This is a genomic window from Nocardia sp. NPDC052001 (assembly GCF_040680615.1).
GTDB lineage: Bacteria > Actinomycetota > Actinomycetes > Mycobacteriales > Mycobacteriaceae > Nocardia.
This window is the reverse complement of record NZ_JBFAXC010000007.1, coordinates 398191-454010: the sequence shown is the minus strand read 5'-3', so window position 1 is coordinate 454010 and position 55820 is coordinate 398191. Positions and strand designations below refer to the sequence as shown.

The window sequence follows — 55820 nt, the reverse complement described above, 5'->3', positions numbered from 1 at the left end:
TGCCGTCGAGCGCGGCGACCGGACCCGACTCGCGTGCGCTGCGAAACATGCTGCTGCGCAATGGAGTGCTGCGCGGCATCATCTCCGGATTGCCCGATGCGCCGGATCTGTGGCTGCTTCGGCAGAGTGAGACACCTCCGAGCCATGTGCTGCTGATGGATGCGCTCGGTGAGCCCGGGCTCGCCTCGAATGCCTGGCGCGGTTTCGAATCGGACCCGGCGCACCCTGACGCCGCGCCCTACGCGGTGCGAGTGGTCGACCTGCTCGATGATCGAATCGATCTGGCTCCGCGCAATCTGATGGGTGATCCGTCGGCGGAGTACTCCGCGCTGCGCACCGCACTGGTGGGACAGCGGATTTGGGAGCCGCCGTCGCTGGAGTCGAATAGTGCTGAGCACAGCGCGATTTCGCTGGAGGAACTGGTCGACGCGGAGGCCGTGACCTGTTTTGAAGCACCACCGACCGTCGCCTCGGAATACGGCGAGACGCCTTTGCTCTCGGCGAAGGATGTTCGCCTGGGTCGCCCTGCCTCACGCTGGGGGAACACGGATGCCAGCGGCGCGATCACCGTCCGCAAAGGTGATGTGGCCGTGGTGATCAGCACCGAACCCGCCGTCCGCGTCTGCGTTGACGACGGTGCGCTACTCGGCTCCGGCATCCAGCTGGTGCGCACCAATGCCAAGGCCGTCGATCCGAATTTCCTCGCCGGAGTCCTGCGCGCCGCCGTGGACGCCGCGGACGGCAATCACGTCGACCTCTACCAGGTCGCGGTGCCCAGAATCCCGCTCGCCGAGCAGCGCCGCTACGGTGCCGCCTTCGAACAGCTGACTGAGCTGGAAACCGCCTGGCAGCAGCAACGTTCGACCATGGAGCGCCTGGTCCGCACCGGATTTCGCGGCCTCGCGCAGGGCATGTTGCGGCCCCCGGATCACGCCGTCTCGTCGCAGGCCCACGTTCCAGATGGCAGCGGTGACGAGTAGCGTGTCGGTTTTCCTGAATTCACGGAGGTAGGTGCGGTGCAACCGCAGGTCGTCGGCGGCCGGTACGAGCTGATCAATGAGATCGGCGCGGGCGGCATGGGGCAGGTCTACGACGGCTTCGACCGCCACCTGCGGCGGCAGATCGCCGTGAAGTTCACGCATCCGAGCCTGGACAAGGATCCGGATTGGACCAAACGCTTCTTCCGGGAAGCGGAGTTCATGGCGCAGATGCGGCATCCGGGACTGCCGATGATCCACGACGCGGGGATCGAGCCGGGGACGCCCGAACGGCCTTATCTCGTAATGGAATTCGTCAAGGGCGTAACCTTCGATGACCTGCTCGATCGGCGCGGTCCGCTGCCGGTCGGGGTGGTCGCATCGCTGGGGTCGCAGGCGGCGGCGGTGCTTGCCGCCACGCATCGGAATCGCATCTACCACCGGGATTTGAAGCCGTCGAATCTCATGCTGTGTGATGACGGGACCGTGAAGGTGCTCGATTTCGGGCTCGCGGTATCGCTCGACGCGGACAAGACTCGGTACACCAGCACCGGACATACCTTGGGCACACCGGCTTTCATGGCTCCGGAGCAGGTTGAAGGCGGAACCGTTGTGCCGCAGACGGATCTGTATGCGTTGGGGCTGGTGCTGCACGAATTGCTCACGGGCGACCGGGTTATGACGGGTAGCTCCCCATATGTGGTGTGGCAGAACCAGGTTCATCGGACACCGCCCGATATCCGTTATGAGCGGCCGGAAGTCCCCGTCGAACTGGCGCGGTTGATCATGGCGATGCTGGCTAAATCGCCGGACCAACGACCGGATGACGCGGCGACGGTGCACTCGGTGCTGCTGCGCTATGCGACGGGAGTCGGGTCTCTGTCCGAGGTCAGTGACCCGCTCAGCCCAGCGCACATGTACGCGCGTGCCGTCGCAGCCGGCGGCTCATCGCGGACCGCTCAGAGGGTTGTGTCTCCTACGCGCGTATTGCGCAACTTGCCGGAGAAGCCGCCAACCGTCCCTCCCACACCGGTTCCCACCGATTTCAGCCGCGGCGATCTGCAACGCGCCATGCGCCGCGCCCGCGATTTCGCCGACGACTCACGCTACGACCCCGCGGTGCACGAATTGCAAACCGTGGTGGACAAAGCCCTGCCTCGATTCGGCTCCCGCGACGCCGATGTCGTCGAAGCCCGCCTGCGACTGGCGGACCTGCGCTTCGAAAGCGTCGACTATGCCGGTGCCGCAGACCTTTACCGCGAACTCATCGACGACCTGACCGCCGAACGCGGCCCCTACGACGACCACGTCATGTACTGCCAGCGCCGCCTCGCGGCCTGCCACGTCCACACCGGCGACGTCAAAGCCGCTCTCACCCGCCTCAAGCGACTGCACAGCCAGATGGCCGTCCGCTATGGCGAACAAGACAGGCGCGTCATCGAATTGGCCGCGCAGATCGGTCATATCAGGGCCAACTGACCACAGAGAACCGACTAGTCGTTCTCCTGTGACTGTGTGAGCGTTTCACATTCCCGCCGGAATTTGTGTCATCGCAGCCGCTCTGCGACGCATACTTGACTGACAGCACGATCGCAGGGGGTGCGATGGGCGGCGTTGGCGAATCGATCTTCTGAGCGTTGCTGGTTGAGGGCAACGCGGCCCAGTTCATTCGACGATCAGGCAGTCGGCGGCCACGAGTTCGAGCGCCGACGAGCTCAGGTTGGAGCGGGGATGACCGAGAAGCAGGAGGTCGTGTCGGCCTTCGAGCAAGATGGCGTATCTGCCGGGATTCGATGGGCCTATCGGTCCGCTATCGCAGCGACGATGGAAATGTACGCGGCGCGCGCGGGTCTCGACGAAACCTGGGTGGGCACAACCAGATACACGTTGCTGCGTGATCGGCTGGACCGAGTTTTCAGCTGTGAGCGCTTCGGCGCCGGAGCGGGCAGCGCTGGGGTCGAGGAAACTCCCGACTCGGCTATTCCTGACCTCGGTGATATGCCCGAACTGGATATCGACCTGGTTGCTCGCGACGGTCTGAATGGAAGCCCCGGATGGGTCCATGGGAAGCGTCGATTCCTGTTGGCCTCCATCAAGTTCGGGCAGATCAACCATATTCCATGGCCGCAGAAGAGCCGGACGAAACAGGGGGTGGCGCGACAATCCGATCCCGATTCCGGTCAACAGTCGCTCTTCGATCCCTTCGCTCCCGACGAGATCGACGGGTTGGCGGCGGTCTCCGCCGCATTGGCGGAGCGGGAGCTGGATCTGCCGACTTTCGTTGTCGCACACAGTCTCAATCGATTCACCGGCGAGCATGAACTGGTCATCGGCCGTCCGCAATTCAACCTCGGCGGCGGTGATGCCTGGGTGTGGCAACACAATCTGCTCGATCCGCCGGACAAAGCCGTGGCCGGGCCGAGTGGTCCGCCGCCGATCGGCCCGGATCCCGTCCCCGATGCTCCGGTGCGTTTGCGCGGGCCGGTAGCTGACCAGAGAACCGAGCGTGGTACTGCTGGATAGTGACCGTACGTACGCCGAACGTCGAAAGGGCAATGGAGGTTTCGGCCTTTTTCGACGGTGCCAGGCTGACATTGGCGCGGCATTTGTCGGGAATGCGTAAGAGTGAACTCGCGGAATCACTTGCTCGGAGTGTGAGCGAGGTGTCCGCCTGGGAATCCGGGATGGCGCGTCCGCCGGCGTCCGCGGTGGCCGAGCTGGCGCTCGGCCTGGCGATTCCGGCGGAATTCCTGATGATGCGCCCGGACCCGATACTCAGTACGACACCGCATTTCAGATCGCTCCGGTCCACCACGCAGTTGGACCGTGATCAAGCGTTCGCGTACGGACGACTCGCGGCCGAGGTGACTTCGACCCTGGAGAGTCGGGTGGAGTTCCCTCGGGTCGAGGTTCCGCGGATAACGGTCGCCATCGACGATTTGGACAGTGCCGCGCCTGAACGTGCTGCTCGCTCTGTACGCGAGGCGTGGGGTCTCGGTACTGCGCCGATACGTCATGTTGTTCGCTTGGTCGAGAACCATGGTGTGCTTGTCGTTTTCGGCTCGGCTCGAACGGCGGCGGTTGCGGCCTACTCGTTCGAGGGTGCGCACCGGCCGATTGTGGTGCTCGATCCGAATGTGGATGATCCCCACCGTCAGCGATTCGATGTCGCACACGAGTTGGGGCATCTGGTCATGCATTGTGATGCTGAACCAGGTCATCGGGTGGCTGAACTCCAGGCGGACCGCTTCGCGGCGGAGTTTCTATTGCCAAGTGCGCAGACGGGGGACTCATTCGCGACGGGCGGTGCTGGCGGCGCGCGACTGGTTGATGGGGAGGTCGGTACGGTGGTCGCGCCTGTGATTGAGCAGCCGTCATTGTTGCCGCGTGCCCTAGAGCTACTCGACGAGATCGGGGTCGACAGCCACCAGTTGATCGAGGAGTGCCGGGTATCGGACGCGGATTTTCGGACCATCACCGGGCGCTATCCGGTTGCGCGGCATGTAGAAACGCCATCGTTGCGTGATGACTCCAGCTATGCCGATCGGGTGGTCTCGATGGCGGAATGGTCGCACATGAAAGGTGAGTCGCCCTGAACCCACCGGTCGGAATCTGTTGATCTCGAACACTTTTGAAATAGCCCTCGATGACCTGTCGGACCCATGTCCTATGGTGTCGGATGCAGAGCATCCGCAGCGACCTCGGAGCGTCATGACCAGTGCGACTCAGACCGTTTTGTCCCTTGTGGTGGTGCTCGACAAGGTGGGAGACCGGTTGGTTGTTTGGCATGTGAATGTTGGTCGGGCCATGGGGCTTTCGCGGCTATCGGGCGCTTGGGTTGTCGGGGAAGATGAGGGCGCGGCGATCGCTACGCTCACCGGCGGGTATGACGCCGTGTGGTGCGATGAGGTTGCCGAGGGTGTGGTGACCGGGGGTGTGGTGGACCTCGATGTGACGGTGGCGGCCGCGCGTGCCGAGGTCGATGCGGTGGACGAGCTCTTCACCGAATATCAAGAGACACAAGGGAATAAGTTGATCCGGCCGGAATGGCCGGAGTTGGTGCACCCGGTGCACGCGCGGCAGTTCTTGTACGGGATGGATGAAACCGTGAGGGAGGCACTGATTTTGGCGCGCGGAATCGCTGATTTGGCCGATGCTTGGGCGGATTTCGAATCATTGCGGGTGGCAAGAGCTTTCCTCGCCGAGCACGGCGGTCCTGCCGCGCGTCCGTTGCCGCTCGTGGTGCGGTGACGATGGCGGGACTGTCGTTCGCGGCAATCGACGTCGAGACGGCGAACTCGTCGCGCGGCAGCATTTGCGCTGTCGGCGTGGCGATCGTTCGCGAAGGTGTGCGGCTGGCCACGCATTCCTGGCTGTGCCGACCACCTCGGTCGGTGGATTTCTTCTCCCACCACAACATTCGCGTACACGGAATCTCAGCCGGAATGGTTGCGGACCAACCGGTCTTCGCCGCGCGATTCCCGGAGGTGCTCGACGTGGTTGCCGACCTCCCGCTGGTCGCCCACAATGCGGGCTTCGACAGCGGAGCCATTCGCGAAGCCTGCCGCCACAGCGGAATCGACTCCCCGAGTTGGGATTTCAGTTGCAGCTTGGCAATGTCCCGACGCCACCTCGACCTGGACAGCTACCGCCTCCCCGATGTCGCCGACGCACTGGACATCTCGCTACTGACCCACCACGACGCAGCGGCCGATGCGACCGCCGCCGCAGACATCGTCCTGGCCCTGGCCGCCCGCACCGGAATCGATTCCCTCGGCGATCTCGAACGTCTCGGAAATGATCGCCCCTACCGCCCCCGCGCCACCGCGCGCCGGGCGGAAGCCCGCCGCTCCGAGACTCTCCGCACCGAAACCCCTCGCCCCCGCCGATCCTTCTTCGCCCGCGAAGAACTGGTGATGCCGGAGATAACCGGCACCGACCCCACCCACCCCCTGTACGGCCAAACCATCGTCTTCACAGGCGATCTCACCACCCTCACCCGCCAGGAAGCGTGGAACATCATCGCCGCCTGCGGCGCCACCCCCGCCAAGAACGTCACCAAACGCACCACCTGCCTGGTGATCGGCGACGGCTTCATCGGCACCGACGCCTCCGCCTTCACCACCACCAAGGCGCACCGCGCGGCCTATCTCCGGGCCCAAGGTCAGCAGATCGCGGTCCTCGACGAACAGCTCTTCCTCGCCACCCTCAAACCGACAGTGACGATGTCCTGACCTTCAACGGTCAACTGTCAGAAGAGATGACCGACGGCGAGACCCGCGAGAAAAGCCAGCGCGATCAAGAAGAACCCGAGGAATGCGGCAAGCAGGCCGATTCCGATGCGCCGACCGCTACCGGGAAAGAAGATGAGCGCCGCACCGGCGACGCCTGGTGCGAAAAGGCACCATACGGCGTCGTTCGGAACCCAGCCGATGAACGGCAAAGCTATACAGAGGAATCCGAGGATGGCCGAGGCGAAACTCTCCGGGCCGAACGGCTCCGGTGCGAGGTAGCGGCGCAGCGGTTCAGTCACAGGGTCACCACCCAGAACAGAAGCAGGAACGCGCCAGCGGTCGCCACACCGAGTGCCGCACCCTGTGCCGTGGACGTTCGCCTGCGCCAGAGCAGGGTTACAGCGAGAACCGTAATTGCCGTCCCGATCGAGAAGAGCAGGTGCCGTGACGGATCAGCCTGGGGATCGGAGTTGGTAATCGCGGCAACGACGGCCGCGAACAATGCCGCCTCCCCGGCGATGGCCAGTGGGAGGGTGATGGTCGCCGATCGCCAGAAGGCGCTATCGGACGCGAAATTCTGGATTCGGGTAGGCCACGTCATCTACCGAAGCCAGTGGTCTCGAAGCCAAACGGTGCACAGCATCAACACAATGACTGCGAGAGCGCTGAGTAATGTGACCGCAAGGCCAATTCCGACCTGTCGTGCCCGTCCACCGATGCGGTGAAGCACCGCGATGATCACAAGCTCTACCAGGAAGAAGAGCACGAGGAAGAAGTAGGCGAAGTTCAGCGTGAACAGGGACGTGACATTCAGGAATCCGCCGATCGACGCGCTGACGAATGACGTCTGACTGAATCGAGGTTCGCGAGCGGGCGGGAATTGCCGATGATCGTTGAATTCGGTCACCACACGATCCCCGCTCCGCTGTACAGCAGTATTTCGAAAAGTGTTGCGATAAGCCAGATTCCGGCGGTAACGACTGCGGCTAGGGCGAGAGGTTTCTGTTCGCCGAGCCCTCTTCGGAGCAGCGGGATCGTGGCGAGCGCGCTGACGCCGGTCGTAATCAGGAAGGCGCGCAGCGGGAGATCGGGCCCGTCCAGATCGATGATCGCGGCGGTCACCGCGAATACCACCGACTGCACGACGAGAAGCGCCGCGACGCTCAGGGTCGCGACTTTCCAATATCGCTCCTGCACTGTCGATCCCATCGACATCAGATCATTCCTTTGGGTACTGGTACCGGGACGTACGGTGGTGCGGTGGTCGGGCCGAGCTGCACAGACGGTCTGACCGCGGTCTTCGTGTCGGACACGGGATTCCAGTCGTAGAAATCCGAGAAAGCCTTTGCGCCGGAACCGATGTCGTGATGGAACGGCAGGTTCACCGCCGGACCCCAGGATCTGCCGGTTACGGCCGAATCGATGGCCAGCGTGCTGGTCTGTCCATTCGGCCGGTCCTGATAGACCTCCAGCGACGGGTAGTCGGTTCGGGTTCCATTGACCTGAACGCCATTGGCTCCCGGAGTGAAGACCAGATCGCCGTTGACGGTGATCGTATGGTCGCCAAGTACTGAATGGTCTTTCGCCACGCCCGGTGCGAAGGGGTTCGCGGCATCGTATTGCACGCGCACCGAACCGTCGGGGTTCTGCCACACTCGGCCGTCCGGGGCCGCGACCTTCACATCGCCGGGAGTTCCGTCGCTGTTCTGTTCGACCGAAGGGTTCTGGCGCATCACCACGATGCCGTTTTCGTAGTCGATATATGCGGTCACACGGGTGTGTTCGGGATCGAAATTGGGGTCGGCGGAGCGATTGTCGCCGCGGTCGCGCGGGAACGGGTTGACGCCCTTCGGGGTCGAGGTGACATCGCGCTGTTCGATGAATTGCCCGGTCCGCACGACACCCTGGCCTCTCACCGGATCGATGCGAGCCACCCGGATCTCGGGGCCCACGCCCTGATACTTCGGGTCGTAGCTCTTGGGGTTGAGCGCCTCAGCGGTGGACCAGTCCGCAGGGCTGGTTGGCAGTCGCGCGAAGACCTGCTGGAATGCCGCCGCCGATGTTTGGATTCGTTCCGGATCGGCTCGGGGGTCGCTCGTTTTGTCGGCTTGGATGACGGCGTTCGCTGCGGCCAAGGCGGCTGCCGGGGCCATGGCTTCGAGTTCGCCGTTAGCGGCGGCGATCTTTGCGCCCCATTCGGCATCGGCGGCGAAGAGGGTGGAGGCCAGGCCCGCCAGGCGGGAAAGTTGCACGCCCGCTTCGGAATTCCAGTCCTCCACGCCCTCGATGGACCAGTCGTCACCAATCGACACCGGTGGGTGGACGTAGTTGAGGATGATCGATTTGATGGTTGCGATCGGGTCGGACATGGCGTTTGCCGCTCCGGCGCAAGCCGTTGCCAGGTCGTCGTAGGCGGTGGCGATGGCGCGCATTTGGGTTTGTTCGGCGTCGGCTTTGGCGTCGGCGGAGTGGCGGGCTGCGCCCTGCCAGAGGAGGTCGTGGATGGTGGCGTGCATGGTGCCGGAGGCTTTGACTATCGCGTCGGCGATTTGGGTCGCGTTCGTTGCCGTGGTGGCGTAGCCGGACACGTCCCAGGTCAGGACTTGGAGTGGGGTGGGCATCAGCGGCCTGCGTGGGGGTCGCCCGAGTTGATGTCGGTGAGGGCGGCGATGCGGGTGGCGGCGTCGGTGTCCGTGCCTCGGTAGGTGTCGGCGGCTACGACGAGGGTGGCGGAGAATTCGTTGAAGCGGGCCTTCAGGAGGTCTTTGGCTTTGCGGCTCAGGTTGTCGGATTGCGATAGGGCGGCTCCTACCGCTGAGCCTGGCATCTTTGTGGCAACCGGCTCGGCACCCAGGTGGGGAGCGCGGTCTATATCGCCGGGGAGCAGGGCAAGTGCGCCCGCGGCGGCGCGGAGGCCGTCGGGGTTGACTTCGAATGGCATGGTGCTCCCTCAACTGCAAACTTCCGGCAGACTCTATCGCAGGTTGCTATGACCGGTCTGTCGGGAATTGCCCGGATCACAACCAACGGGTCAGCGGCGGATAAACTCCAGTGCGTGACCGACGAGAAGCTGTTGCAGGGGCCCATCCACAACGTCCACGTTGAGCTCGGGGCGACGTTCGCGCCGTTCGGGGGGTGGGAGATGCCGGTGTCGTACGCGGGGACCGTGGGGGAGCACACCTCGGTTCGGACCGCGGTCGGGCTGTTCGATGTCAGCCACCTCGGCAAGGCCACCGTTGCGGGGGCGGGGGCGGCGGCGTTCGTGAATTCGGCGTTGAGCAATGACCTGAATCGGATTCGGCCGGGGAAAGCGCAGTACACGCTGTGCTGCACGCCCGAGGGCGGCGTGATCGACGATCTGATTGCCTACTACGTCAGCGATGATGAGATCTTCCTGGTGCCCAATGCGGCCAATACCGCTGCGGTAGTCGCCGAATTGAAGAAGCAGGCGCCCGAAGGGGTCAGCGTCACCGATGAGCATCGCGGGTACGCGGTGTTCGCGGTGCAGGGGCCGAAGTCGGCGGAAGTGCTTGCGGCGCTTGGGTTGCCGACCGATATGGAATACATGGCGTACGCCGACGCCGAGTGGGAAGGCCGCCCGGTGCGGGTGTGCCGGACCGGGTACACCGGCGAGCACGGGTACGAGTTGCTGCCGAAATGGGACGACGCCGAAGCGGTTTTCCGCGCGCTGGTAACTCAGGTCCAGGCCGCTGGCGGTCAGGCTGCCGGGCTCGGCGCGCGTGACACGCTGCGTACCGAGATGGGCTACCCGCTGCACGGACATGAACTCTCCGTTGACATTTCGCCGCTCCAGGCGCGCACCGGCTGGGCCGTGGGCTGGAAGAAGCCGGAATTCTGGGGCAAGGCAGCTCTGGAGCAGGAGAAGGCCGACGGACCCAAGCGAATCCTGCTGGGCCTCAAGGCACTCGACCGCGGCGTATTGCGCCAGGGCCAGGCCGTGATGCGCGGTGACGAGCAGGTCGGCGAAACCACCTCCGGCACTTTCTCGCCCACCCTCAAGGTCGGCATCGCCCTCGCCCTGCTCGACACCGCCGCCAAGCTCGAGCCCGGCGATGAGGTCGAGGTCGACGTGCGCGGCCGCCGCCTCAAGTGCGAGGTCATCCGCCCGCCCTTCGTGGAGCCGCACACCGCCTGATCACATCGATCCCTGTGCGGCTCACCGCGCCGCACAGGGATCGATGACGCACGTGCGGTTGGTTGGCTGACATCGGTATCCCGCCTCGTCGGCCCATCTCGCACCGGTCGGTTGGTTCAGTGCGACGCGCCCGGGTTAGCGGGTGGGTGGGCGGCGGCGCGTCCTTCTCGGCGGCGAATTAAACTCCCGAGCATGACAGTTGCCGCGCAGTTCACCCGCACCTCGCATCCCGCGCCCACCTCGGCGGAGCGTCGGCAGGAGATTCTCGCGGCGCCCGGGTTCGGGCGGTTCTTCACCGATCACATGGTGTCCATCGATTACATCGATGGGGAATGGGTGAATCCGCAGGTCGAGCCGTATGGGCCGCTGTCGATGGATCCGGCGACCATGGTGTTCCACTACGGGCAGGCGATCTTCGAGGGGCTCAAGGCGTATCGGCAGGCCGATGGCAGTATCGCTACCTTCCGCGTCGATGCCAATGCCGCGCGGTTCCGGCGGTCGGCGGCGCGGATGGCCATGGCGGAGTTGCCGGATGAGCTGTTCATCGAATCGGTGCGGCAGCTGCTCGAGATCGATTCCGAGTGGGTGCCGCCGGCCGGGGGCGAGGAGTCGCTGTATCTGCGGCCGTTCATGTTCGCCACCGAGGCGGGGCTGGGCGTGAAGCCCGCGAGTGCCTACAAGTACCTGCTGCTCGGGTCGCCCGCCGGTGCGTATTTCCCGCGCGGTGTGAAGCCGGTGCGGGTGTGGCTGTCGACCGAATACGTGCGCGCGGCTCCCGGTGGCACCGGTGAGGCCAAAGTCGCGGGTAATTACGCGTCGTCGCTGCTGGCGCAGCAGCAGGCTTCCGAGCAGGGGTGCGATCAGGTCGTGTGGCTCGATGCCATCGAGCGGGCGTACGTCGAGGAGATGGGCACGAACAATCTGTTCTTCGTGTTCGGCACCGGGTCGGAGGCGCGGCTGGTGACGCCGGAGCTGTCGGGTTCGCTGCTGCCGGGTATCACCCGCGATTCGCTGCTCACGCTTGCCGCTGATGCGGGGTATCCCGTTGAGGAGCGCAAGATTTCGGTGGAGGAGTGGCGCAAGGGTGCTGAATCCGGTGAGATCTCGGAGGTTTTCGCGTGCGGTACCGCCGCGGTGATCACGCCGGTCGGCACGGTGAAGTCGGCCGAGGGCGAATTCACCATCGGCGGAGGCGAACCCGGTGAGGTCACCATGGCGCTGCGGGACACCCTGACCGGTATCCAGCGCGGTACCTTCGCTGACAGCCACGGTTGGATGCGCACCCTGGCCTGAGCCTCAGATGCTGAAAAGCGCCCGCCCCGAATGAGATTCGGGGCGGGCGCTGTGCGTTAGGGGCTGGACTTCGCCGACCGGAAGTCAGCTGGGCATGAAGATCTGCCACTCTTCGAGCGTCTTCGGGCGCATGACGTAGTTCTTCTCGACGATCTTGGTCAGCTCGGCGCTGGGCTCCTCGGAGTACCAGTGGCCCGGGTACACCGTCGGATTGCCTTGCAGCTCAGCCAGATACCGCAGGCTGCGGAACATGTCGTCGGAATTGCCGCCGGGGAAGTCGGTGCGGCCGCAGCCGTCGACGAACAGCGTGTCACCCGCGATCAGCCGTCCGTCGAACAGGAAGCACTGGCTGCCCGGGGTATGGCCAGGCGTATGCAGCAGTTCGATCTCGAAGCCGCCGACCGCGACCTTGTCGCCGTGCGCGTGCCCGGTGAGCTCGCTCGGCGCGATGCCGGTGACGTTCGCGACCCACGGCAGCTCTTCGGCATTGACGTGCACCGCCACGTCGACCTTCTCGAGCAGCTCCTTGACCCCGCTCAGTGTGAAGCCGAGCATGGTGCCGCCGACATGATCGGGATGGTGATGGGTGGCCAGCACACCGGATAGCCGCATACCGTCCGCCTCGGCGATCTCCACCAGATCCGCGGCGGCGTACGCCGGGTCGACGACCACGCAGTCACCGGTGTCGCGATCACCGATCAGGTACGCGAAGTTCCGCATCTGGGTGGCGATCGGATCACCGACGGCCCAGTCGCGTCCCGCGAGCAGCTGACGAAAATACAAACGGTCGGAGCCCATGCCGAACACCCTATTGCCTCGGGCACGATCGAATGTGCGGTACCCCCATGGAAGTTGGACTGTCGCCCAGTCGAAATATGACGGACATGTCCGCGCGCGATTACGCGGACAATGCTTCCGGATCGGAGGATGTCATGCCGATGGTCGTCTCCGTCGCGATCCCGCGGCGATCCCGTACGGCCGCCAGCCAATTGGCGAAGAACACGCGCGAGTATGTGGACCAGTCGTGCGCCACCCGGGTGTGATCCTCGGGCAGTACGAGATCGTCGAGCACCGCTGGATCCCGGCTGATCCGGACGAGTTCGGCGAGCGCCACGAGCCTTTCATGCACTTCGGCCGGAAAGTAGTCGACCGGAATCTGCGGGAACGGCAGTGAAGGATCCGCGATCCACCGGCGCAGATCCCGCCGGTACTCGCGCGCCATGGTGTCCGGCAGATACTCCGGATGCCCCTGGATGAACACCTGCCGCAACCCCGCGGGCCCGATGGCCAGCTGCCACTCCGCCTCTTCGGAATCGAGCAGTACGGTGAGCCCCGCGGCGCGCAGATCAGCCGAAGCCATGACATTCCACCGCGAATGCGGCACCCGCACCGGCGTGGCGAGCCCGTCGGTCAGCACCGCCTCGGGCCCGGAATGCGCTGCGCCCGTACCCATCTCCAGATCGAGCAGCCCCGAGGTATGCACGCGGTGATCGAACACCCCATGCTGCCGCCGCGCGAGCCGATGCCGCCGCACCCCATGCAGCAGATACAGCGCGGCATGCGCGGACTGGCAAGAGAACAGCAGCGAACTGCCCGCGCACTCACGCAGCAGCCGATCGATGATCGCCAGGCACGGCTCATCGGCGATATCCGATTCGGTCGGCTCACTCCCACTGATGATCAGCCCGTCCATCGCCGCGAGCGCCGCCCAATCGACCGCATCCGGCGACCCGAGCGGATCGATCCCGAAACAGCTCAACTCGATCCCGCCGAGCGAATCATCTTGATTGACAGCGTTTTCCGCCCATTCCACGGGCGTAGGGTCGGCAAACGGCAAATTCGGTATCGCCCAACCGAGTCGTCCGGTCGCCCCGCGTACCGCCTCGGCGAACACCCGCCGCGTCATGCTGTCCGGCCGTGACGAGATCAGATCCACAATTCCGATCTTCACCACAGTGCCGACCCGTACCACCATCATCAGGTCCTTCGAGAAATGTCTTACAACGAACAAGGGCCGACGACCGGGTCAGGCGTCAGCACAGAAGAAACCGCACGCCGATCGTGAGATCAGCGTGCGGTACAAAAGAGTCCAGCAGGTGTCAGCGAAGAATCGACTCGATTTCGGATGCGGCGTCCGGGCCGTAGGCCTCGCGCAGGCGCTTCAACGCCACGTCCTTGTCGAGGGTCCATTCCTGGGTGCCGACGGTCTCGAGGATGAGAACGGCGATGAGGGAACCCAATTGGGCCGAGCGCTCCAGGGACAGGCCGGAGGAGTGGCCGGTGAGGAAGCCGGCGCGGAAGCCGTCGCCGACGCCGGTGGGGTCGACCTTGGCGTTGTCGGGGACCACGTCGACGTGCAGTTCGGTGCCGTCGCGGTCGACGATCTTGGCGCCCTTGGAACCGAGGGTGGTGACCCGGATGCCAACGCGCTCACCGATTTCGGCTTCGGTGAGGCCGGTCTTCTGTAGCAGCAGGCCCCACTCGTACTCGTTGGTGAACAGGTAGGCCGCGCCGTCGATGAGGGTCAGGGCCTGTTCGCCGTCGAGGCGGGCGAGCTGCTGCGACGGGTCGGCGGCGAAGGGAATGCCCGCGGCGCGCGCCTGGTCGGTGTGCAGCACCATCGCGTCGGGATCGTTCGCGCCGACCAGGACCAGTTCGAGGTCGCGGCCCGAAGCCAGTTCGCCGATGGAGATTTCGCGGGCTTCGCTCATCGCGCCGGGGTAGAAGGACGCGATCTGCGCCATGGTCTCATCGGTGGTGCAGACGAAACGCGCGGTGTGCGCCTCGGTGGAGATGCGCACGGCGGAGCAGTCCACGCCGTTGGTCTCGAGCCACTGGCGGTAATCGGAGAAGTCCGGTCCGACCGCGCCGACCAGCAACGGGGTGCGGCCGAGCAGGCCCATGGCGTAGGCGATATTGCCCGCCACGCCGCCGCGGCGGATGACCAGGTCGTCGACGAGGAAGCTCAGCGATACGTGCTGGAGTTGGTCGGCCAGCAGCACATCGGAGAATTTCCCCGGAAAGCGCATGAGGTGGTCGGTCGCGATTGATGCGGACACGGCGATGGTCACGGGCGTCGATCCTTCGGTGACGTGCGCTGCGCACACCTATTCGAGACGAGGCAGACGCGGGGCCGGGGGGAGCGAACCGATGGGTCCGCACTTATGAAAATACCCTGTCCGAGACAGGAAACTCCAACTTGCGGGCGGGTTAACCCTGAGCACACAACAGCGCGGAACCTCCGGGAAGGGGGTTCCGCGCTGGTCGGGCTAGATCAGTTGAAGCTGTCGCCGCAGGCGCAGGAGCCCGTGGCATTCGGGTTGTCGATGGTGAAGCCCTGCTTCTCGATGGTGTCGACGAAGTCGATCGAGGCGCCCTGGATGTAGGGGGCGCTCATGCGGTCGACGGCCAGCTTGACGCCGCCGAATTCGACGACCAGATCGCCGTCGAGGCTGCGATCGTCGAAGAAGAGCTGGTAACGCAGGCCGGCACAGCCACCGGGCTGTACGGCGATGCGCAGCGCGAGGTCGTCGCGGCCCTCCTGATCGAGCAGCGCCTTCGCCTTGGCGGCAGCGGCGTCCGTCAGAGTCGCACCATGAGTGGTGGTCTCGTTCTGCACAGTCATGAACTCTCCTAAAGGACCTGTTTTCAACCCGTGAGAAGGGGCACGGCTCAACGCCTGTCAACGCCACTTCGCGGGCGACTATTCCCAATCCTACGCGGCGGTCATTCTGCCAGCAGTTGCAGGGATTGAGCGGCCGCGCGCGCAAAACGGGCGGACCAGGTTTTTCCGGCGGGCATGCCATCGAATAGCCTGGTCGCCGTGAAGTTCCTGCGCCGTGGCGAATCCACTCCCACCTCCGACACCCCTGTCGTCGATGCCGGTGGTGCGGCGACGGTCGCGGAGCGCCCGTCCACCGCCGGTAAAGGGCGGCCCACCCCCAAGCGTCGCGAGGCCGAGGCCCGCCGTCGCGGGCCGGTCGCACCCGCCCCGCTGACCTCGAAGGAAGCGCGTGCGCGCCGCAAGGAGCTACGTGGTTCCCGTGCGGATCGCAAGGTCGCCTCGGCCGAGCGCAAGGCGTCGGTGCAGGATCGCCGGGCACGCATGCTCGCCGGTGAGGAGCAGTACCTGCTGCCGCGCGACAAGGGTCCGGTGAAGGGTTACGTGCGCGACATCGTGGATGCGCGCCGCAATCTGCTCGGCTTGTTCATGCCCCTTGCACTCGTGCTGATCCTGAGCATGATCCTCTCGCCCGCACTGCAGGCGATCGTGACGCTGGCCATGCTGGTGATGATGGTCTTCATGATCATCGAGGGCATCATCCTCGGTCGCATCGTGAATCGCCGGGTGCGCGAGCGCTTCCCGGATGCCACCGAGTCCAGCTTCTCGCTGGGCTGGTACTCGTTCGTGCGCGCCTCGCAGATTCGCCGCATGCGTGCGCCGAAGCCGCGGGTCAGCGCGGGGGACAGCATCTAGATTCTCGCGAAACGACGAGGGCCGCCGAATGATTCGGCGGCCCTCAGTCATTGTCGGGGTCGGTGTCGTGATGACACGGTGGTTCGGGTGGCTGGTACGGGCGTTCGTCGCCGAAGTGCACGGTCGTGGCGTGCGTGCCCCACTGCCGCGGGGCCGGGCCGACGAGCGCCAGGGACAGCCAGCTCATCAGCCGTGCTCGCGCATGCTCGAGATGGCGTGCAGTTCGAGGGCGGCGCGATCGTGATCGCGGTCGGTGATGCCGGTGGATCCGCTCATGCCCCAATCGGATTCACGATGGAAGGGTACGGCGCGCCCGGCGGCGGAGAACAGGGTGAACAGTCGAGTGAACATGGCCTTTGCCTTGTGCTCGGTGGCGGTCGCCTCGGTGTGGTGCAGGTGCTGGAAGGTGCTGATGGTGGTCATGCGCATGCCTCGTTCTCATCGGTGGATTCGGTGCTGTCCCAGGCCATGGCGGCGTAGGTCAGGTAGCCGAGGGCGCTCATCGCGGTTCCGGCTGCGGTGATTGCGGTAAGGGCTTGCATGGCAGTAAGTTTTCTCTAATGCAGTTACTGCCAACAGTGGCAGTTCTGACATAGTTCGCAAATATCCCGCCAGTTAGGATGGGAACATGCTCTCGAAGGTCGCCGTCGTACTCAACGAACGCCTCGCCATGTTCGAATTCGGCGTCGTCTGTGAGGTTTTCGGGCTGGACCGGACCTCGGACGGGCTGCCGCTGTTCGACTTCCGGGTCTGCGGTGTCGAACCCGGTAAGCCGCTCGGCTCCAGTTCGCCCGGTATCGCGGTGACGCCGCAGTACGGGCTGGAGGAGTTGCGGGACGCGGATCTGGTGGCGATTCCGGCGTTCCCGTACTCGTCCGAACATGACATGGACCCGCGGGTGGTGGACGCGGTCCGGGACGCGTCCGAGCGCGGGGCCACCGTGCTGACCGTGTGCTCCGGGGCCTTCCTCGCGGGCGCGGCCGGACTGCTGGACGGGCGCAAATGCACCACGCACTGGCGGTACGTCGAACAACTCGCGCGGATGTATCCGCAGGCCACCGTTGATCCGGATGTGCTGTTCGTGGACGAGGGCAATCTGATCACCAGCGCGGGCACGGCCGCCGGAATCGACGCGTGCCTGCATCTGGTGCGGCGTGAGCTCGGGAGTTCGGTCGCCAATGCCATCGCGCGGCGCATGGTGGTGCCGCCGCAGCGCGACGGCGGGCAGCGGCAGTTCATCGAGCGGCCCGTGGTGGATTGCAGTTCGGACAGTCTCAGCGAGACGCTGCACTGGATGGGCGAGAACCTGGAGCTGCCGCATACGGTGGAATCGCTGTCCGCGCGGTCGAATACGTCCACGCGCACCTTCGCGCGCAAGTTCGCGGCCGAGACCGGGACCACGCCGGTGAAATGGCTGACCGGGCAGCGGATTCTGCTCGCCAAGCAGCTGCTGGAAGACACCGATATGGATTTGGAGAATCTGGCCAATCGGTGCGGATTCGGGTCCGGGGCGCTGCTGCGGCATCACTTCCAGCGGCAGGTCGGCATCGCGCCGGCGGAGTACCGGCGGCGGTTCGGCGGTGTGCGCGCCCCCTGACGCGCTCGCCGCAATGCGGGTATCTGCTCGGCTTTCGCGGGTGTGACGGCATACGCGTTGATCTCGAGTCGTGCCTCATCGGCTGGGGAGCGCACGGTGTTGATACCGTGCTGACGTGTCGCACAGTGCTCAGTCAACCGATCGACCGCTACGGACGCTGGTGCTCGGTGGAGCCCGGTCCGGTAAGTCGGCTTTCGCGGAACAGTTGGTCGTCTCCGAGGCGGTGCGGTACATCGCCACCGCGGTACCGGATCCCGAGGATACGGATTTCGCCGAACGGATTGCGGCACACCGAGTTCGGCGGCCCGGCAACTGGACCGTCGTGGAAGGCGATCCGGTCGGCGCGCTGGCCCAGCCTGTTCCGTCGACGCTCATCGACGATCTCGGCACCTGGCTGACGGCCCGCATCGATGCGCGTGGCGCGTGGGAATCCCCGCGCGGGACCATTGCGCCCGATGTCGACGCGCTGGTCGCGGCGGTCGCCGAATATTCCGAACGACTCGTCATCGTGAGCCCCGAGGTAGGCATGGGCGTCATCCCCGCCACCCACTCCGGCCGCCTCTTCCGCGATGAGCTCGGTGCGCTGAATCAGCGCCTGGCTCAGCTCTGCGATGAGATCTACCTCGTAGTGGCGGGTCAGCCGCTGCGCATCAAGCCCGATCGCGCCTTCGCCTCCGCCGCGGCACTCACCGATGCTGCCGCCACCGCGGACGCCCAGGCGACCGCGACCGCCAACGCGCAGGTTGCCGCCGTGCTCGCGACCGCCGCCGGAACCGCGGGACAGCATGCCGCACAGCCGGATTCGGCCGCGACGGACTCCAGCGCCGGTGTCGCGAGTTCCGCCACCGGGTCGGCGGGCTCTGCCACCAGGACGGCCGCGACTTCCGCCGCCGAGACGGTTACGGTTTCCACCGCTGAGACCGTTGTGGTGTCGAGTGCCGTGGCAGCGGCCGCCGCGTCGGATCAGGCTGCCGCGCAGTCGGACCCGAGCGCCGATGGCGGGTTGAAACTCACCAAGCCGGTGCGGATTTCGTTCGGTCCGGTGCCCGGTCCGGATGGCGATTTCCTGGTCGCGGCGAAGGAGCGGCAGCTGGAGCTGACCAAACCGGCTGGGGCGCTGGGGCGGTTGGAGGAGCTGGGGAACTGGGTCGCCGCCTGCCAGGGTGTGTGCCCGCCCAAGCAGTTCGAACGTGCCCGCGTGGTCGTGTTCGCGGGGGATCACGGTGTTGCGGCGCATGGGGTTTCGGCATACCCCAGCGAAGTGACGGCGCAGATGGTCGCCAACTTCCTGGCGGGTGGGGCGGCGGTCAATGTGCTCGCGCGCTTGGCCGATGCCACCGTGCGGGTGGAAGACATTGCGGTGCAGGGTGATACCGCACCCGAGATCTCGCGGCACAAGGTGCGCAAGTCCAGCGGCTCGATCGACCGCGAGGACGCGCTGACCGAGGCCGAGGTACAGGCCGCGCTCGCCGCCGGCGCCGCCATCGCCGATGAGGAAATCGATTCCGGCGCAGACCTTCTCATCGCGGGCGATATGGGAATCGGCAACACCACTCCCGCCACCGTATTGATCGCCACCATCACCGACACCGAACCCGTGGTGGCAGTCGGTCGCGGTACCGGCGTCGACGACGCGGGCTGGATCCGCAAAACCGCCGCCATCCGCGATGCCATGTGGCGTGCCCGCCCGGTCGTCAAGGATCCGGTTGCCCTGCTGCGCACCGCAGGTGGTGCGGACCTCGCCGCCATGGCGGGCTTCCTCGCCCGCGCGGCCGCCCGCCGCACCCCGGTAATCCTCGACGGCGTGGTGGTGACCGCCGCCGCTCTCGTCGCCAACCAACTGGCACTCGGCGCGAAGGAATGGTGGGTAGCGGGCCACCGCTCCAGCGAGCCCTCGCACACCATCGCTCTGCAGCGCCTGCAGCTGGAGCCGCTGGTCGAAATGAATATGCGCCTCGGCGAAGGCTCCGGCGCGGTCACCGCCCTCCCGGTCCTGCGCGCCGCCGTGGCCACCCTCGCCGAAATGGCGACCTTCGCCCAGGCCGGGGTCAGCACCGCCGACGCCGCAACCGAACCCTCCGGTGCGTAAAGCCGCCACCACGGAACCCGCTCGGGCGCTTACGAAAGCGCCCGACTCGGGAACAACATTCGCTCCGCGATCGCAGACGAGATTCGCCCGGCGGGCACCGAATCGGCCGGTGCGTAGCGGCACCGAGGCTCGGGCGTTCGCAGCCGGCCCAATGTCCCCTGTGGCGTCGGGAGCGTGCTCGACAATCGCCGTTGCGTCGTTGGCGACCACTGTGTTCGGACTGGGAGCGAGGCGGAAACCAGTCTTGTCCGGACGGGTCCCGCGCTGGGAGCTTGCCCTGTGCGGGCGGCTGCGTGCTGTGAGCATGGAGGCCACGCGCTCATGAATGGTGTGCGGCTGGCGCTTTCATGGTTGACGGTATTGCCTGTGCGCGGCCCTGAGTTGGTGGATCGAGGCGCGGCGGGACGCGCTATCGGATGGGCACCCGTGGTGGGGACGCTGCTGGGACTCGGTGCGGCCGGGCTGATGTGGGTGCTTGGTGCGGCGGGGGCGTCGTGGCTGCTGGCTGGATTCGTGGCGGTGGCGGGGCTGGCGTTGATTACGCGGGGGATGCATATCGACGGGCTCGCCGACACGATGGATGGGCTCGGGAGTTACGGGCCGCCGGAGCGTGCGCGCGAGATCATGAAGAGTGGTGGGGCGGGGCCGTTCGGGGTGGCCGCGCTGGTGTTTGTGATTGGGATTCAGGCGGTTTCGTTCGCCGCCTTGGCTGATGCCGGGCGGTGGGCGGGGATCGTCGCGGCGGTCGCGGTGGGGCGGGTCGCGGTGGTGCTGGCTTGCCGACGGGGGATCGAGGCCGCGCCGGGAGCGGGATTCGGGGCGCTGGTCGCGGGGACTCAACGGGTGATCGTCGGTGCGATCTGGACCGGAATCGCGGTGGCGGCAGCGCTATTCGCGGGAAATCAGTGGTGGATCGGGCCGCTGGGGGTGATTGCCGCGCTAGGAGTGGCGGCCCTGTTGGTGCGGCACTGCGTACGCAGATTCGGCGGGCTCAACGGCGATGTGCTCGGGGCCGCACTGGAATTCGCCGTCGCGATTGCCGCCGGGGTCTTCACCCTCGGCTGACTGATCCCGCGCTGACCGGGGGATCGTTACCCGCGGTCTTCTATAACGGATTGCTTGCGTCACAATCCGACCGCCCTGTGGCCTCGAATATCTCGTGTTCGATATTGCCCGTACCTGGGAGGCGGAGCCGAGTATGGCATTGCAGTTGGGTGTGCTCGTCCTGTTCGCGGTGGTCGCCGTAGCCGTCTTCCTGGTCGGTGATCGATTGCGCCCGGATACCTGGCGGCACAGTGATGACGAAGCTTCCAGCACCATGGTGCTGGATCTGGTGAATATGTTCTTCGCGGCCATCGTGGCCTTCGTCGTGGTGATTCTGTGGCAGCAGTACGACAATTCGCACGCGCATACCGTGTCCGAGGCGAAGGCGCTGGTCTCGGTGTACGAGGCGGCCAATGATCTGCCGATGCAGGATCGCACTCAGATTCAGGGTCTGGTGCGCGATTACACCGAGCAGGTGGTCGGTTCGGAGTGGCAGGTCATGAGCAAGGATGCCAAGCTCAGCCAGGACACCCAGAACACCCTCGATGAATTGCGGGCGGCGGTGGCCGGGCTTTCCATGGCGGATCCGAACGTCAAGGACATTCAGGACAAAGCGGATTCGGCGCTCGACACGGTCTCGGACGCGCGCTACGACCGCGGTATGGACGCCTCCTACCGGCTGCCCACCTTCCTCTATGTGGCGCTGTGGTTCGCGACCGGGATGCTGCTGCTCGGCACGGTGTTCTCCGGTGTGGTCGTCACCCGGCGCAGCACCATCATGACCGGCCTGTTCGGAGTGGTGGTCGGTGCGGTGATTCTCGCGGTCTACCAACTGGATCGGCCCTTCGCGGGCGGAAACATGGTGTCCAAGGACGCTTTCGAACTGGCGCTGTCCAGGTATGAGCACATCGTCTCCGGCGGCTCCTCGAGCATTCTGCCGCGCTGAAGAGTAGGTAGTCATGAATAAGGGAAAGCGCGGCGGCGCAGGCAGATTCGCGGCAGCTCCGATCGCGGCGGCGTTCCTGGCGGTACATCCCGCCGCGGCCGTCGCCGATCCGGGGCTGCCGTCGATCGGTGAGATCATCTCCGGCAGTGCGGGTTCCGGCGGCGGCGCGGCGCCCATCGACGGGCCCACCGGCAGTTCGCTCGGAGTGGGTTCGGGGAGCAGCGATTCCGGCAGCAATTCCGGTATCGGGCTGGGCGCTTCGGGCAGCAGCTCCGCGAACGGCGGTGCGGCCTCGGGGAGCAGCTCCGGTAGGGACGGTGCGAAATCCGGTAGCTCACTGGGGGTGAACCCGGTCGCGGGCGGTGGCTATCTGAGCACCGGCAGTTCGGCCACCGGCAGCGCGGGCAGCGGCAGCGCCGCCGATCCGGCCGCCGCGGCCATCGCGCTACCCGGGTCCGGTTCGGCCTCGGACGCGTTTCGCGGGCAGGTGGCCGCTCCGAGCACACTCGGCGAGACGCTGGGACTGGAGTCCGGCAGCGTGCTCACCGCCTGCGCGGGCAGCGCCGTATTCGGCAGTGCCGTACTGGGTCTCGGCCTGCTCACCGGCAGCGGATTCGGCTCCGGGTTGATCGGTCCCGGCTTCGTTCCCGGTTCCAGTGGTCTGGTGGGACCGGGCTCCTCGGGTGCGGGCAGTGTCATGGTCGGCAGTGCGGCGCTCGGTAGCGCCGCACTCACCTGCCTGCTCCTGCTGCCGGTCGCGCCCGAGATTCCCGGCATCCCGCTGCTCATTCCCTCGGCGATCGCACCACCCGCCGTGGTCGAGCCCGTGGCGGCTCCGGTGGTACCGCCCGTCGAGATCGCGGCGGTGCCGCCCGCACCGCCGGTGATTCCGGTCGTCATACCTCCGCGTCCGGTGGTGCTGGCGGCCCCACCGGCCCCGGAGTCGGTGGACTGGAACACATTGCAGATGATGACCGTCATGGTCGTCACCATCCTCGCCGCCGCCCGGGCGAAGAACGCCCGCAGCCGTCGCGGCTGATCACTTCTTGAACTTGGCTTCGAGTTCGGTTGCCGCGGTCTGCAATTCGGCGGGCGGATTGTTCTTGAAAATGCCCTGATAGCCGGTTTCGGCCTTGATCGCGGCCTCCACCTCGGGATCGTGATAGAGCTTGGTCAGCTGGAGCAGCTTCGGGTTGTCCTTATCGGCGGCGCGGGCGGCGAAGATATTGATGTACTGGGTCAGATCGGGCCGATTGGGGTCATCGGTGTAGATGACCTGCTGCTGGGTCAGCCCGGCCGGCTGGGCGAAGGTGTCGTCCACGAAGGCCGCGTCGACGCTCTCCAGCGATTGCGCGGTCAGCGTCGGATCGATGGTGGTGAGCCGCACCTTGGAGGCGGCCTTGTCGACGTCCTCGATCTTGGAATCCCAGCTCGCGCCGTTCTTCAGCACGATCAATCCGGCGGCGGCCAGGCTCAAGAGCGGCCGCACCTGATTCGCGGGATTGTTGCTCAGGGTGATCTCGCCGCCCTGCGGTACCTCGGACACGTTCTTGTGCTTCTTCGAGTACAGCGTCAGCGGGTAGATCTCGGTCGCGCCCAGCGGGATCAGGGTGTCGTTATTGCGGGCGTTGTAGTTGGCCAGATACCGGATGTGCTGGAACTTGTTGAGGTCCACCCGCCCCTGTGACAGTGCGGGATTCGGCTGGTTGTAATCGGAGAAGTTCACGAATTCGACGGTGATGCCCGCGGCGGACGCCTTCTTCTTGAACACGTCCCAGTGCGGCTGTGCGAGATCGTTCACACCGATGCGCACCACACCCTCGTCGTGTTCCCGGCCACAGGCCGCACTCAGGGCCAGGCTCAGCAACAGCGGAATCACCAGGAGACGGCGCAATTTTCGCATTTTGGACAAGCTAGGCGATCGCATCACGGCTGCGGGAGTGTTTCGATCGCCCCGATCGCAATCATTGCTCGGGGGTTGCCGGAAAGGTTGGCTTACCAGGTTCGATTTTCGACGACCATGTGGGAGCACGAGTGAAATTCCAACGGGTACTGGCGATCCCGGTCCTGGTTGCGGCAGTCGCGGGGCTGACCCTCACCGCGACGGCGTGCGGTAAGAACGATGACGCGGCGGGCAATGTGGTGCGCATCGGCACCACCGAAACCGATCCGCAGTGGGATGTGTTCGAGGAGCAGGCCAAGGCGCAGGGGATCACCCTGAAGATCACCCACTACTCCGACTACTCGCAGCCGAACGCCGCGCTGTCGCAGAAGCAGGTGGATGTGAATCTGTTCCAGCATCTGCAATTCCTCGGCCAGTACAACGTCGCCAACAACGATGATCTGACCCCGATCGGCGCGACCCAGATCGTGCCGCTGGGGCTGTACTCCAAGAAGCACAAGAGCCTGGCCGAGATCCCGCAGGGCGGTGAGATCGCCATTCCGAACGATCCGACCAATCAGGCGCGGGCGCTGTTCGTGCTGCAGGCCGCCGGACTGCTGAAGCTGTCCGGTGACGTCAAGCAGCCGACCCCGGCCGATGTCGACAAGGGTGCGTCCAAGGTGAAGGTGACCGCGGTCGACGCCACCCAGACCGCGCTGTCGCTGGCCTCGGTGGACGGCTCGGTCGTGAACAACACCTTCCTGGAGAAGTCCGGCATCGACCCGAATTCGGCGCTGTACAAGGATGATCCGAAGAATCCCGGCGCGGAGCCGTACATCAACGCGTTCGTCACGCGCAGTGCGGACAAGACCAATCCCACCTATCTGAAGCTGGTGGAGATCTGGCACGGGCCCGAGGTGCAGGCGGCGGTCGCCAAGACCTCCAAGGGGACCGCGGTCGAGGTCAAGCGCAGCGGGCCGGAGCTGGAGCAGATTCTGGCGCGGGTGCAGCAGACCATCCGCGAGAAGAAGTGAGCGGCAACGCAACCGAGAGCGCCGCTGTCGAATTCCGTTCGGTCACCAAGGTATTCAAGGCTGGCAAGCAGTCGCACACCGCCTTGAGCGAAATCGATCTGCGCATCGAGCGCGGGGAGATCTTCGGGGTGATCGGCTACTCCGGGGCGGGTAAGAGCACGCTGGTGCGGCTCATCAACGCCCTCGAGCAGCCGAGTAGCGGGACCGTGCTCATCTCGGGTGATCCGATCACCGGGGTGCCCGAATCCCGGGTGCGGCAGTTGCGGCGCGATATCGGCATGGTGTTCCAGCAGTTCAATCTGTTCCGATCACGCACTGCCGCGGGCAATATCGAATACCCCCTGAAGGTGGCGGGCTGGCCACGCGCGCGGCGCAAGGCGCGGGTGGCGGAGCTGCTGGAATTCGTGGGGCTCACCGATAAGGCGCGCAGCTATCCCGATCAGCTCTCGGGCGGGCAGAAGCAGCGCGTCGGCATCGCCCGCGCACTGGCCACCTCGCCCGCACTACTGCTGGCCGATGAGGCGACCTCGGCGCTGGATCCGGAGACCACCGGTGAGGTGCTGCGGCTGCTGAAGAAGGTGAATCGCGAACTGGGCGTGACGATCGTGGTGATCACCCATGAAATGGATGTCATCCGCGCCGTCGCCGACCGGGTGGCGGTCCTGGCCGAAGGCCGAATCGTGGAGCTGGCGAACACTTTCGACGTCTTCGCCGCCCCGCGGGCCACGCCCACCCGATCCTTCGTGGAGACGGTGCTGCACAACCGGCCCAATCCCGAAGAGCTGCAACGCCTCGGCGAGAAGCATCCGGGCCGACTCGTCACCGTCGATATCGCCGATGAACGCGGTATCGGCGCGGCCCTGGCCACCGCCGCCAAGGCGGGCGTCACATTCGAGATCGTGTACGGCGGTGTGAGCACGTTGCAGGACAAGACCTTCGGCAGCCTCACGCTGGCACTGGATGGCGCACCCGAGGCCGTGGACCAGGTGGCGCGCGAGCTGGAACGCGATGCCGCCCACTCGGCCGGGCCGGGTGCGCGGGTCATCGATGAGCCGGACGCGCACGCGCCGGTCGCGGACGATCGGAGGTCGGCATGAGTTACGCGACGATGCATGCCGACGCGAATTACGCGGCGGTGCACACCGATTGGGACAAGCTGCGCCCCGTGCTGACCGAGGCCATCGGCACCACGATCTACCTGGTGCTGCTCACCTTCGTGGTGGGCGGGTTGATCGGTTTGGCGCTGGGGACGCTGCTGTACACCACGCGCAAGGGTGGTTTGCTGGCGAACGCGCCGATCAATCTGGTGCTCAATTTCCTGGTGAACGTGGTGCGGCCGATTCCGTTCATCATTCTGCTGGCGGCATTGGGCCCGGTGACGCTGGAGGTGGTGGGCACCACCATCGGCACCGATGCGGCGGCGTTCGTCATGATCGTGGCGGCCTCGTTCGGCATCGCGCGGATCGTCGAGCAGAATCTGGTGACCGTCGATCCCGGCGTGATCGAGGCGGCCCGCTCCATGGGGGCCGGTCCGCTGCGCATCATCACCACCCTGCTGATCCCGGAAGCGCTGGGCCCCTTGGTACTCGGCTACACCTTCGTGGTCATCGCGGTGGTCGACATGTCCGCCATGGCGGGCACCGTGGGTGGCGGCGGCCTGGGTGATTTCGCCCTGGTCTACGGCTACCAGCGCTTCGATTGGCAGGTCACCCTGGTGGCCACGCTGATCATCATCGCGGGGGTGCAAGGCATCCAGTTCTTCGGGAACTGGCTGGCCCGCAGGGTTCTGCGGCGTTGAGGGGGTGGACGGCCCGTCACCTCGTCGGCGGGCCGTCCGCACCGAATCGCTACCGCGACTGCCGGATTCGGCCGGTTCGGCTGCCGCCGAACCGTTCGGCGAGTTCATAGCGCCGGGCGGCTTCGCGCTGTTCGCCGCGCGCTGCCGCCAGATCGCCCAGGCGGGAGAACCAGTCGGATCGGCTGGCGGGGCCGAGGGCGTACAGCACCTGCCACAGCGGTGTGGTCCCGCCGGTGAACTCGTATCGTTCGAAGTGCTTGTCCAGCAGGCCGGTCAGGTGTTCCCGCGCCAGTCCCCGGAACTCGTCGGATACCTCCTGCGCCCCGGCGCGCACCGAATTCGCCAGCCACGCACCGAGTTCGGCATTGTCTTGCAGTAATCCGTTGACCGCGAACCAGGTCCGGGCGAATTCCGCCGCGACCGGCCGTGCGGTCCACACCTCGAGCACCTGACGTCCGGCGGCCGGATCGATACCGCAGCGATCGGCGACATCGCAGAGCAGTCGCAGCGCGGTATCCGGTGCGGTGCGCGCGGCCTCGACCAGTCGTGTCTGCACGTTCGTCCGGTCGCGGGCCAACTCGGCATCGTCATCGCGTCCGAGTAGTTCCCGCACCGCCGTCAGTATCAGTCCGGTGCGCGCCTCGTACTCGGGTTCGGTCTCGGCTGCTCGTACGGCGAGTTCGAAAGCCGAAGGCCCCCTGGGTGTCACCGGTGTGCGTGGCGGCTCCGCCGCTTTGCCGGCGGGTTCCGCCGGTGGTTCCCCGCCGCCCTGTGCCCATCGCCATTTCACGCGCAAAACTCCTCCGGGGGGCTCGCCGACAGCCGTCGGAGATCGCTGCCCGGACCCCGCTCCCCATAACAATGCCCGACAATCTCCTCCGCCGAGCTATTCCCGGAAACACGGGTGCGTAACACCTCGCGCACGCGGCTGTAGCAGCCGCGGGAATCGCCTCAGCGGTTGCGTTCCACGGCGATGGCGGCTTTGCGGGCGGCGACCAGGATGGGGTCCCAGACGGGGGAGAAGGGGGGTGCGTAGCCGAGGTCGAGGGCGATCATCTGGTCGACGGTCATGCGGGCGGTGAGGGCTACCGCGGCGATGTCGATGCGTTTGGCGGCGCCTTCGCGGCCGACGAGCTGGACGCCGAGCAGGCGGCCGGTGCGGCGTTCGGCGAGCATTTTGACGGTCATGGGGGCGGTGCCGGGGAAGTAGCCGGAGCGGCTGGTGGATTCGATGGTGACGGTCAGGAATTGCAGGCCCGCGGCGTGAGCGTCCCTCTCGCGCAGGCCCGTTCGGGCGACTTCGAGGTCGCAGACCTTGCTGACGGCGGTGCCGACGACGCCCGGGAAGGTGGCGTAGCCGCCGCCGATATTCGCGCCGATGATCTGGCCGTGCTTATTGGCGTGCGTGCCCAGGGCGATATGGCGTTCGGTGCCCGAGACCAGGTCCAGCACCTCCACGCAGTCGCCGCCCGCCCAGATGTTCTCGTGGCCGCGCACCCGCATGGACAGATCGGTGAGCAGGCCGTCGTGCAGGCCGAGCGGAAGCCCTGCGGCACGGGCCAATTCGGTGGCGGGGCGCACGCCGATGCCGAGTACCACGACATCGGCCGGGAATTCAGCGTCGGCGGTGGTGACAGCGCGGACGCGGCCGTCGGCATCGAGCAGCACCTCGGTGAGTTCGGCATCGCAGAGCACGCGAATACCCATGCCGTCCATGGCTTTGCGGATGAGTGCGCCCATATCGGGGTCGAGGGTGGCCATGGGCTGCTGACCGCGGTTGATCATGGTGACCTCGTAGCCGCGGTTGATCAGCGCCTCGGCCATTTCGACGCCGATATAGCCCGCGCCGACCACCACGGCCCGGCGGCCCCCGGTGGATTCCAGGGTCTCGATGAGCGCCTGGCCGTCGTCCAGGGTCTGCACGCCGTGCACGCCGGAGGCGTCGATGCCCGGAATGGGCGGGCGAATGGGCGTGGCTCCGGTGGCGATGACGAGTTTGTCGTAGTCGACCCAGGTTTCGGTCCCGGCTTCGAGATCGCGCGCCCGCACGCGGCGGCCGGGGACGTCGATCTCCAGGACTTCCACGCGCATGCGCAGATCGATCTCGCGCGAGCGATGCTCCTCGGGCGTGCGCGCGATGAGCTCATCGCGGTCGGTCACATCCCCGCCCACCCAGTACGGAATGCCGCAGGCCGAGAAGGAGGTGAAATGCCCGCGTTCGAAGACGATGATCTCCAACTCTTCCGCCGTCTTCATGCGCCGCGCCTGCGAGGCCGCCGACATCCCGGCCGCGTCCCCGCCGATGATCACCAGACGTTCAGTCATACCGATGACGTTACGTCGCCGGTCCGCCAGCGGGTGTGACCGCATGGTGGTAGTACTGGACGAATGAGCGCGAACGACCCCGATGCCGACAAGGTCCTCGAGTTGGCCGGTCAGATCTTCGACTTCGCACGCCAGGGTGACGCCGAGAAATTGGGCGCGTACCTGGACGCCGGAGTTCCGGTCAACCTCACCAATGAGAATGGCGACAGCATTCTGATGCTGGCCGCGTACTACGGGAACGAAGCGGCGGTTCTCACGCTGCTCGAGCACGGCGCGGATCCCAATGTGACCAATGACGCGGGCCAAACGCCTTTGGCCGGAGCGGTTTTCAAGGGTGAGAGCGGGATTCTGAAGGCGCTGATCGGAGCGGGGGCCGATCCGGATGCCGGAAGCCCCTCGGCGCGCGATACGGCGGCGATGTTCGATCGCACGGCGTTCCTGGAAAGCTTCCTGAACTAATAAAGGATGGGCATCCGCTGGATAGCGGATGCCCATCGTGCTTCGTTGTCAGCGTTCGTGCGTCTCCTCCAGGACGGTGCGGCCCAGCAGGGCGTAGCGGTCCGGATCACGGCGCTTGAGGTACAGCGCCGCGCCGATACCACCCACCGCGATCGCCCCGACCAGCCACGGTGTCGCTCGCAGCACGAGGGAGCCCGATTCGCTGCCCGCCGCGACACCCATATTCACGATCAGCAGCCCGACCACCGCGAGCATGGCCAGCCCGCCCGTCAGCGGGGCGACGAAGGTGCGGAACCAGTGCCGGGTCTCCGGGTGGTTCTTGCGGAAGTACCACAGCACCGCGAACGAACAGGTGGACTGCACCACCAGGATCGCCATGGTGCCCAGGATGGCCAGCAGCGTGTAGGTGCCCGAGTACGGATCCTTGCCCGCGAGCCCGAAGCCCAGCACCAGCAGCGCCGCGAACACCGTCTGCACCAGACCCGCGATGTGCGGTGAGCCGTGACCCGGGTGGGTGCGGCCGATGGTGCGCTGCAGCGCCGGGATGACGCCTTCGCGGCCCAGGGCGTACAGGTAGCGGGCCGCGCAATTGTGGAAGGCCATACCGCAGGCCAGCGATCCGGTCATCATGAGCCACTGCATGGCGATGACGGCCCAGTGCCCGACGTAGGCGGTGGTGGGGTTGAAGAACACATCCATCGGGCTGTCCGACCCGGCCAGCTTCGCGGATTCCTCGATACCGTTGCCGGACATGGCCATCCACGACACCAGCACATAGAACACGCCCACGCCGAGCACCGCGATCATGGTGGCCTTGGGGATGATCTTCTTCGGATTCTTGGATTCCTCGCCGTACATGGCGGTCGATTCGAATCCGACCCAGGACCAGAAGGCGAAGAACAGACCCAGCCCGGCCGAGGGTCCGGCGAAGGCGTTCACCGGGTTCAGCGGTTCGAACGAGAAGCCGTCCGGGCCGCCGCCGTGCACGGCCACCGCGATCGCCATGACCGCGAGCACCAGCACCTCGGTGCCGAGCAGCACCACCAGCAGCTTCTCCGCCACCGCGATGCCGAACCAGGTGCCGATGGCATTGACGCCGATCATGATGATCGCGAACACCCACCACGGCACGTGCACACCGAATTGCGCCCCAACGGTATTGGTGCAGAAGCTGGCGAAAATGCCGACCAGCGACGGTTCGAACACCATGTAGGCGAAAGCCGCGAGCAGGCCCGACGCCAGGCCGACGGTGCGGCCCAGGCCGTAGGAGATGAAGCCGTAGAACGCGCCGGTCGCGGTGATGTGCTTGGACATGGTGGTGAAGCCCACCGAGAAGATGGCCAGCACCACCATGGCGATCAGGAATCCGGCGGGTGTGCCGGTCCCGGTGCCGGAGGAGATCATGAACGGCACATTGCCGGTCATGGCGGTGATCGGGGCCGCGGTGGCGACGGCCATGAAGACCACGCCGAGCAATCCGACGGCATTCGGCTTGAGGCGATGCACACCCGAAGCGCCGCTCGCTGATTCATCGGGTGCGACCGGGGTTACCGGCGCTGCCTGTATTTGCTGGGTCATGAACTCATCTCTCTACGAACCGGTTTCAGAGCTATTGGGGAATTCAGTGGATCGAGGGCCGCGTACCGGACCAGGGCCGGGCCTGTTCTATCTGCGCGGCCAGGGATATCAAGCGCAATTCACTGTTCGGCGGTCCGATCAATTGCGCCGATAGCGGCAGGCCGCCGCCGGAGAATCCGGTGGGAATGGCGGCGGCCGGATTACCGCACACATTCCAGATATTGGTCCAGCTCGCCGCCGGAAGAGATTTGAGCGCCGCACCGTGGAAATCCATTCCGGTGAGCTGCCCGACCGGCCAGGCCGGACCGGGCGTGGTCGGGGTGATCAGCACATCGGCGGTATCGAAGAACGGCATGACCGCGCCGATCACCGCATCGGTTGCCGCGCGCGCCGCGCCCAGCGCGACCGGATTGTCGAAAGCCATTGCGTAGAGCGCCAATTCCTTGGTGCGCAGCTCCAGCAGCTCCGGATGATCGGCCCGGCGGGATTCGGCGGCGGGGGAGACCAGCCACATCGGTTCGAAGGCCGCAGTGATATCCGGATAGGCGGGCTCACCGTGAAAGACGTGATGGCCCAGCGATTCCAGCGTGCGGCCGAGAGCTTCCAGTGCGGCGGCGGTCTCGGGATCCACCGTCGCGGTGAGACTGGCCGGTTTGGTGGAGATGGCGATGCGCAACGGACCGGGCGGAGTCGCGGCGGCCCCGGTGAACGTGCCGTTCAACGCGCCCGCGCTGTAGATGTCCACACCCGGCGTCGAGCCCTGGGTGATGTCGTAGAACAGCGCCGAATCCGCGACCGATCGGGACAGGCATCCGATGACGCCGAGGTTGTTCCACAATTCCCGGTTCGGTGCGGCGCTGACCCGGCCCAGTTGCGGTTTGAGACCGAACAATCCACACCAGGAGGACGGCAACCGGATCGACCCGCCGCCGTCACCACCCACACCCAAGGGGGCCAGGCCCGCCGCCACCGCGGCCGCCGTGCCACCCGAGGATCCGGCGGTCGAGCGCGATAGATCCCACGGATTGCGGGTGATGCCGTGCGCATCGGATTCGGTGAACGCCCAGATCCCGAATTCGGGCATGGTGGTCTTGCCCAGAATCACCGCACCCGCGGCGCGCAATCGAGCCACCACCGCGCTGTCCCGCGCCGCTGGGACCGAGAAGGCCCCGCCGCCATAGGTGGTGACAATGCCTTCGACATGGTCCTCGTCCTTGACCACGATCGGCACACCGTGCAGCGGCCCGAGCCGCTCACCACGCGCCCGCAGCGCGTCCAGATCAGCGGCCTGGGCCAGCGCCTGTTCGCGCATGACCGTGGTGAAGGCGTTGAGCGCGGGGTTGAGCCGGTCGATGCGGTCGAGGAAGAACGTGGCGAGTTCGGTGGCCGATACCTCCCCGGCCGCGATCAGCCGAGCCAATTCGGTCGCGGGGGTGAAAGCCAGCGCGGTGTCCTCGAGCAGCGCGGGGGCATCGGCGGCAGCGGGAATCGGGTGGACCAGGCCGCCGCCTACCCCGGCCGCGATGACGGCCGCGGCCTTCGCCGCCAATCCCAATGCGGCACGCCGATTCACGGTCGCGGAATGCCCGGAATGGCGTGCGGTGATTCCTTCGATGGAATTTCCGCGGGCCTGCTCGGTCACAGCTGATTCCGCCTTCCTCTTTCCTGCCCGATACCGGGGAGCGATGTGTTATTCGGCTCATCGGGTGTTGCTGCGAAACCGTAGAGGACGGCTGTAACGGGGGAGTCGTGTCATGGTGACCGCGAACGAGAGAAATAGGGCGGTATTTCTCTCACCCCGCGATAAACGGCCGTAACCGGAATTAACCTGCCCGACATCGGGATCGAGCACGCTGTGGGACTTCACGTCACAGCAGTAGAGAGTTGGATCGAGAATGCCCGCGCCGACGCCGAGTCCGCCACTGGTGGTGCGGCGCTCCTCGCTGCGCGGGCTCACTCGCCGCAAACTCCCGTTCCTGCCGGTGTTCGCGCAGTCGGTGGCGGCCATCGCGCCGTCCGGAACCGCGGCTGTCACACCGCCTTTCGTGATCAGCGCGGTGGGCGGGGGCGCGAGCGTGCTGGCGTTCGTGGCGGCGGGACTGCTGGCGACCTGTGTGGCGCTGCTGATCCGGCCGATGGCGCAGCGGCTCGCGGTGAGCGGCGGGCTCTATACGTATGTGGCGCAGGGACTCGGGCCCACCGTGGCGATTCCGGTCGGCTGGTCCGCGATCGTCGGATACGGCAGCGTGAGCGTGGCGGGACTGATCGCGGTCGGGACCTATGCGGGACAGTTCGCCGAGACCGCGGGGCTGAGCGGATTCGGTTCCACCGCGGCCATAGTCGCGGTGCTGCTGATCGCCGCGGCGGTCGCGGTGCTGCTCATGGTGCGCGGCATTCGCGTCTCGGCGGGGGCGACGCTGCTGGTCGAATGCGTGTCGGTGGCGGTGGTGCTGGCGCTCATGATCTATCTGCTCACCCGGGGCGGTGGCGGTCCGGGGCTGCCGCACGAGTACACCGAGCATCCGGGCACCGGCAATCTGGCCATGAGCGCGGTGGTGGCGATCAGCGCGTTCGTCGGATTCGAGAGTGCGACCACGCTGTCCTCGGAGTCGTATCGGCCGTTCCGGTCGGTGCCGCGCACGCTGGTGTGGACGCCGGTCGCGGCGGCGGCGATCTATGTGGTGGCGGTGGTCGCGGAATCGATTGCGCTGGGCGGCGGTTCGGCATTGAGCGCGGGCACCGAGACACCGGTGACGGATCTGCTGCTGCGGCAGGATGCCCGGGTGCTCGCGGCCGTGGTGGATCTGGGTATCGCCGCCTCGTTCTTCGCCTGCACCATCGCCTCCACCAACGCACTGGTGCGGGTGCTGTTCACCATGGGGCGTGAGCGCATCGCGCCCGCGGTGGTGGGGCGGGCGCACCGGCGGTTCCATACGCCCGCGCACGCCATCGTGCTGGCCATGGGTGTGATCACCGGCTGCGCGGTCGGCGCGCTGCTGGCGGGCACCGAACCGCAGGACGGTATTCGTTCGTTCCTGACGCTCAGCGCGCTCGGGTATCTCGGCAGTTATCTGCCCGCCTGTCTGGCCGGGCCCGCGCTGCTGCGGCGGATTCACGAATCCAGCCGGGCGCTCACTGTGCTGGGCGCGGTGACGGCGGTGCTGCTGGCATTGCTGGTGGGGGCGGCCGCGTTCTCGAATCAGAGCAACAATGCCGAACTGCTGACCGTCTATGCCGCGGTGCTGGGCGCATCGCTGGTCTACACCGCGTGGTTGCGGGTGTTCGCGCCGGATCGATTGCGCGGCATCGGTATCTACGATGAGCCGCGGCGCACCGATCTGCTCCAGACCGCGACGTTCCGGTAGTACGCGATGAAGGATTCACGCCGCACGAACGCGGTCTCCAATTCCCTGGCCATTCTCGAGGTGGTCGCCGAATGCGGGGTCGGGGTGACCGCCAAGGAGATCGCGCATCGCCTGGATATGGCACCGGCGACCGCGTATCGGTTGATCAACGCGCTGGTCGCGGACGAATATCTGGTGCGCACAGCGGATTTGCGCGGCTTCGGGCTCGGTGTGCGATTGCGCGGGCTGGCGGGGGCGCTGAACACCCCGGTGGTGCCCGCCGCCGCGCGCGGGTGTCTGGACGAGTTCCGTGCGACGACGCGATTCGCGGTGCACCTCATGCATTTCCGCACCGATTCGGTGCAGGTCGCCAATGAGGATCCGGATCATCCGGTGCCGGGGGAGCGCGAACTGGTCCGGCATCCGCATGCCTCGGCCGCCGGGAAACTACTGCTCTCGACCCGGACTCAATGGCGGGCAATGATTTCCGATCCGGCGCGGATCACCACGCACACCCATGTGGAGCATGCGGTGCTGGCGGAGGAGATGCGGGTCATCCGGGAGACCGGCTATGCGAGCGCGGTCAATGAACTGGTGCCGGGCATCGCCTGCCTGGCGTATCCGGTGTACAGCGAACACGGCACCGCAGAAGGCGCACTGTGTGTTTCGGGACCGAGCGGCCGGTATGCGGCACTGCTGGAACACGACGAGTCCGCCCGTAAGTACGCGAAACTATTGGGCCCGCTGCTGTATTGACGAGTACGGCCGCTTGCCGTGCTCAGCGGGTTGACCTGCGCTGTCTCAATCAGCGCCGCACCACCAGCCCCGACCCTGACGCGAACCTTGGGCGGTAGGTCACGGGTGACAACACTGGCACCGATGGCCGGGGCGGGTGGGCACTCCAACAGGTGCCACAGCCGAATGGGGCACGTATCCGTCAGCGGCTGTGGTCACAGTCGTTGGTGTCATCAGTTTCAGGTGGAATCACCCGGATACGATGTCCCACTTTGGGACACTTGAAGGTGGAAGGCAGCAAACTACGGCGAGAGGGGCACCCGTGAGTCTGGCCGGCCACAGCATCCCGGTCGTGCGTGCGCGCGAAAGCTTCCTCAGCTCGGGCGATCTCCCCGTGGACGGGGTGTCCGGTCTGGTGTCGGCATCCTGGCGGCGATCGGCCGAGGCGGGTGTCAGCGATCTGTCGAATGTGCTGGATCGTGGCTACGTGGGCGATCTCGATCTACAGAGCCGGTTCGTCCAGTGCGCGCTGCCCGTAATCGACCGCCTCGAACTGGAATTGAGCGATCTCCCGGTGAGTATCGCGCTCACCGACCGCAATTCGCGCGTGCTGCTGCGGCGCGACAACCATCGCCTGCTGGGCGGGCGATTCGACACCGTGTTCTTCGCGCCCGGCTTCAACTACAGCGAGGGTGAGGTCGGCACCAACGGGGTCGGCACCGCGCTGGCCTCGGGTAAAGCCGTATTCATTACCGGCCATGAGCATTTCGCGGAGAACATCACCGTCTTCGCCTGCGCGGGTGCGCCGATCCGCGATCCGCTGACCGGGCTGGTGCAGGGCGTGCTCGATCTGAGCTGCCTGGCCACCGACGCCAGCCCGTTCATGCATTCGCTCGCCCAGCAGGCGGCGCGGAATATCGAAATCGAGCTGCGCGCCAGCGGATCGGTGCATCAGCAGGCGGTGCTCGAACATTTCCTGCGGGTCAGCCGCACCGCGCGCGGGCCGGTGGTCTCCCTCGGCGGTGACGTGTTCATGAGCGATACCCGCGCCAATCAGCAACTGCTGCCCCAGGAAAAGGCATACATCCGCGAAATCGCCTCCGGGCTCAGCGGATTGCGCGACAGCATGGTGCTCGATGTGGAACTGCCCACCGGCCGCACCGCACGGGTGCGCCCCGAGACAGTGGCCGTCGGGACGGACATTGCCGGGGTGGTGCTGCGGGTCGATCTCACCGCACCGGAATCGACCGCTCGCCGCACCCCGGTGAAATCCATAGGCATACCGGAGATCCCGGGTGATTCCGCACCCTGGCGTCGCGTCACCGGCGAAGTGGTCGATGCCGCGCACACCGGGTCTCCCGTGGTCCTCACCGGCGAATCCGGCAGCGGCAAACTGGCGTTGCTCACCGCCGCCCACCGCCGCGCCTTCCCGACCCGCCCCCTGGTCGTCATCGACTGCCGCGCCGATCCGGTCACCCAGATCCTCAAGGGGCTCGAAGCCGCCCGCCTGCCCACCCTGGTCCTGGCCCACCTCGACGAATTCCCCGGCGACTACGACGATGTGGACCGCATTCTCGACGACCGGGCCGGGCAGGGCTGGCTGGCCGCCACCATGGCGAACACGAACACCGACCGCGCGCACGCGGTTTCGGACGACGCCGCCGAGGATTCAACCCCGTCATCCCGGCGGGCTTGTGGCCGGGATCCACACGCGCAATTGGATTCCGTACTGCGACATTTCGACATCTCGGTCACCGTCCCCCCGCTGCGGCATCGCATCGATGATCTGCCGCAACTGGTTTCGCATCTGCTCGGCGTGCTCGCGCCGCGCCGGACCGTGGCGTGCACACCCGCGACCTTGCGGGTGCTGCTCGGCCACGACTGGCCCGGAAATGTCGCCGAACTGCGAGAAGCGTTGCGCACGGCGCTGACTCGGCGGCCGGTGGGGGATCTGCGGGCCGAGGATCTGCCCGAGACCTGTTTCGTCTCCGGTGGGCGCAGGCTCACGCCCATCGAGGCGGCCGAGCGCAGTGCCATCGTGCGGGCGCTCATCCAGACCGGCGGGAATCGGCGCGATGCCGCGGTGCTGGTCGGGATCGCCCGGTCCTCGCTCTATCGCAAGATCCAGGCGTACGGAATCCGGGTGGGGCAGAAGCTCACCGGGTGAGCGCCTGCCCCCGTCGGCTCAGAGGCTGACCGGGTACACCGGCTCCTGGATCTCCGGCTTGATGCGGTCCTCGACGAAGATGCCGTGCCACACCATGAACACCAGCAGCGTCCACAGTCGCCGCGAATGATCGATCGGGCCGGTGCGGTGCGCTTCCAGCATGGCCAGGATCGCGGGCTTGTTCAGCAGGTGATCGGTGCCGGAGTCGGCGATCTGCTGACGCGCCCAGTCGAACAGTTCCGGACCGCGCAGCCAATGCCGCAGCGGCACCGGGAAACCCAGCTTCGCGCGGTGCAGCACATGCGGCGGGACGATGCCCTCCAGTGCCTGGCGCAGCGCGTATTTGGTGGTCTCCTTGGTGATCTTCTGTTCGAACGGGATCTGCTCGGCGACCTTGAAGACCTCGGAATCGAGGAAGGGGACCCGCAATTCGAGCGAATTGGCCATGGTCATCTTGTCGGCCTTGACCAGGATATCGCCGCGCAACCAGGTGAACAGGTCCAGATGCTGCATGCGCGCGACCGGATCCATGGCGCGGTCCTGCACGCCGTAGATGGGTCCGGTGACATCCTGATGCGTCCACTCCGGGCGGAATTCCCGCAGTACCGAACGCAATTGGGCGTCATTGAAGCTGCGGGCATTGCCGTAGTAGCGGTCCTCCAGCTTGAGCGAGCCGCGATGCAGCAGGCTCTTACCGCGGGTGCCCTCCGGAATACGGTCCGACAGCAGGCCCGCGAGTTTGCGCACGCTCTTGGGCAGATACTCGAACGGCTTGAGCGAGAGCGGTTCCCGGTAGATGGTGTAACCGCCGAACAGCTCATCCGCGCCCTCGCCGGACAGCACCACCTTGACGTGCTTGCGGGCTTCCTTGGCGACGAAGTACAGCGGCACCAGCGCCGGGTCGGCGACGGGTTCGTCCAGGTACCAGACGATCTCGGGGATGGCGTTGGCGAAATCCTCCGGCGTCACCATGCGAATGAAATGCTTCGCGCCGATCGCGGCGGCGGTCTCGGCGGCCACATCGGCCTCGGAGTACCCCTCGCGCTCGAACGCCGAGGTGAAGGTCAGCAGATTCGGGTTGTGCCGAATCGCCAGCGCCGCGATGGCGGTGGAGTCGATACCGCCGGACAGGAACGAGCCGACGGTCACATCGGCGCGCATATGCTTGGCGACCGAATCCTCCAGCGCCGCCGCGATCTCCTTGTACCGGGTATTCGCGGCGCCGAACGGCCGCACCCGGAACTGTGGATTGAAGTAGCGGGTGAAGCGCGGCTTCTGGCCCGGTTCGATCCAGGCGTAGCAACCGGATTCGAGGCGGCGGATGTTCTTGTGCAGCGTCTCGGGCTCGGGCACGTACTGCAGCACCGTGTAGTGCTCGAGCGCGCGCGGATCGAGGTCGTCGGAAAGCTCCAGCGCCGGAAGCAGTTCCAGCAGGCTCTTCTTCTCACTCGCGAACGCGGTGCCGCCGGGCCCGGTGGCCAGGAACAGCGGCTTGATGCCGAACGGATCGCGCGCGATGAACAGTTTGCCGGTCTCGGTATCCCAGATGGCGAAGGCGAACATGCCGCGCAGGCGTTTGGCGGCCTCGGCTCCCCAGTAGTGGAAGGCCGCGACGATCGCCTCGGAGTCGCCCTCGGTCGCGAACATCGGCTCATCGCCGAATTCGGCCTGGTGCGCCGCCTTCAACTCCTCGCGCAGTTCGAGATAGTTGTAGATCTCGCCGTTGAAGGTGAGCGCGTACCGCTCCCTGTTCTCCGGCGGGCCCCAGCGCAGCGGCTGATGCGAATGCTCGATATCGATGATGGAGAGGCGATTGAAGCCGAAGATCATCCGATCGTCGTTCCAGGTGCCCTTCTCATCGGGGCCGCGGTGCCGCTGGCAGTGCAGCGCCTCGTACACCTGCGCCGCCGTGGTCTCGACCGTCCGCCCATCCGGGGTGGTCGCCGTCTGAGCCGTCAGAAATCCGAGCAGTCCACACACTGCGGGCAGAACCTCGTTTCCGGAGTCAAGGAGAGTCGCGCGTCGATACGCGAAACGTACTGTCCGAGTATGCCGCACGCGCGTTGATCGCGCCGCCAGAGGCCGTATCCACGGGTTATGAGGTTCTCGGAGTGTCGAAGCCGACCCCATCACAATGGTGTGCCCGGTTTGGTCTACGCTGCGTAGTACTCGGGAACTCCCGGGGCCGATCCTGCGTTGCGCGCGAACGGTCTCAGAGGTTCCCAGCGTGCTGTAGTTGTGTCGCCCGGCGGTAGGGAGCCCGGGCGATGCCAGTCGAATAGACGACCAGGAAGGCGTTGAGCGTGGCGCACAAGGCGAGCGAAGCGATAGGGGCACGACCCGCCCAGGGTCGGCGGGGCCGCATCCTTCGACGGGCCGGGCTGGCGGTGTCCTTGGGGATGACCGCGATGCTCGTCTCCGGATGCTCGATCGACAACCCGTGGCTTCGATTCGGTTGGCCCTCGGGCGTCACGCCGCAGGCCACCCGGATGCGCGAGCTGTGGACTTGGTCCGTCATCGCCGCTCTGGTGATGGGTGTGATCGTGTGGGGTCTGACCTTCTGGACGATCGCGTTCCACCGCAAGAAGGCGGACTCCCCGGAGTTCCCGCGGCAGACCGGTTACAACGTGCCGCTGGAGCTGAGCTACACGGCCGCTCCGTTCGTGATCATCGCGGTGCTGTTCTACTTCACCGTGGTGGTGCAGAACTACGTGCACGAGAAGGTCTCCGATCCCGATGTCGTGGTCGATGTGACCGCGTTCCAGTGGAATTGGAAGTTCGGCTACCAGAAGGTCGACCTCAAGGGCGGCGCTCCGGTATACGACGGTGTCGATCACGTCCGTCAGGACATGAACCAGCAGATCAAGGACGAGTACGCGGAGCGCACCGAGGACGGTCACCCGCAACCCGGCCCGAACAACGGTCTGCCCGCGAATGACATCTCGTACCTGAACTACGACAAGATCGAGACCGTCGGCACCTCGAACGAGATCCCGGTCCTGGTCCTGCCGACCGGTAAGAACATCGAGTTCCAGCTGGCCGCGGCGGATGTCATCCACTCCTTCTGGGTGCCGGAGTTCCTGTTCAAGCGGGACGTCATGCCGAACCCGAAGCAGAACAACTCGGACAACATCTTCCAGATCACCAAGATCGAGAAGGAAGGCGCGTTCGTCGGCCGTTGCGCCGAGATGTGCGGCACCTTCCACTCCATGATGAACTTCGAGGTTCGCGCGGTTTCGCCGGAGAACTTCCAGAAGTACCTGGATGCGCGCAAGGATGGCAAGACCAACGCGGCGGCGCTGGAGTCCATCGGGCAGTCGCCGGTGGCGACCACCACCAAGCCGTTCAACACCAAGCGCGATGCGCGTGGCAACGAACTCGCCTCCGAAGTCAAGTGAGGGATGAACTGACATGAAGGTCGAAGCTCGCATCTTCGAACTGCTCGCGGTCTTTTTCGCGATCGTGGGCGTCGTCTACGCCTACTTCACCGCCCAGTCGCGCACCGGCGTCGAATGGGCCGGCACCACCGCCATCGTGCTGACGGCGGGTCTGGCGCTGATCGTTGGCACCTACTTCCGCTTCGTCGCCCGTCGACTGGACCTGCGTCCGGAAGACTATGAAGAGGCCGAAATCGTGGACGGCGCAGGCGACCTGGGCTTCTTCTCGCCCGGTTCGTTCTGGCCCATCCTGCTCGCGGGCGCGGGTTCCATCACCGCCCTGGGCTTCGCCTTCTTCCAGTACTGGCTGATCGGCGTCGGCGTGGTCTGCATCCTGGTCGCCGCGGGCGGTCTGGTGTTCGAGTACCACCTCGGCCCCGAAAAGCACTGATTCGGCGGTATCGAGTCGAACTATGAAGCGCCCCACCGGATTCCGGTGGGGCGCGTCGCGTTGTCCGCGTACTCGGCCGGTGCGGGCGGTATTTCGTGAGTAAACACTCACGCGTCGCAGCACCGGGTCCGGAGCCTACGGGGCTAGCCTGGCAACATGTTGGCAACCTCTGAAGCGCAGATCGTGGCCCTGTGCAACCAGAAGGGTGGGGTCGGGAAGACGACCTCGACCATCAATCTAGGAGCGGCGCTCGCCGAGACCGGACTGCGCGTGCTGCTGGTCGATCTCGATCCGCAGGGCGCGCTGTCGGCCGGGCTGGGCGTATACGTCAACGACCTCGAGCTGACCATCTACGACCTGCTCAGCCGGAACGCGCCCTCGGTCGACGAGGTGCTGATGAAGACCGGCGTCGAGAACATGCACCTGCTCCCGAGCAATATCGACCTCTCCGCCGCGGAAATCCAGCTCGTCAACGAGGTCGGCCGCGAACAATGCCTGGCCCGCGTCCTGGACCCCATCCGCGACCGCTACGACTACATCCTCATCGACTGCCAGCCGTCGCTGAGTCTGCTCACCGTCAACGCCCTGGCGTGCGCCGACGGCGTCATCATCCCCATGGAACCGGAATACTTCGCCCTGCGCGGCCTGGCCCTGCTCACCGACACCATGGAAAAGGTCCGCGACCGCCTGAACCCCCGCCTACACCTATCGGGCATCGTCGTCACCATGTTCGACGGCCGCCTCCTGCACTCCCGCCAAGTCCTCACCCGAGTCAAAGAAGTCTTCGGCGACCGCGTCTACGACACCCAGATCTCCCGCACCGTCCGCTTCCCCGACGCCACCCTCGCCGGCGAACCGGTAACCACCTGGGCCCCCAAATCCCAAGGCGCCGACCAGTACCGCGCCCTGGCCGCCGAATTGATCGCCCGCACCGGGCAACCCGCGACTACGTAGACTTCGATCGGATCGGGTGTACGGGAACGGGTGAGGTGATCACCAGCCGCCGTCGAAGAAGGCGGTCAGGGCGGGTGGGGAGTCCGCGGCGGTGGCCGTGTTGACCACCGCGATGGTGATGGCGGCCAGTGATAACACGGTTGCGAGCGTGGCGAATGCGGCCAGGGTGCGCCGGGTTCGCTTGTCGGACCCGGTTGTTCGGGCGAAGGCGCGCCAGCACAGTGCGCTCGCCACGATCGCGATGACACCGGTGGTCGCGGCGATCACGGCCATGGCGGCGTGATATCTGCCGAAGTCGTCGATCATCACGCGCAGGGCGGGAGTGATCCGGTCCTCGGCCAGGTCCTGCCGGATCTGATGCAGGGTGGGCGCGAGATCGCCGCCGGAGTCGCCGACCGGCAGCATGGGCAGCAGGGATGCGAAAGGTGCTGCCACGCCCTGGAGATTCGCCATCACGGTCAGCAGCGCGAAGAGCGCCAGCAGGGTCACGAACGTTCCGGCGGTGGCGAGCGCGGCGCTGATTCCGGCGCCGAGCTCGGCGGCCCGCAGAAATGCCTTCCAGAGCAGAACCGCCAGCGCGACAAGCACTATCAGCAGCAGCCCGGCGATCACGGCCTTGGCGATGTGATACCGGAACCAATAGTCGACCGTATGTTGCAGGCTCGCCGGAAAATCCCCGGACCCGGACGCCCAGTACTCGGCAAACGCCTTCCGAAACGCATCTCGCAGGGCGTTCTCATCGGAGAAATCGGCCGAGCCACTCGCCGCGAGCGTACGCGGCGCGATGACCAGGGCCAGGCTCAGAGCCACAGCCAGGGCGACGAGGGCGACCAGGAGATGGCCGGAGACGCCCGCGGAACGCGACCGGATCACTGTGCTGGACAAGGCGCTACCTCCGACCGGTGGGCTGGTGGGCGACGCGCGGTGCCGCAGAGCGGGGCGTGCCCGGAAACCTCCTTCGCGAGCCTACAGATAGACGATTCGGGGCCGCGCAGAACATTTGTGCCCGTCCCGTTGTTATGGACGGCATGCGCATTGGAGAGCTGTCGCGGCTGACCGACACCCCGCCCCGTCTGCTGCGGTATTACGAGGAGCAGGGTCTGATCGCCTCGGATCGGTGCGCGAACGGTTATCGCAGCTATGACGAGGCGAACGTGGATCGCGTGCTGCAGATTCGGGGCCTGCTCGCGGCGGGGTTGCCGGTGCGGATCATCAAGCAGATTCTGCCGTGCTTGAAAGCGCCGCGCGATATCCATTTCGAGAATCCCACCCCGGAGATGCTGGCGACCCTGGAGCAGGAGTACGACCGCATGACCGCGCGCATCGCGGCGTTGGAACACAGCCGCGCCGCTGTCGCCGAATATCTCGCGACGGTGCGCCGCAAGGACATCGAGCGGTCCCTGCGGGTGGGCTGAAAGGCGGGGTGCCGCACTGCCCGGCACCCCGTCTCCCCTCATCGAGTGGAGCTGGCTCAGATGCCGAGGGCGTGTTTCAGCCGGGTGGTGCGGGGTGACATGCCCGCGAGGCCCAAAAGGGCGCGGGGGAAACGGGGTTGGAGCTGGGCGGGCCGGGTGCGGATGGCGGTTTCGATCCAGTGCGCCGCCTCGCTCGCGTCCAGCACCGGTTGTTCGGTGAAGTAGGTCGGCGCGGTGGCGTCGATGCGGAAGGCCGGATAGTGCACGGCGGTGACGTGAATCCCGCGCGGGGAGAGTTCGGCGTCGGCGCACTGCCCGAAGGTGGTCCAGGCCGCCTGCGAGCTGGCATAGGACGCGAAATTCGGTGCGGCGCCGGTGGTCAGGCTCCAGGGGCCGACATTCACCACATGACCGGAACCGCCCGCGAGCATGGCGGGCAGCAGGCCCAGGGTCAGCCGGAGCGGGCCGAAGTAGTTGGCGGCCATGGTGCGCTGGTAATCGCTGAAGCGATCCAGCGATTGCAGCACGGGACGGCGGGATGGGCGGCCCGCGTTATTGATCAGCACATCGATGCTGTCGAAATCGGTGCGCAGCCATTCGACCAGCTGATCCACATCGCCGAGTGCGGACAGATCGCAGCGATTCCAGTGCGCGCGCCCACCGGCCTCGATGATATCGGCGCAATCGGCGGCCAATTGACTCCCGCGGCGCGCGACGAGGAGCACCTCTGCGCCGTGGGAGGCGAGTAATCGCGCTGTGGCCCGGCCTATTTCGGAGCAGGCGTCGGTGATCACGATGCGTTTGCCCGCGATCGAATCGACGGTGGGACGCGGACGGCGAGCAGTGCGGAATTCCATCATGGACAGGCAACCTTCAGTCATGAATGAGCCGAACCATGCACCGATACCCCGCCGACAGTACCGATACCGTCCGCACCACCCGGCTGCTAGCCGATTGCTGGCGGTGCGGCGGAACACATTCTAATCGGTCGGGTCATAACGCCGGGCGCGTTCGGCCAGGCAGATTTCATCGATCGAGGACACGATGTCCCGCAACAGTTCCGAGGGCAGCGCGGCCGGGCGCAACCGGCAGGTGAAGGTGATGAAGCCATGATCTTCGTTATCGAGTTCGCGCAGGTAGTGCGAGCGCACCCCGTAGGTGAGCGCGGAAATCACGGTGAAGCAACCGGTTTGCTCGCGATGCCCGGAGAACAGATCGTGCAGCTTGTGGAAGACCCTGGGATAGGTCGACATCGGCGCGAAGACCGAGATGCGGTATGCCGAACCACGTTCGGAGGAACTGATGACCGTATCGGCCAGGTACTCCGCATCGCGCAGCGTCAGCACCTTCGGAGCGAACATGAGCGCACCCGCCGCGGCATTGCGTACCGGCATACCGGCGCGCCCGCCCGCCGATGCGGCGATGGCGCCCAGCGACTTTCGAGCCCGCGAGCCGACCTCGCGCCGCGCGCGCAGCGACAGATTCGGCGCGGTCGGATGCAGGCTCGACCACTGCCCGAAGCGCACCGTGCCGAGCTGCACGGTGCCGGTGCCGACCGGCCGCGCCACCTTCAGCGGTGCGGTGTCCACCCAGCGCCCGACCTGGAGCATGGCCTCACCGGGTGACTGAATCTCCTTGTACGCCTGCTCCACGAAGGTGTCGAAGTCCAGGAAGCGATGCGCGTCCGTGGTGAGCCAGGTGCGGTCCTTGTCCACCTCGGTCACCCCGAGGGTGAGCGCGGTGATGATGCCGGTGCGCCCGCCGCCGCCCAGGATCTTGTGGAAGCGCTCGGTGTGGTGATTGCGCCCGCAGGTGCCGAAACGCCCGTCCTGATCGACGTATTCGACCTCGACGACGTTATCGCTGAACATGCCGAAGCGATGCGAGGCGGCGCTGAGCCCGCCGACCGCCGCGAAACCGCCCGCGGTGATATCCCGGTGGTCGCCGACGATGGGCAGGCCCAAACCGTGTGCGCCCAGGGTGCGGTCGATATCGGACAGGCGTGCGCCCGCCTGTACCCGCACGGTGCGGGCGTCGGCGTCCACGACCTGGACCCGGTTCATCTTGCGCAGTGAGAGCACGGTGCCCTGTTCGGGCAGTGCGAGCTCTTCGTCCGGTCGCTCCCCACCGCGGATGATCAGCGGTTTCGTCGATTTGCGCGAATCCCGAACGGTGCGAACCACATCCGCGGTGTCGCGCGGCAGGAACTCGGCCGGGAGGGTGGAGAAGGACGTGCTCATGGCGCTACAGCTAACCATAGTCGAGCCCGTCCTGCTCGTACTTGGACCACCGCCTCAGTGTGCGGGCGTGAGACGCTGTGTGAACAGCACGTTTCCGGTCGCGTCGCACAGATTCACTGTGAGTTCGCGGGACTTGCCGTCAATGCTGAGCTCGCCGAAATGCTGGTAGGCGCCGTCCAGCGGGGAGGCGTTCTGCACCGGGGGAGCGTGCACGAAAACGGCTTCCGGACCGAAGGTTCCATCGAGCGGATTCGGGCCGAAGGCGCCGGCGTTCAACGGCCCGGAGACGAATTCCCAGAATTCGTCGAAGTCCTGGAACGCGGCGCGCTCGGGCGAATAGTGGTGCGCGGCGGTGTAATGCACATCCGCGGTGAGCCAGACGACGCCGGAAACCTTGTTGGCCTTGATGGATGAGAGCACCTTGGCGATCTCGGTCTCACGCCCCGACGGCGCGCCCGGATCATTGTTCGCCGGACCCTCGAAAGCGGTGCGATCAGGCTGTTCACCATCTTTCACGACCACTCCGAGCGGCAGGTCGTTGGCGACGATTTTCCAGGTCGCCTTGGAATCCTGCAGAGCGCCGATGAGCCATTGGGTTTGGGCCGCGCCGAAGATCTTGCCATCGGGCGAGCGATTCTCGTCATTGGTGTCCTTGTACGTGCGCATATCCAGTACGAAGACATCCAGCAGCGGTCCGTAGGAGATCTTGCGATACAGCCGCCCGTCCACGGCCTCCTTGGGCTCCACCGGCATCCACTCGTGAAATGCCTGCCAGGACCGGGTGGCGAGCACATCCATACTGCGTTCGGTGTACCCCTTGGTCGGGCCGACCTGTCCGCCCGGGTACCAATTGTTGACCGTCTCGTGGTCATCCCACTGCACGATCTGCGCCACCGAGGAATTGAAGCGGCGATAGTTCTCGTCGGTGAAGTTGTAGGCGAAATTACCGCGGAACTGATCCAGGGTCTGCGCCACAGCGCTTTTCGCCTCGGAGACGGTATTGCGCCAGATCCGGCCGTCCGGCAGCGTCACCGATTCCTTGAGCGGACCGTCCGCGTAGATGGAATCGCCGGAATGAATGAACAAATGCGGATCGCGCGCGGCCATGGCGGAGAAGATCTTCATTCCGCCGAGGTCGGGATTGATGCCGTAACCCTGGCCGACCACATCGCCGGACCACAGCAGTTTGATATCCGAGGCACCGGTCGGCACGGTGCGGAAGACACCGGTGACGGGTTCGGAGGTGGCATCGCCCTCGAGGGTGACGCGATAGTGCACCTGCTGTCCGGCGGGCAGGCCGTTCACCCGCACCCGGCCGGTGCCGTCGGTATCGGGGGTCAGCATGGGGCCTTCGAAACGCTTTGCGTCCTTGAAGGATTCGGTGGCAGCGGTCTCCACGATGAGCTTGGCGGGCTGATCCGAGCGCGCCCAGATGAGTGCGCCGTCCGAGCGGGGGTCGCCGACCGCCACGCCGTGCGTCAGCTTCGGTCGCTGCTTGACCAGGGCGGGACCATCATTCGACGAGCACGCCGCGAGCGCCGGAGCGACGATCAGTCCGGCGGCCGAGGTGCGCAGTAGGGTGCGCCGCGAGAGATGTATAGCCATGTGGCCGACCTTTCATCAGCTAGCTCAACATCAGCTGAACTGTGCCGGACCGGTCCGCGAATGCTCGGCTACGGAGCGGCGTGTCGCGGCGTCGCGAGCTGGACCGATTGTCGGTCCCGCTCCGTATAGTCCGGAACATGAGTTTTCTGGGAGGGGTGTTCGGGTCGGCGCGAAATCGGTTCGGGGAGAAGGTGCTTGCGCAAGTCCTCGGCTACGAGGGCATCGAATCCGCCGAGTTCGACGCCGCCGCTTTCGAAGTGCGTTTCCGCTTCCGCGAGTCCGGGCACGGCAAATTACCGCTGGACACCTTGTACAAACGCTGTCAGGGGCAGCCGGACGCCGAACGCCGGCGCCGCGTCGACGATTTGATGGGGGAGTACCTCACCGAGAGCGCGCCCGACACCTGGGATGCGGTGGCGGGGCGCTTGCGCCCGGTACTGCGCGGGTCCGAGCGTTCCCGCATCGAATTGGAGGGATTCGAGGGCCAGGACGTGATGGTGTGGCGGCCCGCGCTGCCGTATCTGATCGAGTTGGTCGTGATCGATATGCCCGCCACCATGCATTTCGTCAATACGCTCGATCTGGAGCGCTGGGGTGTGGACGCCGAACAGGTATTCCGCGCGGCGCACGTGAATATGGCCGGGCTGGCGATGAATACGCTCGCCGCGTTCGAGCCCACCACCACTACCCGGGTGCTGGAATTCGCCGATGACGAGGGCGAGAGCTATGTCGGCTCGCTACCGCTGGTGGCGGGGTGGCTGGCCGGGGTCGCGACCCGCACCGGCACCCGGCCGATCGTGCTGATGCCCGGGCACCTCGGCATGTTCGTGGTGCTGGACCCCTCCGATGAGCAGCTCCCGGCCTTCCTGGAGATGGCCGCGAACAAATATGACGAGGCGCTACGCCCGCTCACCCCGCTGCCCTACACCGTGGACGCCGAGGGCGATCTGGTGCCGCTCCAGGTGCCGCAGGGGCATCCGGCGTGGTCCGCGCTGCGCAGCGCCGAAGCGCAGCTGGCCGCGCACGCGTACCGCATTCAAACCGAATACCTGCGCGCGGACCGCTATCGAGAGGAGGCCGTCAGCGAGGTCATGCACGTGCGCGCGCCCGACGGCACCGAACACACCATGACGCCGTGGACCGACGGCGTCCCCACCCTGCTGCCGCACGCGCACTTCGTCTGCCTGGTCACCATGACCGGCGAGGTCTTCCGGGTTGCCTGGGAGGATGTCGCCGCCCACGTATCCCTCACTCCGGCCCCGGGTTTCGATCCGCCGCGCTACCGCGTCGAAGATCATCCGCCCGCCGCGGTCATGGATCGCCTACGCGCGCTGTCATATTGAGACGGTGGGATCCCGGCCGAAAACGCGCCGGGATGACGGGCGTGGTGTCTGCGGTCCGGAGATGACGAGCGTGTTCGCGATGCGGCGCGGTATAGCGGCGGGGCGGCCGGTGTGGCGAATAATGCATCGGATTGTGTCGCGGGGGTCGGCTAGGGTCGGGCTTTGTGGACAGGGCGCAGCTGACAGCTGAGATGGCGGACGGGGCCATACCCGAATTTCTCTACTTCTGGGGGCATACCCGCACCCCGGGGCACGAGGTCGGCAAGTGGGTGCTCAGCCAGTGGTGGCCGGTGGAATTCACCGTCGACGGCCAGACCTACGGCAGCGCCGAACATTTCATGATGGGCGAGAAGGCCCGGCTGTTCGGTGACGAGGAGGTCCGCGCCAAGATCCTGAACAGCGCCACACCCGCCGATGCCAAACGGCTGGGTCGCGAGGTGCGCGGATTCGATCAGGACACCTGGGTGGCGCACCGCTTCGATGTCGTCATGCGCGGCAGTATCGCCAAATTCGGCCAGCATGAACCCTTGCGCGACTTCCTGATTGCCACCGGCGACAAGGTCCTCGTGGAAGCGGCTCCGCGCGACACCATCTGGGGTATCGGCCTGGGAGCCGAAAACCCCGCCGCCGCACACCCTTCCACCTGGCGCGGGGAGAACCTGCTGGGCTTCGCGCTCATGGATGCTCGCGAAGCCCTGGTCTCGGTGGCCTGATCCGGCTCGGGCCGGGTCGGTCAGCGGTTGTCGAGTTCGGCGATGCGGAAGGCCAGCGTGCGGCGCACCGCCGGGATGCGGGTCACCGTGCTGAGCAACAGGTTTCGCAGCTGGCGCGCGGGGGCCGGGCGCAGGGTCGCCATGCGAGTCACCCGATCGGTGAAGGACACGACGCGCAGCGCCACCGGGCGGCGGGTCTGCTCGTAGGTGTCCAGCAGATTCGGCTCGCCGTGCACGGTGCGCGCCAGCACATCACCGAGGAACGCGGCGTCCTGGATGCCGGTGTTCATGCCCTGACCGCCCGCCGGGCTGTGCACGTGGGCGGCATCGCCCGCGAGGAAGACGCGATTCGCGCGGTACTGATCGGCCACGCGGTGGTGCACGCGGAAGCGTGAGCTCCACAGCACCTCGTGCACCTGGACATTCGAAGCCGGGCGGCGAGCGGTCAGGATGGCTTGGACCTCTTGCAGATTCGGCTTCTCGGGTGCGTCGGCCAGGGTGGCCACCACGCGGTAGCGATCGCCCGCCTCATCGGGCAGCGGTGCGATGACGGTGACGCCCTCGGGGGACAGGTGCAGCGCCACCTGATCGCGGGCGTCCGGCCAGGTCATCCGAACATCGGCCAGGACGAACGATTCCGGATAGCTCGCCCCGGTGAAGGCGATGCTCACGGCCTCACGGACCTTACTGTGCATACCGTCCGCGCCGATCACGTAGTCCGCGCGCAGCGAGCCCGCGCCGTCCGGACCCGTGTAGTTCAAGGTCGCGCCGTTCTCGTCCTGGGTGAGGCCGGTGACCTCGTAGGGCCGATGTACGCTGCCGCCCGCCTTTTCCAAGCGCGCCAACAGGATTGCCTCGGTGGTCTCCTGCCCGATCATGAGCGTGTACGGGTACGCCGAAGGCAGCTTGTCGAAAGAGATCTCGACAATGGCGCGCTCACCGTCGCGCATGACGAAGTGCGGCACCACGATTCCGCGTTCACGCATCTCATCGGTGATGCCGAAGCGCTCGAGCACCTCGAGGGTGCGGGCGTGCACGACGGCCGCGCGGGAGGTGTTCGCGCCCTCGGCGAGCCGATCCAGCAGGACCACATCCACGCCCGCGTCGGCGAGTGCAATGCCCGCGGTGAGACCGGCCGGGCCGGCGCCGACGATGGCGACCGTGGTGGTGGCGGGGATGGCGTTCATATCGACTCCTCGATCTTGCCAACATTTGTTGGCCAACATCTGTTGACTAGAACGATATGCCCCGGTCGCGGGTACGTCAACACTTGTTGGCCAACAAATGTTGACCGCTCTGACCGCTCCGATCGTGTGCGCCAACGACTGTTGGCCTACAGTTGTTGGCATGACCGCAGCACCCGCCCCGCGCCGCTCCGACGCCACCCGCGCCGCCATCCTGGATGCCGCGCGCCGCAGATTCGCCGAGGACGGCGTCCGCAAGGCCACCATTCGCGCCATCGCCGCCGACGCGGGCATCGACCCGTCCATGGTCATGCGCTACTACGGCAGTAAGGAGGGCCTGTTCGCCGCCGCCGTGGACGTGCGCCTGGAACTCCCGGATCTCGCCGCGGTGCCCGAGGATTCGCTCGGTGAGCTGCTGGTGCGCCGGTTCCTGGAGATCTGGGAGGTGCCGCCGGGCAACGAGGTCATGCTCACCCTGCTGCGCTCGGCCGTCACCGATGACTCCGTCACCGAGCGGGTGCGGCAGATCTTCGCCGAACAGGTCATGCCCGCCGTACTGCGCGTCGGCGAGCCCGCCGACGCGCCCCGCCGCGCCGGGCTGATCGTCACCCAGATGCTGGGCATCGCCCTATGCCGCTACGTCCTGCGCATCCCCCCGGTGCTGGCGCTCACCCCCGACCAGCTCATCGCCGATATCGGCCCCACCATCCAGCGCTATCTGACCTCGACTCCCTGAGTCACTGACTGGGGCGGGATTCCGTTGCGAGAGCACGGAATACGGCGGCGGTGCGGGTGCCGGGGGTGGCGCAGTAGACGATGATCCGCTGATCGGTATCGGAGACGTGCAGCACCTGGCATTCGAATTCGAGCAGCCCCAGGTCGGGATGATCGATGCTCTTGTTGTGCCCGCGCCGCACCTCGACATCGTGTGAGTTCCACATATCGGCGAAACGCGGTGCGGTACCGAGTAATTCGGTGACCAGCCGGGCCAGCGCCGGATTGCCGGGATACCGCGCGTAGGCGGCGCGCAGATCGGCGACGGTGGAGCGGGCGAAGCGTCGGGTGGACTCGTCCGACCATTGCGGATGGTCCCCGGCCTGCAGGAACATCCAGCGCACCATATTGCGCTCATGGTCCGGATGGTCGTCCAGATCGCCGATGAACGGTATCGCACAGCGATTCCAAGCCAGGATCTCGTAGGTGGCGTCGACCACGTACGCGGGGGAGCCGAGCGTATCGAGCATGATCCGGACCGACTGCGGCACAGTGCGATTGGGGCCGCCGCTGATCGGCGGATGCTCCCCGGCCAGCCGGAACATGTACTCGCGCTCATCGACGGTCAGCATGAGCGCCCGCGCCAGTGCGGAGAGCACCTGCCGCGAGGGTTTCGCCCCGCGCGCCTGCTCCATGCGGATGTAGTAGTCCACCGAGATCCCCGCCAATTGCGCGACCTCCTGGCGGCGCAGTCCGGCCGCGCGGCGGTTGAGACCGTCGGGCAGGCCGACATCGCTGGGCCGCAGGCGATTCCGCCGCGTCCGCAGGAATTCGGCCAGTGCGCTTCGATCCGCCATAGTCCCGAGTGTCCTCCTTCGCGGGTCGCACTGGGTGGTACAACTTGGTCCTCCCGCCGCCACCGTCGGGGCACGATGCTTGGTCCATGACCACAGCACTCATCACCGGAGCCAATAAGGGCATCGGATTCGAAACCGCCCGCCAGCTCGCCGCTCGCGGCATCACCGTCCTACTCGGGGCTCGCGATAAGGATCTCGGCCAGGCCGCCGCGGACGCGTTGAAAGCCGAAGGCGCACAGGCGCATTTCGTTCAGCTCGACGTCACCGACGAGGACTCCATCGCCCGCGCCGCCGAATGGATCGATTCCGAATTCGGCAGCCTGGACATTCTGATCAACAATGCCGGGATCACCGGCGGTATGGATCGGGACGGGAAACCGTCCTCCACCTCGCTCGCGAATCTGCGGCGCGTCTACGACACCAATGTGTTCGGCGTCGTCGCGGTCATCAACGCGCTGCTCCCGCTGCTGCGCCGGGCCGAGGCCGCGCGCATCGTGAATGTCTCCAGCGAAGTCGGCTCGCTGGAGATGATGCTGAATCCGGAGGGCCCGATGTGGCAGATGGCGTCCATTCCGTATCCGTCGTCGAAGACGGCGCTGAATATGGTCACCGCCATGTACGCCAAGGAACTGTGGGAGACCCCCATCAAGGTCAATGCCGCCAACCCGGGCTACTGCGCCACCGATCTGAACCACAACACCGGTTTCCGGTCCGCCGCGCAGGGGGCCGAACCGTCCGTCTACCTGGCCACCCTCCCAGCGGACGGCCCGTCCGGACAGCTCTGGGGTTTCCTGTGGGGTTCGGATGTCGAATACGGCCGACTGCCTTGGTAATCGAAAAAGGCACCCATGGCGGACCTGCCGCCATGAGTGCCCGGTAGAGCGGAAACTAGCGGACGACCTCGATGATGTCGCCATTGGAAACCCAGCGGTACAGGGTTTCCGCGCCCTCGGGAGTCATCCGGATGCATCCGTGCGACTTCTCTTCGATCGGGCCGATATGGGTGGCGATATCACCGTTGAAGAACACGGCCCACTTCATCTCGGCATTGTGCATGGTCGACCAGTGGTATTCCTTCTTGGACGCCACGTGGAAGACGCCGGGGGGAGTCTCGAATCCCGGGCGGCCGTGCGAAATGGGGGTCGGGCCGTAGATGACCTTGCCGTTCTCCATGAGCCAGGCCTCGTTCTCGGACAGGCTCATACACACGCGGGCGCCCGCGGTGGTGCAGGGCGCGACCACCGGCGCGGGGGCCGGCGGTTGAATAATGGCGGGGACGCCGGGGACATCGGGGCCGCCGGGCCATAGCGGTTCGGCCTGGGCGGTACCCGACAGGGCGAGACTCGCCGAGGCCAGACCGGTGAGGATCCCGGCCGTGCGATTACGGATTTGCTTGCCGCTCATGACGTTCCAACCTCGCTCATCCAGGGCGCAGCGCTGTACGCCGGTGGTTCGAGACCACCATTTTGGTCATGCACAGGAACTATCAGTGCATCTTATAAGTGCAAAGCGAGGATTCGTGCCGAATCGCCACGCTGGAGAATCGGCGTGTACACCGCAAAACGGATACGGTCCCGCTCACCGGCGGTTCCGAACCCGCGTCGACGACCTGATCAAGCATGCGGGGGAGTCGGCGTAGCGCTCTTGCGCTCATGCAGTAGCAGCAGCAGATAGGCTGCCATGCAGTGCGAATCGACGATCACGTTCTCGGCGATCATCGATTCCAGCTCATCGCGGGTGAACCAGGCCGCGCGCATATCCTGTTCGGTCGCCTCGCGTTCATGCTCGCCCTCGGTCAATCCGGTGGCGAGCACGACGTGGCCGTAGTGGTTGGCGGTCGCGGGCGCGGCCGCGAATTTGCCGAGGAATTCCAGCTTCTCGGCCCGCAATCCCGTCTCCTCGCGCAGTTCCTGGCGCGCCACCGCGATCGGATCGAAGCCGGTCGCATCCGGCACCGAACCGCCCGGAAACTCCCAGCAGCGCTGCCGCAGTGGATATCTGAACTGCTCCACCAGATGGAACCGCGCACCGTCGAACGGGATGATGAGCGCGAAATCGCCCTTGTCGATATGCGAGTAGATCCCCTGCTGCCCGTTGTCATGCCGAACGACGTCCTCGCGCAGCGTCATCCATCGATTCGAGTAGATCTCCCGTGAACTGATCCCTTCCATCCCTCGATCTTGGCCCATCTCGCCGTCCCGGGGGTTGACCTTGCCCCTAGGGGCAGCATTTACATTCGGTGGCATGAGGATCGGCGAACTGGCCCGGCTGGCGGAAGTCAGCCCGAAGGCGATCAGGCGATACGAGGCCCTGGGCCTGGTGGCCCCGGCCCGCCAGGCCAACGGCTATCGCGAATACGACGAGGACACCGTCCGTGCCGTCGCCGAGATCCGCAGTTTGAATCTGCTCGGCATTCCGGTCGAGGAAACCCGGCCCTTCCTCGAATGCCTGGCCTCCGGCGGTGAGCACGTCGACGATTGCCCGGCCTCGCTGGCCGAATACCGCCGCGCCATCGCGGACCTGACCGCGCAGATCGATGAATTGACCGCGCGCCGCGACGGTCTCATCAGCCGGTTACAGGACGCCGCCCATCGCAATGCCGACCCCAGCCCGTTCTGAATCGAAGGAAATCGTATGTCGCAGTCGCACACCGCAACCGGAATCATCGACGTCACCGATAAGACGTTCGAGCATGAGGTGCTCGCTCGGCCGGGGCTGGTACTGGTGGATTTCTGGGCAGAATGGTGCCCGCCGTGCCGGATGATCGCGCCGGTGCTGGACGTCATCGCGCGCGAGCGGGCGGACAGCATCACGATCTGCAAGTTGAATCATGACGAAAACCTCGGCACCGTAAGGGATTACCAGATCATGTCGTTGCCGACGCTCTTGCTGTTCCGGGATGGGGAACTGGTGCGGACCATCATCGGGGCGCAGTCGAAGACCAAGCTGCTGGCCGCGATCGACGCCGCTGCCGGTAGTTAGTGGCGTAGGGCGGCTGTCACCGAGTTGGCCGCTGTGATTGCGGCCTCGGCCAATGCGGTCAATTGTGCTGCGGGGAGTTGGGAGTCGGGGCAGACCACCAGGGAGGCGACCACGTCGCCGTCCGCTCCGAAGATCGGGGCGGCCACCGAGACCACGGCGTTCTGATCGCCGAGCTCGTCGGGGAGGTAGTCGATGGTGATGAGTTCGGTGATCATATCGCTGAGGCGGTGCCGCAGCGGGTCGGTGAGAGGGGAATTGCGCAGGGAGGCAAGGGCTTCCAGCATGGGGGCGGAATCGTCGGCGAGGCGTTCGACCGAATAGCCGCGGGCGCGGATGGCGTCCAGGACGAGTTTGAGGCGTGGCTGGTGGGCCGGTTCGGCGGCCGCCAGCCATGTCGCGCGTGCGGGGGCGGGGGCCCAGGCGATGAATTCGCGGCAGACCGGCGGGGCGAAGGGGATATGGCGGCCCGCGCGCATCCACGGTACCGAGGGGGTGCCGATGACCTCGGTGATGACGATCGAATCGCCTTCGCGCTCGGCCAGGAAGGCGGGCATGCGATGGGTGTCGGCCAGGCGGCGAATCGCTTCCGCCGCCAAGCGCCGCAGCGGGAAGGCCGCCTCCGCGCGGCGTGCCACCGTCATCAATCCCAGGCCCAGGCAGTAGTTGCCGTCCGCATCGCGGATGGTCCAGCCATCGGCGGTGAGCTGGGTCAATACCGCATGCGCGGTGGCCCGGGACATGCCGGTTCCGCGCACGATTCGAGCCAGCGAGAGATGTTCGGCCGGATGCCGGGACAGTAACTCGATCGTCTGCACCACGCGCCGGGTCGGCGGCGAGGCGCTCACCTCAT

At 66.1% G+C, this 55820-nt stretch carries 59 protein-coding genes (2 of these 59 only partly in view); 31 read left to right on the top strand and 28 right to left on the bottom strand.

The window, feature by feature from the left end:
- The 6 genes from AB0L82_RS31120 to AB0L82_RS31095 all read left to right on the top strand — a co-directional run.
- Nucleotides 1-980, top strand: partial view of a hypothetical protein gene (locus AB0L82_RS31120; RefSeq protein WP_364644096.1) — the 3' portion only. The gene continues 289 nt to the left of window position 1, outside the view; only the last 980 of its 1269 coding nucleotides appear in the window; its start codon lies beyond the left edge, outside the window; it ends in the stop codon at nt 978-980.
- A 36-nt stretch (nt 981-1016) separates the two neighbouring features.
- Nucleotides 1017-2456: a protein kinase gene (locus tag AB0L82_RS31115; RefSeq protein WP_364644093.1), complete on the top strand. Its 1440-nt coding sequence runs from the start codon at nt 1017-1019 to the stop codon at nt 2454-2456.
- A 120-nt stretch (nt 2457-2576) separates the two neighbouring features.
- Complete coding sequence (locus AB0L82_RS31110; RefSeq protein ID WP_364644090.1) at nt 2577-3500, top strand: hypothetical protein; 924 nt, start codon at nt 2577-2579, stop codon at nt 3498-3500.
- The gene (locus tag AB0L82_RS31105; protein ID WP_364644087.1) at nt 3500-4573 is read left to right on the top strand and encodes an ImmA/IrrE family metallo-endopeptidase; all 1074 of its coding nucleotides are present in this window, start codon (nt 3500-3502) and stop codon (nt 4571-4573) included. The genes AB0L82_RS31110 and AB0L82_RS31105 overlap by 1 nt, the downstream gene beginning before the upstream one ends.
- Nucleotides 4574-4688: 115 nt before the next feature.
- The gene (locus AB0L82_RS31100) at nt 4689-5228 is read left to right on the top strand and encodes a hypothetical protein (RefSeq protein WP_364644084.1); all 540 of its coding nucleotides are present in this window, start codon (nt 4689-4691) and stop codon (nt 5226-5228) included.
- A gap of 2 nt (nt 5229-5230) precedes the next feature.
- On the top strand, nt 5231-6211 hold the full coding sequence (locus AB0L82_RS31095) for an exonuclease domain-containing protein (RefSeq protein ID WP_364644081.1): 981 nt from the start codon (nt 5231-5233) through the stop codon (nt 6209-6211).
- Nucleotides 6212-6228: 17 nt separating this feature from the next.
- Here AB0L82_RS31095 and AB0L82_RS31090 read toward each other — a convergent pair whose 3' ends face one another.
- The 6 genes from AB0L82_RS31090 to AB0L82_RS31065 are packed head-to-tail and all read right to left on the bottom strand — an operon-like array spanning nt 6229 to nt 9152.
- Nucleotides 6229-6510 (bottom strand): hypothetical protein, encoded by a 282-nt coding sequence (locus AB0L82_RS31090; RefSeq protein ID WP_364644078.1) that lies wholly within the window; start codon nt 6508-6510, stop codon nt 6229-6231.
- Entirely contained in the window at nt 6507-6812 is a 306-nt protein-coding gene (locus tag AB0L82_RS31085; protein WP_364644075.1) for a hypothetical protein, read from the bottom strand. The genes AB0L82_RS31090 and AB0L82_RS31085 overlap by 4 nt, the downstream gene beginning before the upstream one ends.
- Entirely contained in the window at nt 6813-7118 is a 306-nt protein-coding gene (locus tag AB0L82_RS31080) for a hypothetical protein (RefSeq protein WP_364644072.1), read from the bottom strand.
- Nucleotides 7115-7426 (bottom strand): hypothetical protein, encoded by a 312-nt coding sequence (locus AB0L82_RS31075; protein WP_364644069.1) that lies wholly within the window; start codon nt 7424-7426, stop codon nt 7115-7117. Before AB0L82_RS31075 ends, AB0L82_RS31080 begins: the two co-directional genes overlap by 4 nt.
- On the bottom strand, nt 7426-8832 hold the full coding sequence (locus tag AB0L82_RS31070) for a hypothetical protein (protein WP_364644066.1): 1407 nt from the start codon (nt 8830-8832) through the stop codon (nt 7426-7428). Before AB0L82_RS31070 ends, AB0L82_RS31075 begins: the two co-directional genes overlap by 1 nt.
- On the bottom strand, nt 8832-9152 hold the full coding sequence (locus tag AB0L82_RS31065) for a hypothetical protein (RefSeq protein ID WP_364644063.1): 321 nt from the start codon (nt 9150-9152) through the stop codon (nt 8832-8834). Before AB0L82_RS31065 ends, AB0L82_RS31070 begins: the two co-directional genes overlap by 1 nt.
- Nucleotides 9153-9266: 114 nt before the next feature.
- Here AB0L82_RS31065 and gcvT point away from each other — a divergent pair, with 114 nt between their 5' ends.
- Nucleotides 9267-10367, top strand: coding sequence for a glycine cleavage system aminomethyltransferase GcvT (gene gcvT / locus AB0L82_RS31060; RefSeq protein ID WP_364644060.1), 1101 nt, complete (start codon nt 9267-9269; stop codon nt 10365-10367).
- Nucleotides 10368-10559: 192 nt separating this feature from the next.
- A complete protein-coding gene (locus AB0L82_RS31055; RefSeq protein WP_364644057.1) occupies nt 10560-11660 on the top strand; it encodes a branched-chain amino acid aminotransferase in 1101 nt (366 codons plus the stop codon).
- A gap of 84 nt (nt 11661-11744) precedes the next feature.
- On the opposite strand, the gene AB0L82_RS31050 is transcribed toward AB0L82_RS31055, so the two are convergent.
- The 4 genes from AB0L82_RS31050 to AB0L82_RS31035 all read right to left on the bottom strand — a co-directional run bounded on the left by AB0L82_RS31050 (nt 11745) and on the right by AB0L82_RS31035 (nt 15285).
- Nucleotides 11745-12458 (bottom strand): MBL fold metallo-hydrolase, encoded by a 714-nt coding sequence (locus tag AB0L82_RS31050; protein ID WP_364644054.1) that lies wholly within the window; start codon nt 12456-12458, stop codon nt 11745-11747.
- 100 nt (nt 12459-12558) lie between these two features.
- Nucleotides 12559-13635, bottom strand: coding sequence for a homoserine O-succinyltransferase (locus tag AB0L82_RS31045; protein WP_364644051.1), 1077 nt, complete (start codon nt 13633-13635; stop codon nt 12559-12561).
- Nucleotides 13636-13759: 124 nt separating this feature from the next.
- A complete protein-coding gene (locus AB0L82_RS31040) occupies nt 13760-14731 on the bottom strand; it encodes a carbohydrate kinase family protein (protein WP_364644048.1) in 972 nt (323 codons plus the stop codon).
- Between the two features lie 203 nt (nt 14732-14934).
- Nucleotides 14935-15285 carry an iron-sulfur cluster assembly accessory protein gene (locus AB0L82_RS31035; protein ID WP_067565240.1) on the bottom strand — a complete coding sequence of 117 codons (351 nt, stop codon included), beginning with the start codon at nt 15283-15285 and terminating at the stop codon, nt 14935-14937.
- 198 nt (nt 15286-15483) lie between these two features.
- On the opposite strand from AB0L82_RS31035, the gene AB0L82_RS31030 reads away from it, so the two are divergent.
- Nucleotides 15484-16137, top strand: coding sequence for a DUF3043 domain-containing protein (locus AB0L82_RS31030; RefSeq protein WP_364644241.1), 654 nt, complete (start codon nt 15484-15486; stop codon nt 16135-16137).
- 43 nt (nt 16138-16180) lie between these two features.
- Here AB0L82_RS31030 and AB0L82_RS31025 read toward each other — a convergent pair whose 3' ends face one another.
- The 3 genes from AB0L82_RS31025 to AB0L82_RS31015 are packed head-to-tail and all read right to left on the bottom strand — an operon-like array spanning nt 16181 to nt 16679.
- Entirely contained in the window at nt 16181-16324 is a 144-nt protein-coding gene (locus AB0L82_RS31025) for a hypothetical protein (RefSeq protein ID WP_364644043.1), read from the bottom strand.
- Nucleotides 16324-16560 carry a hypothetical protein gene (locus tag AB0L82_RS31020; RefSeq protein ID WP_364644040.1) on the bottom strand — a complete coding sequence of 79 codons (237 nt, stop codon included), beginning with the start codon at nt 16558-16560 and terminating at the stop codon, nt 16324-16326. Before AB0L82_RS31020 ends, AB0L82_RS31025 begins: the two co-directional genes overlap by 1 nt.
- Nucleotides 16557-16679, bottom strand: coding sequence for a hypothetical protein (locus tag AB0L82_RS31015; protein ID WP_364644037.1), 123 nt, complete (start codon nt 16677-16679; stop codon nt 16557-16559). The genes AB0L82_RS31020 and AB0L82_RS31015 overlap by 4 nt, the downstream gene beginning before the upstream one ends.
- An 86-nt stretch (nt 16680-16765) precedes the next feature.
- On the opposite strand from AB0L82_RS31015, the gene AB0L82_RS31010 reads away from it, so the two are divergent.
- The 5 genes from AB0L82_RS31010 (at nt 16766) to AB0L82_RS30990 (ending at nt 22852) form a co-directional block, all read left to right on the top strand.
- On the top strand, nt 16766-17734 hold the full coding sequence (locus AB0L82_RS31010; RefSeq protein ID WP_364644034.1) for a helix-turn-helix domain-containing protein: 969 nt from the start codon (nt 16766-16768) through the stop codon (nt 17732-17734).
- 115 nt (nt 17735-17849) lie between these two features.
- Nucleotides 17850-19823 carry a nicotinate-nucleotide--dimethylbenzimidazole phosphoribosyltransferase gene (cobT, locus tag AB0L82_RS31005; protein WP_364644031.1) on the top strand — a complete coding sequence of 658 codons (1974 nt, stop codon included), beginning with the start codon at nt 17850-17852 and terminating at the stop codon, nt 19821-19823.
- A gap of 321 nt (nt 19824-20144) precedes the next feature.
- On the top strand, nt 20145-20888 hold the full coding sequence (locus AB0L82_RS31000) for an adenosylcobinamide-GDP ribazoletransferase (protein ID WP_364644028.1): 744 nt from the start codon (nt 20145-20147) through the stop codon (nt 20886-20888).
- Nucleotides 20889-21021: 133 nt separating this feature from the next.
- Nucleotides 21022-21813, top strand: coding sequence for a DUF4239 domain-containing protein (locus AB0L82_RS30995; protein WP_364644025.1), 792 nt, complete (start codon nt 21022-21024; stop codon nt 21811-21813).
- 13 nt (nt 21814-21826) lie between these two features.
- The gene (locus AB0L82_RS30990; protein ID WP_364644022.1) at nt 21827-22852 is read left to right on the top strand and encodes a hypothetical protein; all 1026 of its coding nucleotides are present in this window, start codon (nt 21827-21829) and stop codon (nt 22850-22852) included.
- On the opposite strand, the gene AB0L82_RS30985 is transcribed toward AB0L82_RS30990, so the two are convergent.
- Entirely contained in the window at nt 22853-23716 is an 864-nt protein-coding gene (locus tag AB0L82_RS30985) for a MetQ/NlpA family ABC transporter substrate-binding protein (RefSeq protein ID WP_364644019.1), read from the bottom strand.
- A gap of 149 nt (nt 23717-23865) precedes the next feature.
- Here AB0L82_RS30985 and AB0L82_RS30980 point away from each other — a divergent pair, with 149 nt between their 5' ends.
- The 3 genes from AB0L82_RS30980 to AB0L82_RS30970 are packed head-to-tail and all read left to right on the top strand — an operon-like array spanning nt 23866 to nt 26527.
- Entirely contained in the window at nt 23866-24729 is an 864-nt protein-coding gene (locus AB0L82_RS30980) for a MetQ/NlpA family ABC transporter substrate-binding protein (RefSeq protein WP_364644237.1), read from the top strand.
- On the top strand, nt 24726-25826 hold the full coding sequence (locus tag AB0L82_RS30975) for a methionine ABC transporter ATP-binding protein (protein ID WP_364644016.1): 1101 nt from the start codon (nt 24726-24728) through the stop codon (nt 25824-25826). Before AB0L82_RS30980 ends, AB0L82_RS30975 begins: the two co-directional genes overlap by 4 nt.
- A gap of 38 nt (nt 25827-25864) precedes the next feature.
- On the top strand, nt 25865-26527 hold the full coding sequence (locus AB0L82_RS30970; RefSeq protein ID WP_364644234.1) for a methionine ABC transporter permease: 663 nt from the start codon (nt 25865-25867) through the stop codon (nt 26525-26527).
- A gap of 49 nt (nt 26528-26576) precedes the next feature.
- Here the strand turns inward: AB0L82_RS30970 and AB0L82_RS30965 are convergent, their stop codons facing one another.
- Both AB0L82_RS30965 and AB0L82_RS30960 read right to left on the bottom strand, forming a co-directional pair.
- Nucleotides 26577-27317 (bottom strand): hypothetical protein, encoded by a 741-nt coding sequence (locus AB0L82_RS30965; RefSeq protein ID WP_364644013.1) that lies wholly within the window; start codon nt 27315-27317, stop codon nt 26577-26579.
- Nucleotides 27318-27478: 161 nt separating this feature from the next.
- Complete coding sequence (locus tag AB0L82_RS30960) at nt 27479-28852, bottom strand: FAD-dependent oxidoreductase (protein WP_364644010.1); 1374 nt, start codon at nt 28850-28852, stop codon at nt 27479-27481.
- 63 nt (nt 28853-28915) lie between these two features.
- Between AB0L82_RS30960 and AB0L82_RS30955 the strand changes: the two genes are divergently transcribed.
- Nucleotides 28916-29311 (top strand): ankyrin repeat domain-containing protein, encoded by a 396-nt coding sequence (locus AB0L82_RS30955; protein ID WP_364644007.1) that lies wholly within the window; start codon nt 28916-28918, stop codon nt 29309-29311.
- A gap of 48 nt (nt 29312-29359) precedes the next feature.
- Here the strand turns inward: AB0L82_RS30955 and AB0L82_RS30950 are convergent, their stop codons facing one another.
- Entirely contained in the window at nt 29360-30889 is a 1530-nt protein-coding gene (locus tag AB0L82_RS30950) for an APC family permease (protein WP_364644003.1), read from the bottom strand.
- A gap of 43 nt (nt 30890-30932) precedes the next feature.
- On the bottom strand, nt 30933-32531 hold the full coding sequence (locus AB0L82_RS30945; protein ID WP_364644000.1) for an amidase: 1599 nt from the start codon (nt 32529-32531) through the stop codon (nt 30933-30935).
- Nucleotides 32532-32784: 253 nt separating this feature from the next.
- Between AB0L82_RS30945 and AB0L82_RS30940 the strand changes: the two genes are divergently transcribed.
- The 3 genes from AB0L82_RS30940 (at nt 32785) to AB0L82_RS30930 (ending at nt 37135) form a co-directional block, all read left to right on the top strand.
- Complete coding sequence (locus AB0L82_RS30940) at nt 32785-34254, top strand: APC family permease (protein WP_364643997.1); 1470 nt, start codon at nt 32785-32787, stop codon at nt 34252-34254.
- A 6-nt stretch (nt 34255-34260) separates the two neighbouring features.
- Nucleotides 34261-34989, top strand: coding sequence for an IclR family transcriptional regulator C-terminal domain-containing protein (locus AB0L82_RS30935; protein WP_364643994.1), 729 nt, complete (start codon nt 34261-34263; stop codon nt 34987-34989).
- A gap of 301 nt (nt 34990-35290) precedes the next feature.
- On the top strand, nt 35291-37135 hold the full coding sequence (locus AB0L82_RS30930; protein ID WP_364643990.1) for a helix-turn-helix domain-containing protein: 1845 nt from the start codon (nt 35291-35293) through the stop codon (nt 37133-37135).
- Nucleotides 37136-37153: 18 nt separating this feature from the next.
- Here AB0L82_RS30930 and asnB read toward each other — a convergent pair whose 3' ends face one another.
- Complete coding sequence (gene asnB / locus AB0L82_RS30925) at nt 37154-39115, bottom strand: asparagine synthase (glutamine-hydrolyzing) (protein ID WP_364643987.1); 1962 nt, start codon at nt 39113-39115, stop codon at nt 37154-37156.
- Between the two features lie 419 nt (nt 39116-39534).
- On the opposite strand from asnB, the gene AB0L82_RS30920 reads away from it, so the two are divergent.
- From AB0L82_RS30920 to AB0L82_RS30910, 3 genes are all read left to right on the top strand, one after another.
- Complete coding sequence (locus AB0L82_RS30920) at nt 39535-40533, top strand: cytochrome c oxidase subunit II (protein WP_364643984.1); 999 nt, start codon at nt 39535-39537, stop codon at nt 40531-40533.
- 13 nt (nt 40534-40546) lie between these two features.
- Complete coding sequence (locus AB0L82_RS30915) at nt 40547-40963, top strand: cytochrome c oxidase subunit 4 (RefSeq protein ID WP_364643981.1); 417 nt, start codon at nt 40547-40549, stop codon at nt 40961-40963.
- A gap of 156 nt (nt 40964-41119) precedes the next feature.
- A complete protein-coding gene (locus AB0L82_RS30910; protein WP_364643978.1) occupies nt 41120-41917 on the top strand; it encodes a ParA family protein in 798 nt (265 codons plus the stop codon).
- Nucleotides 41918-41956: 39 nt separating this feature from the next.
- On the opposite strand, the gene AB0L82_RS30905 is transcribed toward AB0L82_RS30910, so the two are convergent.
- Nucleotides 41957-42802 (bottom strand): hypothetical protein, encoded by an 846-nt coding sequence (locus tag AB0L82_RS30905; protein WP_364643975.1) that lies wholly within the window; start codon nt 42800-42802, stop codon nt 41957-41959.
- 143 nt (nt 42803-42945) lie between these two features.
- Here AB0L82_RS30905 and AB0L82_RS30900 point away from each other — a divergent pair, with 143 nt between their 5' ends.
- Complete coding sequence (locus AB0L82_RS30900) at nt 42946-43332, top strand: MerR family transcriptional regulator (protein ID WP_364643972.1); 387 nt, start codon at nt 42946-42948, stop codon at nt 43330-43332.
- Between the two features lie 56 nt (nt 43333-43388).
- Here the strand turns inward: AB0L82_RS30900 and AB0L82_RS30895 are convergent, their stop codons facing one another.
- From AB0L82_RS30895 to AB0L82_RS30885, 3 genes are all read right to left on the bottom strand, one after another.
- Nucleotides 43389-44213, bottom strand: a complete 825-nt coding sequence (locus tag AB0L82_RS30895; RefSeq protein ID WP_364643969.1) for an SDR family NAD(P)-dependent oxidoreductase — start codon at nt 44211-44213, stop codon at nt 43389-43391.
- Nucleotides 44214-44312: 99 nt separating this feature from the next.
- Nucleotides 44313-45572: an FAD-binding oxidoreductase gene (locus AB0L82_RS30890; protein WP_364643966.1), complete on the bottom strand. Its 1260-nt coding sequence runs from the start codon at nt 45570-45572 to the stop codon at nt 44313-44315.
- A gap of 54 nt (nt 45573-45626) precedes the next feature.
- On the bottom strand, nt 45627-47177 hold the full coding sequence (locus AB0L82_RS30885) for an alkaline phosphatase D family protein (protein ID WP_364643963.1): 1551 nt from the start codon (nt 47175-47177) through the stop codon (nt 45627-45629).
- Between the two features lie 137 nt (nt 47178-47314).
- Here AB0L82_RS30885 and AB0L82_RS30880 point away from each other — a divergent pair, with 137 nt between their 5' ends.
- Together AB0L82_RS30880 and AB0L82_RS30875 are read left to right on the top strand one after the other, a co-directional pair.
- On the top strand, nt 47315-48520 hold the full coding sequence (locus AB0L82_RS30880) for a hypothetical protein (protein ID WP_364643960.1): 1206 nt from the start codon (nt 47315-47317) through the stop codon (nt 48518-48520).
- 164 nt (nt 48521-48684) lie between these two features.
- A complete protein-coding gene (locus tag AB0L82_RS30875; protein ID WP_364643956.1) occupies nt 48685-49233 on the top strand; it encodes an NADAR family protein in 549 nt (182 codons plus the stop codon).
- A gap of 20 nt (nt 49234-49253) precedes the next feature.
- On the opposite strand, the gene AB0L82_RS30870 is transcribed toward AB0L82_RS30875, so the two are convergent.
- Entirely contained in the window at nt 49254-50420 is a 1167-nt protein-coding gene (locus AB0L82_RS30870) for an FAD-dependent monooxygenase (RefSeq protein WP_364643953.1), read from the bottom strand.
- 160 nt (nt 50421-50580) lie between these two features.
- Here AB0L82_RS30870 and AB0L82_RS30865 point away from each other — a divergent pair, with 160 nt between their 5' ends.
- On the top strand, nt 50581-51153 hold the full coding sequence (locus tag AB0L82_RS30865; protein WP_364643951.1) for a TetR family transcriptional regulator: 573 nt from the start codon (nt 50581-50583) through the stop codon (nt 51151-51153).
- Between the two features lies 1 nt (nt 51154).
- Here AB0L82_RS30865 and AB0L82_RS30860 read toward each other — a convergent pair whose 3' ends face one another.
- Entirely contained in the window at nt 51155-51988 is an 834-nt protein-coding gene (locus AB0L82_RS30860) for a helix-turn-helix transcriptional regulator (RefSeq protein WP_364643948.1), read from the bottom strand.
- Between the two features lie 86 nt (nt 51989-52074).
- Between AB0L82_RS30860 and AB0L82_RS30855 the strand changes: the two genes are divergently transcribed.
- The gene (locus AB0L82_RS30855) at nt 52075-52821 is read left to right on the top strand and encodes an SDR family oxidoreductase (RefSeq protein ID WP_364643945.1); all 747 of its coding nucleotides are present in this window, start codon (nt 52075-52077) and stop codon (nt 52819-52821) included.
- 55 nt (nt 52822-52876) lie between these two features.
- Here the strand turns inward: AB0L82_RS30855 and AB0L82_RS30850 are convergent, their stop codons facing one another.
- Nucleotides 52877-53392, bottom strand: coding sequence for a L,D-transpeptidase (locus tag AB0L82_RS30850; RefSeq protein ID WP_364643941.1), 516 nt, complete (start codon nt 53390-53392; stop codon nt 52877-52879).
- A gap of 209 nt (nt 53393-53601) precedes the next feature.
- A complete protein-coding gene (locus AB0L82_RS30845) occupies nt 53602-54159 on the bottom strand; it encodes an NUDIX hydrolase (RefSeq protein WP_364643938.1) in 558 nt (185 codons plus the stop codon).
- A 73-nt stretch (nt 54160-54232) separates the two neighbouring features.
- Here AB0L82_RS30845 and AB0L82_RS30840 point away from each other — a divergent pair, with 73 nt between their 5' ends.
- Nucleotides 54233-54607: a MerR family DNA-binding transcriptional regulator gene (locus AB0L82_RS30840; RefSeq protein WP_364643935.1), complete on the top strand. Its 375-nt coding sequence runs from the start codon at nt 54233-54235 to the stop codon at nt 54605-54607.
- A 15-nt stretch (nt 54608-54622) separates the two neighbouring features.
- Nucleotides 54623-54970: a thioredoxin gene (gene trxA, locus AB0L82_RS30835; protein WP_364643932.1), complete on the top strand. Its 348-nt coding sequence runs from the start codon at nt 54623-54625 to the stop codon at nt 54968-54970.
- Here the strand turns inward: trxA and AB0L82_RS30830 are convergent.
- Nucleotides 54967-55820, bottom strand: the 3' portion of a protein-coding gene (locus AB0L82_RS30830) for a helix-turn-helix domain-containing protein (RefSeq protein ID WP_364643928.1). The gene runs 55 nt beyond the window's last position; only the last 854 of its 909 coding nucleotides appear in the window; its start codon lies off the right edge, out of view — the gene reads right to left on this strand; it ends in the stop codon at nt 54967-54969. The two genes, trxA and AB0L82_RS30830, sit on opposite strands and share 4 nt — an antisense overlap.

What these genes read in the sequence shown, in the direction of transcription:
- AB0L82_RS31100 (WP_364644084.1), top strand. Translation starts at nt 4,689, where the DNA reads ATGACCAGTGCGACTCAGACCGTTTTGTCCCTTGTGGTGGTGCTCGAC.
- AB0L82_RS31095 (WP_364644081.1), top strand. Translation starts at nt 5,231, where the DNA reads ATGGCGGGACTGTCGTTCGCGGCAATCGACGTCGAGACGGCGAACTCG.
- AB0L82_RS31085 (WP_364644075.1), bottom strand. Translation starts at nt 6,812, where the DNA reads ATGACGTGGCCTACCCGAATCCAGAATTTCGCGTCCGATAGCGCCTTC.
- AB0L82_RS31075 (WP_364644069.1), bottom strand. Translation starts at nt 7,426, where the DNA reads ATGTCGATGGGATCGACAGTGCAGGAGCGATATTGGAAAGTCGCGACC.
- AB0L82_RS31070 (WP_364644066.1), bottom strand. Translation starts at nt 8,832, where the DNA reads ATGCCCACCCCACTCCAAGTCCTGACCTGGGACGTGTCCGGCTACGCC.
- AB0L82_RS31065 (WP_364644063.1), bottom strand. Translation starts at nt 9,152, where the DNA reads ATGCCATTCGAAGTCAACCCCGACGGCCTCCGCGCCGCCGCGGGCGCA.
- AB0L82_RS31055 (WP_364644057.1), top strand. Translation starts at nt 10,560, where the DNA reads ATGACAGTTGCCGCGCAGTTCACCCGCACCTCGCATCCCGCGCCCACC.
- AB0L82_RS31050 (WP_364644054.1), bottom strand. Translation starts at nt 12,458, where the DNA reads ATGGGCTCCGACCGTTTGTATTTTCGTCAGCTGCTCGCGGGACGCGAC.
- AB0L82_RS31045 (WP_364644051.1), bottom strand. Translation starts at nt 13,635, where the DNA reads ATGGTGGTACGGGTCGGCACTGTGGTGAAGATCGGAATTGTGGATCTG.
- AB0L82_RS31035 (WP_067565240.1), bottom strand. Translation starts at nt 15,285, where the DNA reads ATGACTGTGCAGAACGAGACCACCACTCATGGTGCGACTCTGACGGAC.
- AB0L82_RS31025 (WP_364644043.1), bottom strand. Translation starts at nt 16,324, where the DNA reads ATGAGCTGGCTGTCCCTGGCGCTCGTCGGCCCGGCCCCGCGGCAGTGG.
- AB0L82_RS31020 (WP_364644040.1), bottom strand. Translation starts at nt 16,560, where the DNA reads ATGACCACCATCAGCACCTTCCAGCACCTGCACCACACCGAGGCGACC.
- AB0L82_RS31015 (WP_364644037.1), bottom strand. Translation starts at nt 16,679, where the DNA reads ATGCAAGCCCTTACCGCAATCACCGCAGCCGGAACCGCGATGAGCGCC.
- AB0L82_RS31010 (WP_364644034.1), top strand. Translation starts at nt 16,766, where the DNA reads ATGCTCTCGAAGGTCGCCGTCGTACTCAACGAACGCCTCGCCATGTTC.
- AB0L82_RS31000 (WP_364644028.1), top strand. Translation starts at nt 20,145, where the DNA reads ATGAATGGTGTGCGGCTGGCGCTTTCATGGTTGACGGTATTGCCTGTG.
- AB0L82_RS30995 (WP_364644025.1), top strand. Translation starts at nt 21,022, where the DNA reads ATGGCATTGCAGTTGGGTGTGCTCGTCCTGTTCGCGGTGGTCGCCGTA.
- AB0L82_RS30990 (WP_364644022.1), top strand. Translation starts at nt 21,827, where the DNA reads ATGAATAAGGGAAAGCGCGGCGGCGCAGGCAGATTCGCGGCAGCTCCG.
- AB0L82_RS30985 (WP_364644019.1), bottom strand. Translation starts at nt 23,716, where the DNA reads ATGCGAAAATTGCGCCGTCTCCTGGTGATTCCGCTGTTGCTGAGCCTG.
- AB0L82_RS30960 (WP_364644010.1), bottom strand. Translation starts at nt 28,852, where the DNA reads ATGACTGAACGTCTGGTGATCATCGGCGGGGACGCGGCCGGGATGTCG.
- AB0L82_RS30955 (WP_364644007.1), top strand. Translation starts at nt 28,916, where the DNA reads ATGAGCGCGAACGACCCCGATGCCGACAAGGTCCTCGAGTTGGCCGGT.
- AB0L82_RS30950 (WP_364644003.1), bottom strand. Translation starts at nt 30,889, where the DNA reads ATGACCCAGCAAATACAGGCAGCGCCGGTAACCCCGGTCGCACCCGAT.
- AB0L82_RS30940 (WP_364643997.1), top strand. Translation starts at nt 32,785, where the DNA reads ATGCCCGCGCCGACGCCGAGTCCGCCACTGGTGGTGCGGCGCTCCTCG.
- AB0L82_RS30935 (WP_364643994.1), top strand. Translation starts at nt 34,261, where the DNA reads ATGAAGGATTCACGCCGCACGAACGCGGTCTCCAATTCCCTGGCCATT.
- AB0L82_RS30920 (WP_364643984.1), top strand. Translation starts at nt 39,535, where the DNA reads ATGACCGCGATGCTCGTCTCCGGATGCTCGATCGACAACCCGTGGCTT.
- AB0L82_RS30915 (WP_364643981.1), top strand. Translation starts at nt 40,547, where the DNA reads ATGAAGGTCGAAGCTCGCATCTTCGAACTGCTCGCGGTCTTTTTCGCG.
- AB0L82_RS30910 (WP_364643978.1), top strand. Translation starts at nt 41,120, where the DNA reads ATGTTGGCAACCTCTGAAGCGCAGATCGTGGCCCTGTGCAACCAGAAG.
- AB0L82_RS30900 (WP_364643972.1), top strand. Translation starts at nt 42,946, where the DNA reads ATGCGCATTGGAGAGCTGTCGCGGCTGACCGACACCCCGCCCCGTCTG.
- AB0L82_RS30895 (WP_364643969.1), bottom strand. Translation starts at nt 44,213, where the DNA reads ATGACTGAAGGTTGCCTGTCCATGATGGAATTCCGCACTGCTCGCCGT.
- AB0L82_RS30890 (WP_364643966.1), bottom strand. Translation starts at nt 45,572, where the DNA reads ATGAGCACGTCCTTCTCCACCCTCCCGGCCGAGTTCCTGCCGCGCGAC.
- AB0L82_RS30885 (WP_364643963.1), bottom strand. Translation starts at nt 47,177, where the DNA reads ATGGCTATACATCTCTCGCGGCGCACCCTACTGCGCACCTCGGCCGCC.
- AB0L82_RS30880 (WP_364643960.1), top strand. Translation starts at nt 47,315, where the DNA reads ATGAGTTTTCTGGGAGGGGTGTTCGGGTCGGCGCGAAATCGGTTCGGG.
- AB0L82_RS30870 (WP_364643953.1), bottom strand. Translation starts at nt 50,420, where the DNA reads ATGAACGCCATCCCCGCCACCACCACGGTCGCCATCGTCGGCGCCGGC.
- AB0L82_RS30865 (WP_364643951.1), top strand. Translation starts at nt 50,581, where the DNA reads ATGACCGCAGCACCCGCCCCGCGCCGCTCCGACGCCACCCGCGCCGCC.
- AB0L82_RS30860 (WP_364643948.1), bottom strand. Translation starts at nt 51,988, where the DNA reads ATGGCGGATCGAAGCGCACTGGCCGAATTCCTGCGGACGCGGCGGAAT.
- AB0L82_RS30855 (WP_364643945.1), top strand. Translation starts at nt 52,075, where the DNA reads ATGACCACAGCACTCATCACCGGAGCCAATAAGGGCATCGGATTCGAA.
- AB0L82_RS30850 (WP_364643941.1), bottom strand. Translation starts at nt 53,392, where the DNA reads ATGAGCGGCAAGCAAATCCGTAATCGCACGGCCGGGATCCTCACCGGT.
- AB0L82_RS30845 (WP_364643938.1), bottom strand. Translation starts at nt 54,159, where the DNA reads ATGGAAGGGATCAGTTCACGGGAGATCTACTCGAATCGATGGATGACG.
- AB0L82_RS30840 (WP_364643935.1), top strand. Translation starts at nt 54,233, where the DNA reads ATGAGGATCGGCGAACTGGCCCGGCTGGCGGAAGTCAGCCCGAAGGCG.
- trxA (WP_364643932.1), top strand. Translation starts at nt 54,623, where the DNA reads ATGTCGCAGTCGCACACCGCAACCGGAATCATCGACGTCACCGATAAG.